Raw genomic sequence first — 43,169 nt, forward strand, 5'->3', positions numbered from 1 at the left:
CCTTAACCCACAAAAGACATCTTATAATAAGATACCATTATCCTTATTATATAGCACCACCTATCTGTCTCAAGACATTTAATATCAATGGAGATATCTGAATCAATACATAACCTAATCCAGCGTTTTGAATTGTACTCCAAGCCTTCTCACTGTTCCCTAACATAAAGAAGAAACAACCACCTACAATAATTACGCTCGCTACTGGAAATGATAAAGCAACTAACACATCAACTAATGGATCCAATGCATGGGCCAATGTAGACAATGCCTGTTCTCCCATCCACTCTTTAGCACCTACTGTCACTGCATCGGGTGTAGCAGCAAAGGCTGGTTTAGCTAACAACAATGGAATAGTTATAGATGTACCTACTCTTCTTATAACCTTCCCTATATTAGATTTTTTCTTTTCATCAACACCCTTTTCTTTATAACTACCTGTCATAAAATCATTGAATGGTATTGTTTGCATTTAGATCACTCCTTATTTGATTTCATCAATCATATAGACCGCACAAGGCAATTCCTTACACAATTCTTTTAATTGTTTCTTTCTTAATGGAGTTGTAGTAAGCCATATCAATGGCGGGAAGTATCCGAAGTGTTTGGCTAGATGTCCAGCTTTATATAAGGCAAGATAATTACTTACTTTCGCTTTGTTCTCTTTCATTTTTTGTAATGAGTCGACTTCTAAGAAATGATATTTTCCTCCTGCTTTAAACCAGGTATCAGTTATTAAAGTTGTGATACCATCGCTTATTTTCACTTCATTAGTCCATTCAGTTGGTTTTTTAGCAAATATATAAAAGTAATTTCTAAAGATAGTGTGATTAACAAAAGGGTTCTTTCTACGTACCTTGTTAGAGTTCACATATGCCCTTCCTTCGCTGTTTAAGTAATAAATAGTGGAATACTCTTCCCGGAATGATTCTAAGTATGGGGATAGTTCTTTTAGGATTCTGTTAGTGTTTCGTACCTTCCCTAGATTGTGGATGGCCTGTAATTGATCTCGATTAAGAAAGTCCAGTTTTTTCAATGATAATAGAATTTGTTCCTGCCTTTTGGTTAATTGTTTCAACTGGTTTCACCTCTCTTATATGAGGGTCGATTGTGGATTGAATCTCACCTGGAGTAATTAATGGTGTTTGAACGATGACTCTTTTATCTGCTGTTTGATAAATTGCACGACCTTTTATTTGCGGTAATTGTTCTGCTCCGGTTTCGTCTAACACAACTCTTGAAGCTGTGGAAGACTGTACACGAAAGCATAGCTTTGCATCACTGTTCTGTTTACACTGTCTTGGAATAACGTCACCTGTTGGATATTGTGTAGCTAATACTAACCTAAAACCAAGTCCAGCTCCTAACCTTGATATTTGACTCATATACTTTTGACATTGTTTTTTTAATTCTCTTTCTTCACGATCCACTGCTTCTTCTGGGTTCAATTCCCCAACTTCATCAATGAAGATAAAATGCCTTTCTGATATCCCAGCTTCTTGCACATTCTTTTTCCCTATCTTTCTCACCCTCTGCTGCATCTTCCTCATTTCGTTATAAGCATTCTCTAATATATCCCTAGCTTCTTCTGGCTCATAAGCGATTGATACTGTCTGTTTAATGTTTTCATAGTCACATAGTTCCACACCGCCCTTTAAATCGACTAAATGAAGCTTTATGTTGTTTGGCTGCTGTTTAATGAGTGAAGTAATTATTCCGTTAATAAGATTAGATTTACCGTACCTAGTAGCTCCGCCTAATACAAAGTGTGGAATTTTTTCAAAATCATGAAGGATATATTTATTCTTTTCCCTCATAATTCCTATTGGTACTTCCCATGCTTTACCTTCGAACATGTCAATTAATTTTGGCATTGGCTCGTTGTATACTCTGACTATTAACATTCCATCATAAGAGAGCTCTATTTCCTTCCTATCAGTGAGTTTTCTTTGATATAGGCTTCTTATATTCGAAAGTAATTCAGAATCAAATTTGAGCTCTTTTAGGTCTCTTAATTGAAGTTTTACTGAACGTGTATTTAATCCTGCTTCAATTGATTTTTGTTTAGATAAATAATCCTCAAAACTTCTTCCAAGTGGAATACGATATCGATATTCTGTACCCCAATCATAGTTCCTTTTCTTTACTAATTGTGTGGTTAAAGTCTGCTTTCCATCCTTCACATTAAGACCTGAAAGAGCAAAAATTTTATTTAGTTTCTTCGAGTCGTTACTCAATCCGTTCTTTGACAAATGAGCTTGAAAGGCAAGCCCTCCCATAATTGCTGTAGTGAGTACTTCAAATATCAATCGGGTTTCCTCCTTCCTGCGCCACCTCTTTATAGATTCTTTAGAATCTATCCCATTAATCAAGCATGTAAAATAATAGCTTTAAAGATTGATATAATAACATCTGGTATATTCCCGAACGAGCTACTAGAGTAGTAATTCATTTGGTATAGTAAATGGTATGGAATTTGGAATTGTAATATGCCTGTCCTTCACAAAAAAACTGTGCATATATTTAATGTATTTTTGTTAAAGGATTTACATTCTAATTGTGGAATATTATTAGTGGTGATGAATATGTTGATAAGTAATATAGGAAAGTTAATAGACGAATCCCCTTATAAAAATGAATATGTTATGATGTATATGGAAGTATCTAGAAATACTTTATCTAACTGGCGAACAGGAAAATCTTTTCCTTCAGTTCCTAAATTATATAAATTATCTAGACTTCTAGGAGTCACCATTGAAGAGTTATATGAATACATCGAGAATAAATAGGAGGAAAAAATGAATCGATCTGCAGAATATACATTATCTATGATTGCATCTATACTTTTGACTATATCTTGGATTATAGGTGTTATTATTTTCTTTTTAATAGTGTTAGGACCATCTATTGATGACCTTTCAATGTTTCTTGTATTATATCTATTTATATATTCGCTTATTTCTTTACCATTGGTTACCTTAATATGGGTATCGACTTTTAAAATCAAAAAGAATAATCAAAAGTGGGGAATTTTCACGCTTGTAGTAGGTGTCCTTTATACATTTTCTGTATATGTTGTTCCAGGAGTACTTTTATTAATTTCTGGAATATTAATGGTGACGAAAAATAACCGCGATAAGACATCTATTCAAGCATAAAAACAAGCCCTTCTCAAACGAGTTGGGCTTCTTTCTTTATAATCGATAAAGTTCTCGGGCATCCTTCTTCCCACGTAACATACCCTGCATTCTTCAGCTTTGAAAGATAGGTACTCACAGTTGAACTTGATTTTAAATTTACTATTTCAGCTAATTTTCTATATGAAGGTGGATAACCATTTTCACTAATATAAGTTTCTATTGCGTTAAGAACATTTTGTTGTTTTTGCGTTAATTGTTTATGCATGCAATAATTCCCCCTGCTCTCTTTTGAAGGAAGCAGCTAAGATGGAATCAACTTTAAAGATTCGTGGCTGTTTCTTTGCTAAGCAATATGCCTTTATATATGTTTCAGTTACTCCATATACTAAAATGGATCGTTGAGATACTGAATTATCTTTCTTAATATAGATAATCTCAATTGGTTTACCTTCCACAAATGCTCTTTCTAGTTGCTTAATCATCATAAACTACCTCCTTTTTCAATTATTATATACGAACATTCGTTCGAAAACAATATTGAAATCGAACAATTGTTCTTATATAATTATCCTATCGAAAAGGAGATGGGGATATGTTAAAAGACCGGGGTACGAAAAAATGGGTAGCGATGATGCTGCCTGAACATGTAGCAGCTGTGAAAAATGAAATTAATAATCAAGATAAGATTGAACAACCTGTTTTAGATGAAGATAAATTAAACGATATAGACATACTAATACATGAAGCTATGGAATATAATCAGCTGCTTAAATTCAGCTTATTTAGTAATGGTTACATAAATACTTTATATGGCCGTACTGTTTATATTGACTATCTTAATAATCAGTTACGTATCCAGGATGAGAAAGATCAAATTCATTACGTATCCTTTAGAAAACTTGTGGACGTAGAAAGAACATAAATGGAGCAAATGCTATGAGTAGACTTAATGATGAAGAAAGAGACATTTTTGAGAATGCTATATACTTACCAATGTTGCTGACCGTATTGGATCGTGACTTTAAGGTAGCTGAGACGGCCCCGTTTAAACTCAACCAAGTTTACCTTAATCTGATCGAGCACACTATGAAGAAAGTACAGAAGGATATGAGAGAAAATAAAACAACAATGTATAAACGTAAGTGGAAACTAGTGAAAGGTGAAAACGATGGAGTATTTACCGAGTACAATTTCTATTTCAAGGGTTACCATGAAGTACATAGATATTTTAATGCTAACTTAAAAAACACTACTGAGAAGCTTCTAAATTATTATTTTTTACATCGTCATTGATCTGCGGAAAGTTATTTAAGAATGTTTCAATTAGGAGTTTAAGTTCTGTGGAGTCTTTCGCGGATTCGTACTGTTCTTTCAGCTGAAGCAATATTTCAAAGTCGGTCATTTTATCCCTCCTTTCTATAGGAGGATTCTTTATTGTGGAAGTAAATTCCTTTTAGTTCACAAAAAATACAAAATAAAAACCTACTCAATCGAGTAGGAAAAATTAAATACCTCCGCCGCCACCTGGGTCAGAATGCCAGCCTGTTCCGCCACCTGGATCATGGTGACCAGAACCTCCTCCCGGGTCTTTAGTATATGGTCTTCCGCCGCCTGGATCTTTCATTGTACATTCCTCCTTTAATTTTCTTAATATGTAATTCGACAATTAATTTAATAATCCTTTAGAAAATAAAAAATGCCCCACTCCGAAGAGTAGGGCTGTATGAGGTAATCATGTTGTAAAATTATTTTATGCAAGTTAGAACATTTTATTCCAAGTGTTTTTACCAACAATGCCATCTGCTTCTAATCCATGGCGTTTTTGATATGCTTGTACAGCCTTTTTAGTAGCACTACCAAAGATTCCATCAGCTGTTACTCCTACAGCACGTTGAATACGCTCAACGTCTTTCCCTTGGCTTCCAACTTTTATTAAATGCCCTGGATAAGGAACGATAGCTTCACTATTCGTTTTGTTTGATGTGGATGGCTTCTTATATTCGTCTAACTTTTTAGCTGTGACAGGACCATATACACCATCTACTGTTATTTTTACAGCTTTCTGAAAAGATTTGACTGCATTAACTGTCTCATCTCCATAATGTCCGTCTGCTCCGTATTTCGTTAGTTTAAAACCTTTATCAATTAGTTTTTGTTGCAACTTTTTAACGGCAGTTCCTTTATCTCCTTTTTCTAATACAGATGGAGTAGTAACAATCTCTGAACCAACTTTGGTTTCTTCTGGTACCACCGTTATTTTGCCAGTGTACTCCAAATGAGGATTGTCTTTAAAGCTAGTCCAGTCTCCACCCCATTCGAATCCTTTTGATTTTGCGATAGCTGCAACACGTTTCCAATCTTTGTTCACCGTCCAGTATGCCGCTGTACCTTCTTTGTTTGTTAAGCAAAAATCTACAGCAATACCTTTATTGTGATTGGATTGTCCACCTTTTGCATTTGTAACAATTGGTCCAGGCTTTGTTCTACCTTGGGCATATAACGCATCTTGTTCAGCGTTTGATCGATAACCATCTGTAATTAGAACGTAAATTCCTTCGTTGTAAGATTCTTTAATGATCTCTAATACTTTTGTTACAACAATTGCTTTCATTCCAGAACCCATACGTTTAATAGCTTTATCTTGCAATGTTTTCAAACTCATATTATTCACACTCCTTAATATTTTTCATCCAAGATATCTGGATCTTCTTCCGCTTTAAAGACTAATGACAAGATTAATAACCATTGTTTTAACATTGATACATCACTCCATAAAAAAGAGCAGCTATTAAGCCACTCTTACTTTGTTTTTGATTGATTTTTAGCTAAGTTATGAGCAACTAATAAATCTTTTTGCTTTTTACCTTTCGCAGTAACATAATTGTTTTTAAACCAAGCAATTACAGCTGTTACAAACGTAAATATCGCGGAAATAAATGCTGTTTGTTCCTCCGCTGTACCTGGTATTTCATAAAGCTCAAAACTAACTAAAAATTGATTCACTAAAGCAATAAATAATACAATCGTTCTAATAATAGTTCCTCTATCCATTTTAATCATCCTCCAATTTTAATTGCTGCATAAAAAATGGCTACTGCTCCACCGATTAACGCAACAATGAGTGCATTAGTAATCGATCGCCGTAACCATTTCGTATCCTCATTAATTTCTCTTAATGTTTCTTTAATATCTTTGATGTCGTGTTCATGAATGTCTGTTTTTCTTTCCAATTTGTCTATCCTATCATGATCTTTGTCTTGAACTTCTTTTAACCTTTTTAACTCACTCTGTACTGACTCTTTCCAGATGTCCACATCAACTTGCACCTCCTGTTGCGTTGTCATTTCCCCATCCCCCTTTTCTCTCTGTAATCATGGACTCACCTCCTTAAAGGTAATAAAAAAGAGCCCTCAAAAGGACTCATTTAATTTCTTCAATTATTATTCTCGCTTTTGTAAAATTAGATAAAGTGTTAAAAAGTATTTCGTTATTTTCATCATCGAATACTTCTATCCAGGAAATATTTTCTCCATCTGATTTTTGAGCAACCCCCACTTCAACTAATCCTTCTATTATCTTTTTCATTTTGTCACCCCTTAACTAAAGGTAAGACGAATAAACCACTCGTTAACCTCATCAAATGACTTCGTTTTTTCGCTTTTTTTATTTCTATAATTTAATTCAGGATGGTTTAAGTACATTTCAATCAATACTCTCCTAACTATTGAATCTAGTTTTTTACTAGTCTGAGGTAAGACATCATGTGTTTTTGATTTTATTTCCGAACCATGTATATAATCTGATCTAATCCCATAAAAAGACACTATATCACGGAACAAGTCGTATCGTTCGTCTTTATCTTTTGCAATTAATGCAGCGGCTCTTTCTGCGACCTTATGAGTATTTTCTCCTTTAACAGCAAATAATGACTCTAAGATAGAAATATATGAAGCGATTTTTGCTGGTAAAAAGTCGTTTTTTCTAGCGATATCAAGAAAATGAAAAGCTCTCTCGAAACTTGGGATATCAAACGTAAGGTAAGCGCTCATATTTTCTAAAGTACTCGCAGAAACATTTATCTTATTAGTCTCTATTTTAGTCATAAACTTTAGTAATATGTCAAACCACTTTATCGCTTCATTTAGTTCTTCTTTAGAGAAATCTACAAGATCAAATTTAGCTTTAGAATCTGAATAATAAACATTTCTTTTTAATATCGAAGGTTCCAAAAAAGCACCATTACTAGAAATTGTTACAAAATAAGGCGTAACAGCATTGTCCTTTATAAACCATAAAGCAGTAGAAAAATTTTGAGCTAATACGTATTCATTGTTTATAATTACACTTCTTTTGTTTTTATCACCAATTGAATTTTCAATCACACTTACTAATGCATAATTATTACATAACGTGTTCGATATCTCAGTACCAAATCTTAATTGATAATTATATGATTCAACAATAGCACGTAATACCTTTTCCCGATATATAATATTAAATATTTTACCGGTTTCACATTTAAGCTTAATAGGATTGTTGTATCCTAACACTTTAAAATTTTTAAGTGAGCAAGCAATAAAATCCATAATAATCCCCCTATATATCCCCAAATTTTTATGGTATAATAGGAGTAACAACACACCGATTATACCAAGACCTCACAGGGTTGCAGCCCATATGTGAGGTCTTTTTCTTTTATGATAAAACCAAACTGCGAAATTAGCAATAATTAGAAAATATTAATAGCATCTTAGCTATAGAGCTCTAATGCTCAATCATACTAAACTTCTTCCAATACAATTTCTGCATCTTTAAACTCATCTATCTCTTTTAAATGAACATATCCACTCGTAATTAAGTCAGATGAAGTATACTGGAAACTGTGTGATCTCGTAAATAAAACCGGAAAACCAACATCAGCAGATTCTTTAGAAGCATAAGCATTTACATTATAGGTAACATTATCTTTGTTACCAATGAAAGAAGAAATTTTATAATAAACTGTTTGAGCAATCAAACCATTTTCTAATTGTACGTTTCTTTTTAATAATCCCATCGAAAAATCTCCATTCTAAGGTAAATTAATTATGTTTCTATTGATTTTTATTTCCGCTCCCTCTAAAGAGATCCATTGGTTTCCACTTGTTGGAGCGATTAATGTCTCTACTTTGATATTACCATTAATATCTACCAGTAATACTCCGCCGCCTCCACGAGTACCAACATGTATAAAAGTTGCAGCGGCAAATGAAATCGGCAAAGTAAATATAGTTGTTCCTGGTGTTACGGTTCCTGCTAAAATAACACCTCTTAATTTCACAGAACCATTTTCAATCCAGTAACCGGGAGTTCTAAAGTTTGCTATTGTACTCCAACCATTTTGAAGACTACTAGATAACGAGGTTGGTTCAGATTGTGCAAAAAGCAACTTCATTGCTCTAGGAAAGATAGTTTCATAAATAATATCCGCTATCCAAATATTCATTATTTCTTTTGGATGTATTGAGCTTGCCCCATCATATGCGCTATCCATGTAATCATAGGCATTACGACTTGACTGTAAATAAGCATAAGTATCAATAAATACACACTGGAATTCTCTAGCAAGTCGTTTTAGTCCATTTACCATGCTTTCATACCACAACTCACTTCGTCCGTGTTCATAATCACTAGTTGTATTAGGCATCATAAGTACAACGGACATTTGGGCATACGTTTTAGTTTGACGAATTTTTTCTAAACCAGCCCTCATGTTTTTCATAAAATCATCTAGATTGGATCCACTTGCAGGATCGTTAATTCCCCATCTAATGATCATCATATCAGCATTCACTGCTAAATCTCCATCGATGTAATCATTGATCCAATTCCATGATGTTTTTCCGGATTGACCTCGATTGACGGTCATAACATTATAAAAACCATCATTTGTTGCTAATGTCTGAATTAACTCGTTAATCTTGTAGCCATTAATAAAGCCAAGGTTCGCTGTTGTGGAATCACCTGTAAAACAGATAGATACACTACTTCCAGCAGCAATACGACGATGAAAATAAGATAAATATTCTTGTCCAAAAACGAGGCGGTTATATTTGTCTGCGTAAGAGTTGTATAGGTAACCATCAGTCTGCCTAACTAATTTTATACTATCAGATGAATCTAAGCCTTTAGGAGCTTCTATACTTGTAACAACGGCTGTCCCGTTACCTAAAAGCTTTTTCCCTGTCGCTATCGCTTGATTGATATAGCCGGTATCATTTGATGATCCATCTAATTTAGCACCTAACTGTTTAGGATAAACTCCTGTCTCTTCCTCCACAGTCGCCAACTGTGCGTTAGTGGAATCGAGTTCCGACTTCTTAGCGACTTGATTCTGTTCGATCAAAGCGATAGCTTCATCCGCTTTTTCCTTTGCCACTTCTACCTCAGAACCAACGGTTGTTATGATCTCCTTTGTTTCGTCTGCCATGGAGTTAATGGTGGATTTCAAAGTTTCAAAATCATCCACATAAAACTCTGTAAGCACTGGTATATCCTCATCAACCAATGCTTGTAAAATGGTAAACGTAAATCTGTGAACAGACATCTTCTGTTCTTCATAGTTTAGATATAGCTCTGCTATAACCTTTCCATAATGCTTTAATTGCTCTGATGTTAATTTGTATTCTGCAATTCCATTTACCTTATCAACAATTGTAACAGTATTTGTAAATTTACTGCCATCACTCATTCGCATTACAAGTTTTCCCACTACTGCATTTAAAGGCATTTCCACTCCGTCTTTAAATAAATAAAAGGTCAGCTTAGCCGACCCTTCATCTTGTGTGGAAAAACGTATATTAGATGTTATGCTTTGAGTACCAATAGCTGATATGTTAAATGTTAAATCGGCATTCTTATCCATGTTTTCACCTTCCTACCCTAACGGGATACTCGTATCAAAATACACGCCTGTCATGTTTTCTGGTTCATTCACGTTATATCCTAATCCAACGATTTCCCCATTACTTCTAAACACAATAGTTCGTGTTCCTGTAGTTCCTATTGTTGGTACATTTTTAACGACATTTTTATTTGGTCGTTTCCCAGATGGCAATAATCCGTATACAGTACCGTTCGCTGTCGGCATGCTCATTTCTCCGCGAAACTTAATTTCATTTCCATCAATACAATACTGAGTCTTAGCATTAGAATCTGGATTGCTTGCACCGTTTTGTAAAGGAAGGTCAATCCAATCTAGGTCTTGTCCGCTTGGTAAAGCTACAAATTCTCCTGGCGCTTCGTCTCTTGGAACAACCCTTACAAAGATTTTCACAGGTCTACCTACTGAATTACGGAACATAAATTGCAACATGGATCCGTTTGGCTCCCTAGATCCATTCTTCAACCAATAACCACCTGTTCCCGGTGCTGGATGATCTGGAAATTGAAAAGATTCTTCAGACCTTATATAGGTTTCTTGATTAGGGGTATTAATATCAGAAAGCAATTTATCTGTATCAGAAACACCAGCAGACTTGCTATTGGCTCCTGTAACCCCATATTGAGCACCTTGCATTAATATAGAAGCAAACTTCTCGTGATTTCCCTTTTGATGATAAGCATATATTTTGATAATTCTTTTTCCTTGTCCACCTGTTACCACAGAAGCGAATAGAGTTTTCTTACCTGTTTTCTTGTCCTTGTATAAGAAAATCCCTTCCGGTTCACGAAAGTTGTTTTCGTATACGCCTTGATTGTTTTTTCCGAATGAACAAGTGATTCTTTTTTTGATTTTCCCATCTATAAAGCTGAAAAGGCATAATTCATCAGGATAATTAGCGCTGTTTGTATCTCCAGTTCTCCAATATAAATCATAATTATCAATCGTCATTCCTTGCATGTACATGAGGTCAGAAGGAATGGTGACGGACCCTAATATTTTATTGATACCTTTCTTCACATCCGATAGGCTTCTTAATTCAATAACATCATTTTTCCCTGTAGCGTTTATGCGGAAAGCGATTAATCCATTTTGAACATCTGTAACAACTGAAGTGTAATGGTTATTAAATCTGTCATAGATTGTTGTTTCTTCCACACTGTTGATGGTTGTTCCGCCTTTATATTGGACTCTAACAACTTCGTGATCTATGACTTTGCCAGTTGCATCTACAACTTCATAATTGGTCCATATATAGACTTTTCCATTTTCACGTTCAATCCCAAAGGAAGTACCATGTCCTCCATATTTAAGCGCCATGCTGTCAATATAAGCACCGTTTTTATCCAATCTCGAAATGGTGAAACTTTCTACACCAGAAGTTAATCCATTTACTTGTGAAATATAAATTTCTTCCGTTTCTTCATCCCATACAGGAGCTTGTAATACTGTTCCTTCAATACCTGATAAAATAGCGTGAAAGATTGGATTAATGGTTGAATAATCAAATTCTGTGTCTAAAACAGAATCAAGCTTTTTATCTGTATCTGCAAGGTGATCGTACAGAACATCATATAATTTACCGTCATATCTTAATCGAGCATCTACAATTTCTGGCCAATCTGATTTTCTTAAGATTAAATTGCTTATTCTTTTCATAGCTAAAGCAATATCTTTGATTCGATTGTTGTTTTCGGCTTCAATCATATCGAAATTTTCATTTTGTTTTCTTCTAAATACACTGCCTTGAAAATTTTCTAACAATCTATTTAATTTCACTTTATTCCCCTCCTTCTTCCATTTCTTCAATAACTTCAACCAAAGATAAATTTCCATTGTCATCAACATTGAAGCTGAATTTTTTACCATTTGGTGATGTTAAGTACATGTAATCAGCTGATAAATCAATTCTTTCTGTAATATCATCAATAGTTTCATCAGGTAAGGAACCAAAACATTTGCTTAAATCCACGCCATCAGGAGTGATTACATCAGATTCATTCCCTTCTTCATCCACAACACTTATCGCACCATTACCCATATATACAACTCCGGATTCTACTGGTGCATCAGATAGTTCAACATTTGCTATAGACATTCTTTGAACAGGAACATTTTTAATTCTTGTTGTTTTAATACCTCGTTCATTATCAAATTCAACCTTGCCATTTACAGCAGCAATGGCTTTGGAAGCTTCTTGGAAAGAAGGAAAATTCCGTGTTAATGTATTACTTACACCCGATAATTGTTTATTTAAATCGGTTATAGATTTTTTTAATTGATTTTGTATTTTAAGCATATCTTTTTGTGCATTACTGAAAGTTAAACTTTGCGGCTGTCTAGTATACGGATGCGGAGACCTAAGGCTAACTAGTTTTACATCTGAACTAATACCTAAAGGCTCATGAATGAGTAACCACACGTCTCTTACATCAACCAATTCTGTTCCTGTATAAATAATGTTTAGGGATAAGTCTGGATAGTCCCTCAATTGGCTTTTAGCAAACTCTAATAGTTCATTTCTATCTGTAATAGTGTCGTTCGAGACAGGAGCAGCCTGTTTCTTTCCCCACTCTTTATAAGCTGGGGATAAATAAGTAACGACTGCTTCATAGCGATTATCACCTTCGTTTTGCTGATATACATTAGCTACGGGATTATTTAGTTCTAAAGTTGCTGCCTCTTGCGTATAGACATTCTTTGTTTTGCGAACGATTTTCCCTTGTTTATTTACTTTGCTATATGTTTCTTGATGCTTTATTTTTTTTGTATTTGGATTCTTTGTATCTGTTCCAGTGAACTTAATATTGCATTTGTGCTTTTTGTTTTCTAATCCTCGAATGGTTAGAACCAATGTGCCACCACTTTCACTGTAAGTTGTTCCGTTTTTACCATTGGATCCATCGACATCTATATGAACTTTGCCTCCAAGCTTAGTCTTCTTAAAGTAAACATCTACCCCAGTTCCGGTAAATTCAAAAGAAGCCGTGCTATCCTTTGTGGAAGTAACTCCATTCGACCACTTGTCCGAATAACTTAAAGATGATTGTGATATAGATTGTTCTGTTTTATAGTCCTTATTTTCTTTTTCTTTTCCATATGCTTTGATATACGTTTTAAGATTAGTAATATCTTCAGAAACACTTACTTCATTGGTATTGTAAAGATAACGGAATGTCCGCTGGACTTCTCGATACCATTCATCTTCACTATATAAGAGCAACTTCTTGTTGTCGGCATAAAAAACAGCACCGAATGTTCCGCATGCTATGTCATTTATAATATTTAATCCATCATTAGCGCTTATGCTGTCTATCTTTTGTTTAGGAAAATTGCCGATGATTTCATAGGAAAAACCTAGTTCATTTCCACCAATCGCAAATTCCATTAGATCATCTAAACTATATTCAGCAGGACTTTCTTTTGAATTGTATTGATAGTGGTCTCTTATAGTGAAACTAACATGTACAGCTGTTATTTCTTTCGTTTGCATTTTCCCTACCACTCTTGGAACACACTGTTTTATAACAAATTCTTGTCCCTCGTAAATAATCGTCGCATCCCCAGTAAGTAAGCTAAAAGAAAAATTGTTATAAGCTGTTTCATAAACAGTAAATGATAATTGGCGAGAAGTATTTTTCTCATAATCATAAGAAAAGCTGCCATAATCAATATCGATTAATATTTCTTCATAAGTATCTGTTTTATCTCTTACAAGCAAGATTTCATCCTTCATTTATTCCACCTCACTTGTTTACATACAGAAACGGGAAATCGAATGATATCTTACTATTTGTTAATCCTGTAAGCTCCATTTGGTTATATTGCATAGGTTTTAAGGTGATAATTCCATGGTTTGTATCTCTTCCACAATGCTGACCATTAAAAAAAGGGTAAACACCTGTTAAAACAAGTACATCACCCTTTTTCAAGCTTTTATTGTATTTAAATACATCCCCAGTGGTTTTATTGGTTAGAGTCGGTGTACCTACACCTGAAATAGCGATTGATAAATTATGTCTCATTAATGGATTGATAAGAATATCAGATGCATTATAAACCCTAAAGTTCTTTTGGTTCACAAAGACATAATTTAAATCTTCGCCTAACGGCAAGTTCATACCAATCTGCCATTTTTCCTCATCATAAGTAAAATCATTTAAGGTAGTTCCCCATGATTCTCCATACCCTTTAAATACTTCAAATTCAATCGAAAATGTTGCTGCAGTTGTATTAACCCTTGTATATTCAAAAGGCTTAGGATGAACCAAATATCGCAGACCAAGTATGTCTGAGCTTGCGATATAGTACGATTCTCTAGAATAGAAGAATTGCCATACATCTCTTATCAGTAATTGATATTCATAGATGTCCGTACTCTTCAAATAGAAATTCGCTGTTGCTGTTTTCGGACCAAAAGTCGTATATCCATCCAATTGACCATCTATGCCATCCTGTTGCTGATAGTTAGTAGATGGTTGTGGACTTGAAACGATTAATTCTAAGAATTTACAGCCTAATACTTCCTCTAATGATTGCCTTTTTCCGTTACGATCAATATATAATTGTTTCTTCACCTATCAACCACCTCCTAATTGATAATTAAGCATTCCATAATCAGTAGCCATTCTTTTTCTTACTGTGTCGGTAACTTCTCGCTCACCCAAATAAACATTATCGTTCTTTTGCAACAGTTGCATTAGTATTTGATTTTGCTTTAATGTGGCATCCAATAATTGTTCCATGACAGAATTATCCCCGCTATTAACGCTCGGTAATTGGTTAGGACGTTTATTTCCTTGGATTTGCTTACCAGCTAAAGCTAATAATTTCATTGCTTCAGTTCTTTTGCTAGGATCTGTAGGAATAACATATTCTGACCAACCACCTTCGGCCAGTCTGTATAGTCCTTCGTTGTTAATCAAACCGCCAGTGGCATAACCTACCCCTCGATATGCCTTTTCTAAGCTACCATAACGCGATACTGCATATCTAATGGATGCAATTATATTTGATAATGGATCGTAAATATCTTTGTTGTATCCTGGCATAGCATGAGCTTTAAAAGTTGGGTCAATAACCTGCATTAATCCTTTAGACGGAATACCTCTTTTAGCATTAATATCCCAAAGGTTAATTGCTTTTGGATTCCCTCCGGACTCTGTTTGCATTTGATATAACAAACGATCTAAATTAGATTCACTGAATTGATTAGTAAGCATTAATGCTTGAGTAGCAATCCCAGCCCATTGTTTAACTCCTGCTGTAGAGCCAGAAGAACTTCCCATACCTCCAAACCAATTGCTCCATATATCCTTTATCCAACTTGTTGCATATTCACCAATTAGTTTTAAAGGGCTGCCTGTGTGTTTATCTAACCAAGATGGCATTGTAATTTTTCCTAAACCAAACTTTTCTTTAACAAAGTCCCATACACTTCCTGCACCCTTAATGAATAAATCAAAGTAATCACCAATTCCATCAGCATACCCCGGGAATCCATAAGATTTTAATAATCTTTCTGTATGTTTATTTGGTAAAACGGAAGTACCTTTTGGTAAGTTGGGGTGGAATTCAGCTCCTCTTGTCCCTAGCAACCCAATTCCTAGACCCGGAAAGTGTGCTAATTCAGGTCCTTCTTCACCAACTATAGCTGGTCCTCCTGGATGACCTGTGGAAGACGTGCCATCAGCATACTTAGCTGTTATTTTTGCATTTTGCCGACGTTGTTTTTGTCTACCAGTCTCTTTAACTGTTCCTTTTTTACTAAGAGGTTCTTTTCCGAATAAGTCACGGATCCAATTCACAGCACTAAGAACACCGTTATATATTTTGTCCCATGTTCCTAATACTTCACCCGATTCCCAATTGACTTCATCAACATGTTCCTTAGCTTGATTTTGGGCTTCTTTGACAACGTCATAATGCATGTCTTGTGCTTTAGTAACTGTTTCATTTTTCTTTCTCTCAGCTTCTTTAATTATTGCATCAGCTTCATCAGCGTTAATAGAACCTGTTACATCTCGTTGATATGTTGCCCAATCCACTACTCCTTGGTATTGCTTATTTGCTTCTTTAATTGTTTCATTTGTTTCTTTTTTAGAATCCCTAACTGTATTAGCTGCTTTTTCAGCGGTAAGTATACTAGCCTGCTCTTTTAAATTCTTTAAAATTGTTGACTGTTCTTCTTTATTCTTAACCGAAGCACTTATCATGGTTTCATATTTCTTTTGCTCGATTTCATTGATTTTGTTTGAGGCTTCCTGTGTAATTACACCATGCTCATTATAACTTTCTTGTAAAATTTTTGCTTGTTCTTCATTTTGTTCCAAAACTTTCTCTTTCTTTTTATTATAATCTTCATCCATTTTCGCAAGAATTTTAGCTTCTTCATCTTTACTTAAAGCATCACTTTCAGCAAAATACTTCATCATTTTTTCTTTTTCTTTCGTGTTACGATCATCCATTTGAAGAAGTATACGATCAGTCATTTCTTGATATTTAGCAACCATGTTATCAACATGTTTTTGAGTGATTTTCTCATTAGAAAATGCCATTTTGTCTAATTTTGATGCAGTTTCATTCATCAGAGTTGTATAGTCGCCCAAAATAGACTTTGTAGATTCGGATATTTTGCCTTTAAAAATATCACTCTTGATAATCGGTTTATCCATTTCCTTATCAAGTGCGATGAAACCTAAACCTAAGCCTCCTACAGCTAACGCAGTTATACCGAGCGGTCCAGCTAAACCAGCTAAAACACCAGATAGTCCAGCACCACTTCCTAAAGCTGGAATTAATGGACCTACAATCTTAGCTAATGATCCTGCGCTTTTTGCAAGAGCCCCAACACCTATTAAAGTTGGTCCTGCGGCCGCTCCTATTCCAGCTACCGCTAAAATAGTTTTTTGGGCTTCAGGAGAAAGGTCGGTAAAAGCACTAGTAACCTTGTCTACTGTATCAGCTACTTTCGGAAGAACATCTTCTGCGATATCCAGCATTTTTTCACCGACTGGTTCCATATCAGCAACAAAGTCTCGCCAAACTTTTGAAGCGCGGGTACCAAGATTGTCTTGAAGAGCATCACTTGCCTTTTTTGTAGCTCCTTCCACATTCTTTAAGCCTTTGCTCGCACTCAACATTGCATCAAAAGCTTTTCCGCCTAAGTCTTCGTATTGGGTACCAAATAGCCCTACAGCAGCAGCATTCCGTTCTCCTTCATCTTTGGTATTCTTAATAGCTTTAACAACCTTAGCGAATGCTTTCTTGGCATCCTCTCCGCCTTTATTAAACTGCTTGGTCATTTCCTTCGCATTTAATCCAAGTGCTTTATATGCCTCTGTACTGCTCTTAGAACCATCTTTGGCGCGTAGTGTGAATTCTTTCATGGCATCCCCAATTTTGTCTAATTGAAATGCCCCACTTTCAGCTCCAGCTTTGAACTTTGCAAACATGTCTTCAGCAGACATTCCAAATTCAGCGTAATAAGTTGAGTACTCGGAAATACTATCAAGGAATTCCCCACTGTAATCCAAATTTTCTTGGAAGCCCCTAGTTATAAAGTCCATTGCATCAGATGCAGACATTCCAAATTGTTTCATCAAAATATTTATTGCTCTTAATGCTTCTTGTTGGTCAGCCCAACCTCGTTTTTCGAAGAGATCCAACCCTTTAGTTACATAGGATAAATCTACTTTACTTAAATCACCTAATGCCTTTGTAACGCCTGCTACTTTAGTTGAAACACCTTCAATGCTATCTCCGAATCCGTCTTTCCACAGTTCTGTTGCAACATTATTTAGCTTTTTTGCTTGCTTTTCAGTAATCCCTAAGTCAGCTTGGATATTTCCAGAAGCTTTATCAAATTCAAGTGCAGATTTCCCAGCAGCTATTCCAATACCTGTTATAGGAGCAGTTAAGCCAGCAGTTAGACTTGTCCCTGTGCTTTTAGCTTTATCTCCGAATTTGGTTAATGATTCTCCAGTATCAGTAATTCTGCGACCTAATCTATTGAAACCCGATTCTGCTTGCCTTTGTTCTTCTCTGAAGTCCGCCAATTCTCTTTGAGTATTTTGCAACCGTCTTTGCAAAGTATTCAGCGCAGCTACTTCATTGTTATAAGATCTTGCTGCTCTTTCCGCTTCTCGTGAACCTTCTCCATGCTCTCGAACCATTTTTTCGTATTCTTGTCTAGCAGCAGTGGTTACAGATTCCTGAACTTGCAACTTACGGTTCAATCCCGTGATAATGGTTTCATATTTGGCTACAGAACGTTCCCCGCGGTCAAAAGCAGAAAGATTAGCTTTCATTTCACTGTTAACTGTCCGCAACTGATCTTTTAAACCTTTTAAGCCTCTATTGAGAGCAGTGGAATCTAAATCTAACCCTATCGATAAGCCTTCGATTCTTTCAGCCATAATCGCCCTCCTTTCTTTACATAATCAAAAAAATCCCTAACCACCGAAAGCAGCGATAAGGGATTTTTGCTTTTTAGGTTTATTTTGTTCAACCATTAAATCAATCACGAATTGGTATGGCATATTTAAAATTTCATTAACGTCCTTACCTTGTTTCATTAACTCGCGGACGAGTTCATCCAAATATTTCTTTTGTTTGGCTGGCGAGAAATCCTCGTCCCTTAATCTTTCTTCGCCAGGTACTTTTTTGTTTCATCAGTTTGACGACCTCTTGTAATAAATATCACTTGTTCAGTTAATGTTCTAATTGCATCAGGAGCATGTAAACCATTTATTAATTGCTCTTTTGTAAATTGATTTTTGTATATATCGTTTACCACAAAATCAGCTAACTTCTCCACATATTCCTTTTCGTTTTCTTCTGTCATTTTCATAGATTCTACATTCAAATCAATAGCTTGGTATACAACGCTTAGTGGAATAAATGGTGGTGTTAAAAACTTCTCTGTTACAATTTCGCCTTCTTTTACTTCTTTAACTAGTTCGATCATATTACGTTTTAAATTAGCCATTTTCATTACCTCCATAAAAAAAGAACAGGAATTAATCCCGCTCTTTAATTAGTACTCTATTCATTTTATTTTTTGTGGATGACAATTCCTTAATTCTTGCAGGAGTTGGCTTTTTAGCTCCTTCTGCTGGATAAGGGTCATTCTTAATATAAATTCTGTCATTATCCTTCAAATCTTTAAAATCATGGACAACAACATAATTCTTTTCTTTTGTTTCTTCTTCATTTTTCATTTCTACTACTTCTTGGTTTTCAGTTGATTTTTTAGTCATCTGATTACGCTCCTTCTGGTGTAGGAGTTGTGGATGGATATGCTTGACCAAATACTGCTAGGAATAATGCGTCTCGTTGTGTAGTCGAAGTTTTGGTATCACGAGCGAATAACACTGATTTTTCTTCAGTAAAACCTTCCACTTCTCTATCCATAAATTCAGCTGTTACTTCTTCAGAAGAAAATTCAACACCATCTTGTTTTGTTTGGCCAGTAGTAGTATTTCTCATAAAGATTCCTTTCGTTAATCCAACCCACTCTTTAGATCCATCTTCGTATGTTTTCGCAAAGGCGCATGCAACATATGGAGGTGTATCAGTCGATCCATACGCATATAAGCCTTCTGTTGTTTTTTCAAGACCGAATAAAACTGCTTTGTCCTCATCTGGTAGTTTGTGAAAAGCAGATGTAACAGAAATATTTCCTGCTGAAACTGCAATTTCTGCTGTTTGGTTATCTCCATAAGCACGTACAGCTTCTTGCGGCATTTCGATATTGATTGTTTGTAAAAACTTAATTCTTTCTGGTTTTCCTATCGTTACAGCAGTACCAGTTTCGTCAATTACCGCATAGTAAAATTCATCTACACCGGTAGATGATCTATAATATTTTTCCAAGTTAATCACTCCTATAAATTATTAAAATCTTCTCGATAAACTTTCTTTCTATAACGTCTCGCAACTCGGAAAACTCCTGTAGCTTTGTCCCATTCATCAGGTCCATTAGTTTCCGAGAAACCATTTTTATCTACTAAGATTTTTCGTATCCTTTTAGCGACCAAATCCCTTGTTTTGCGGTTATCTGACCATATATCAACTTGTATCAAGCTATCTTCACTTAAATAAGTGTTGTCTGCGTAATCACCTATCCTATCGGAGTCAATAGGATCAAATACTATATAGGTGCCATTAAAATCCCCAGTTTCCGGATATTCATAGAATTTAATACGGTTACCCACATATTCTTTAATAACTTCATCAGCGATAAGAAGAGAATACATGTAATCTAACATTAAATTCCCCTCCTTAACTCCCGCTTGACCGCTTCCCGGTATGCGTTCTCTGCATTCCGCATTGCTTTGGCAATGGCCCCTTTTCCTCGTGGATTAGGATTATTAACCGTTCCCCACTCATTCAAATGAATGATTCTAAAACGATCATGTGGACCACGCCAGTGTATTTTCACTGTCCTTTGTCCTACTTTTCCAGTTGGTTCAGAAATAGTGATTTCTTCTAATGAGTAACCCTGATCTTTAAAAGTAGCGAATTGACGTTTAAGTTCTTCCACAAACACCCTTGCACCAGCTAATAATGCTCTATCACTGATTTGTTGGGTTCTTTGTTCTCCTAATCGGCCTTGTATTTCCCTAAGTAATTGGCTGTTCCCTCTGATATTTACACTCATGAAGTAACACCAGCCACAACTTTTATAAACGCACTATTCTGCGGATCCGGAAAAGTATTTTTGATATTAAATTTCTTATCACGATAGCCACGAGCATCCACAGAAACATAGTGTTTATTAGTTGGAATATAATCATCTAACGGGTCACGGATAGTGATAGTTATATCTTCAACAGTACCGTTTGTTTTCGCCTGTTCTAAATCCTTCATCCATACATTGTCTACTTTGGCTAGACACTCAAAAAGGACTTTGTCATCCCTCTCACCCGGTTCTGGACCATCATTAGGTTTATACTCATAAAACTTTACAGGAACTCTCAAATCGCCTGTATTAACTCGTGGAGGTTTATATTTAAATGGTTGCATTTAAATCATCCTCCTCGGGCAGTAAGGAAAGTCCTAAACTAGTAATCTCGCTTAAGAAATTATCTTCAAAATATTCGAGTGCATCATTATACAAATAGCGAGTACGTTCAAAAACTAATTCCTTTGCTCGTAAGTCTGTGTCCTTTTCTCCATTTACATCAAACTCTCCACAGCTATTTTTTAAAGCGGAAATAGAAAAGGACAACAATCTTTTTAAATTGTCGTCCTCACTAGAATGATATATATGCATACGTTCTTTAAATTCTTGTACTAACTCTTGTGTGATTTCCAATCACATCAACCCCTTATGCTCCTGCTGGTTCAGGTTGTGGAATATCTAATGTGTAAATTTCAGCTACTTTATTATCACGTGGTTTACCGAAAGCAAAAGTCTTCGCAATGTGTAAATTACAATCTTCAAGGGCTAATGTTTGATCATATTCTTTTACTTCAATTCCACCACCACGGTAAGCATCATAACGATCAGTTACGAATGCAATAACTTCTCCTGCTGTTGCGAATAATGATGTGATGATTTTGAAATCAAATGGAACGTTTGTAATAAATGCGCCTTGTGCATTTCGAGTAGTGAATTTCGCACGTAATTTCCATGAATCAGTTGGATTGATAATTAGAGCTACTTTGCCATCTACATTCAACGGTTTTCCATTTTGTTTAACAGATAGTAATTCACCGATTCCAGCGAATTCCTCAATGATTTTCCCGTCATCCGCTAATGTTAATGAACCTGCTACAGTTTTCTTAGCATGGCCATTTGTTGGATCAACAGCTGCTTGCAAGTCACGAATTAGACCAATTGGTTCATGTTTTGTTGGACCCGCACCATTAATTACAGCAGACTCCATAGCTACGGCATACGTTTCTGTAATTTGAGCCTCGACATATGCTTTTACCCATGCTGGGCCAAATTTCGCAAGATCTTTTGGTAATACAACGAACGCTGTTAATTTAGATTGAGCAATGTTTTCTTGTTTGAACACCGCATCTAGTTGTCCTTTAATATCACCAAAAATTGGTCCCCATACTGCAGCACCTTCATACTCAGATGTGATAGTTGTTAAAGTAACCGTCCCTAAGTTTTGGAAGTTAATAACTGATAGTAAAGGATGTTCTGTTCTAAGATCATCATAAATGCGTTCAACGATTGTTTCTGGTAAAACTAATTCGTCTGTAAATCCATCTGATTTTACAACTGCATTGAAAAATGTACGTTCTTCCGTAGTCATTACATCAGCACCACGGTTTGCTAAAACTACTTGATCAACTGTATTAGCAGCAACTTGATTAGTAATTTGTGTTGTTAATGAGTTTACTAATGCATCTTGCATTGCTATCCACGCTGTTTCAACTTGTTCAGGTGTTGACTCTTCATTTTTAACAACATTTGCATAATTTAATTTAGCTTCCTCGTAATTTTCTGTGTGATTGTTTAATGTGATTGGCATATTTGTTTACCTCCAAAATTTTATATTAAAAAAGGAACCCTTTACGCTTTGTAACCACTTGTGGTGGTGTTGACGTTGGTTCCTCTTTTAGTTGATTGATTAAATTTGTAATTTCATTTTTAAATGCTTCAAAATCGGATTTTGTTACTTCTCCCTCCACAGATGGTGGTGAAGATTGGTTTTTCATCATTAATCTAGCTTTATCAATTGCTTGATTAGGTAAGATAGCATAAGAACTAGCGACGTATTGTATTTTATTTTCAAATAAAACACCATCCGCAAATCCTTTTTCTACAGCCTCATTAGCGTTTAACCAAGTTTCATTATTCATCATTTGAAGAATCTCTTCTTCTGATTTCCCTGTTTTCAGAATATATGCATTTGCTATAGCTTTGTTATATCCTTCCAATACCTTAGCTTCTTCTATGTGTGCTCGATGATCACCATCTACTAACCCAGATACATTATGAATCATTAACTGTGCGGTTGGGGCTATTAGAACTTTATCTCCAGCCATCGCGATAATTGATGCAGCACTTGCGGCAATTGAATATGGTTTAGTAGTAACTTCTCCCTCATAAGCTTTTAAGCGTGCATAAATTTCATTTCCAGCATCAACATGACCGCCACCCGAGTTTATAATAATTTCGACTGGTGAATTATCGGTTGGTAATTGATTAATAACATCACTAGGCGATGTACATTCAATGCCATACCATTCATAAACTTCTTTGTAATCATTCATAACAATTACACCTTTAATTTCAATTGTTGTCATTGTTTTCACCTCCTTCAACTGTTCCAGCAGGTTGATAATTCTTAGTAAAGTAATGTTCATCTAGTCGCGGATCTAAAGAAGGCTCGTCTCCAAGTTTCACACGAACTTCATTTGGTGTATAAGCCATGCTACCAATAAGTTTGTCTACAGCATCAGCTACTTCTAATGGATTCATTTCTGTAATTCCTTTCACTTCTACTCTAGAACCCTTTAGGTAATTTTTCTTTTCGATTAGCTTTGCATTTAATTCATCCTCTATCTTTTTTATTAAGGGACTTATACAAAACTTTACATAAGCTTTAATAGCTGTTTCATATTCTGCTAATTCTCCATGTATCAACGCGTTAGGAATACCTAATATATTGGCCACATCATCAATTAACGATCTTTTTAATTTCGTTAATTCATCGATAGGCTGGCCTTTTGTTTCTCCGCTTGCAACTTCGTCATACTCAAAACCCTTTAGTTTTGGAACAAGCGCAATAGAATTATTTTTAAATGAATTAAATAATTTATCGATGAAGTTTTGTAATTTAGTTCTATTTTCTTTTGTGAGTTGCTGAGTTGAGTCAATCCCTACCATTCCTCGAATCTGATAATTTCGAAGAGCAATTTCAATCATCCTACTAAATAAATTTGCGTAATCATCAAACATCCCGTCAGTAAACTTTGACAATTTTTCATTGTTGTAAGTTAAATAAATGACTTCATCCATTTGATATGTTCGTTGAAAGGTATACCCCTTTACCATCACATTACTAAATGTATCAGGATAAACAGCAAATTCATTCCTAGTGAAATTATCTGCAATTAAAAAATCATCACTATCAGTCTTAATTACTAATACTTCGTTTTCATCAATCAACCTATAAGTGAAATCCTGCCAAAAATCAGCAGCGCTTTGATCGGTATTTGGTCTTACGTTAAATAAATAATGCCAGTCATTTAATTGTCGCTTTCCATTTTCCATAAAGCGAAAGTCTGATTGGCTGATTGTGCGAGCGATAAAATTAATGCATGTTTCCAGCGCCATCTTTTTTAAATAAGCTCTTTGAGTTGTTTCATAAGTTAAATCAAGATCAAACATCCATTCAAGCTCACTGTTACGCCTTAATACTGAGTCTATAAATCCCATTTACATATTCACCCCCTCCCTAAAAATTCAAGGCATCTAATGCTTCTAGCGCATCTGTAACATCATAATCTTCTAAATCCCTTGAAGCCCAAACTCCATATAAGAACATCATGAAACCATCTGTTTTCCGCTTCACTTCTTCCTTCTTTCGATAAACTTTATTACCATTAGGAAGCCGCTTAACGAGTACATTATTTGTATACCAGCGCATTAAAGGATTATCTCCAAATATCACTTGTTCATTTTCAAAAGCAATTTCCACTCTTGGAGCTAATAAACCACTGGCAGCATCAGGATTGCGGATAACCTCAACTATAAATCCTGCCGCTTCAAATAACGGTTTAAGAACATCCATCTTAAAACTATCGCCTATAATTTTTTTAATGTTCCAACCCTCATCACGTTTTTTAACAAACCAATTAACTACTAAATGAGGGTCCATAGTTTCAACTTTTAAAACAGACAAAAGACCATCGTTTTCCCACTCACGGATTGGAGCGAATTTTCGATGGTCCTTCTTATTGTTATTTTCGGCTTTTTCTTTGCTGTAAGCATAATGCTTATCGGCAAATGGTTTACAAACATATGAATGTGTTAACTCTTTAGGAATTAAGTAATTTTCATTTTTCAAGAATAGTAGCCCCATAGCAACAAAATCCCTTACAGATGCATAGTCTAAACACCCAATGCATTCTCTTCTTTTTAATTCATCTAAATCATAAGGCTGATTAGTTGCTTTAATTTTTGTCCAGGACGTTACACTCTTTTCTAAATCCACTTTAGGTAAATTCATACGCTTTGTTATGAATTCCTCATAACCATCTGGATCATGTTCCAATTTGTTGTATTGCTTTTTTACTGTTCTAAATAGCGTTTGAGCATAATCAGATAACGGCGGGTGAAATTGCGAGTTTGCCTTTTGCCACATTTCAGGATTATGCATTTCTTCCTCACTATCTAAACAACACATAAACGGAAAAAGGCCATCGTCTCTAATACTTACAGAGCCATCTAGTATACTGTCTGCTCGGTCTAGAAGTTTGTCCAAAAACCCTTCCCGAACATAACCGTCAGAACCAACATAAAACACCCTTGGATGTTTTACTTTTCCTAGTCCTGATGTAAATACATTGATTACTGAAGAATCTTCATATCGATGTATTTCTTCGAAAATAACACATCCATCTCTAAGACCGTCTTTTGTGCCGGCATTTGAAGTATGGTATTGAAATAATGATTTAGTATCATACGATTCTATAAGTGCTTTTTTATGGTCAAAGAATACTTTCAATCTATCGTCTTTATCAATTGTGTTAAAAACTTCTGTGAATGACATCTTTGCTTGCTTTTCGCTATTAGCTACAACAGAAACATTATAGTTATTAATACCATGCAAATCACTAATGAAATAATTCGCTAGTGTAGAAATTCGTCCTGTTTTCCCTCCGCCACGTCCTTCATAATCTAAATGCTCATCGAACACTAAGGAACCATCTTTGTAATATAAGAAAATAAAACAAGTTTTGAATTTCTGAGTAAGCGTAAGTGGAAAATAATATTTTTCTGTAAAAGTTATATAACTTTCAATTTGCTCACTATCAAAATACATATCGTCAGCAGTTAATATTTCACGTTCAATCAGTTCAATTAACTTAATGCGCCGCTTATTTAAAATGATTTCTCCATTACGCCACTTACGAATATATTCATCGACATAACTATAACTAATCAAATTAAACTACCACGCTTCGGTTGGTCTTCCACAGTTGATGAAGGAGTAGGTGGAGATGTGGTTTTTAATTTGAATTTAATTGATTTTTCTAGCGCAATCTTTTGAGCATTGATTTTCATTTTCTCATTCATACTCGGATGACTTTTTATAAATTTTTGTTTTCCATTTTCAATAGTTATACTTACACCGTCACGATCAATCACTTTATCACATTCTTCATCTAGTTCATGCAGCCGTATCAAGTCATTTATTTTCTTGACTTCTAGCAAATCATCAGTATCAATTCGTGATAATAATTGATTTTTTAATTCATCAAGGTTCATACTACCCCTCCCCCCTACACCCCTAATGTGAAAGGCTTATTTTTTTAAAATTTTTAGACGAAAGGGCCCCCTATACCGGTATCCCCAGAGTGAAAAAAGCAAAAACTTTTGACCCGGGGGGTATATTACCATCGTTCATCATCAGCCCATTTGTTTTTCTTAAATACAAACTTCCATACTCGTCCATGCTTTTTGTTATGACATTTAACACAAAGAGTTTCTAGGTTATCATCATCTAATGCTAATTCCGGATAATCTTCTAGTTCTTTTATGTGGTCGACAACTAACAGGATCTTCTTACGCTTTGCTTTCTCGCTGTACTCATTTGTATCTAACGTAACTCTTCCTTGACGCTTACACTCTTGGCATTCGTTATTGTCACGCTTCTTAATCTCCAGCCTTTTCTTTTTCCAATCAGAACCGTTATAAAACTTACGCTTCTGTTCTTTTGTTTTGTATTCAGTCACATGCATGACCCTTCACTCTGCGTTCTATCCTATTTACGACAAGACCAGGCTCAACATGTTCAATTGAATAAGTTAATCCACCTGCGATAGCTTTATCTGATTCCCAATGAAAGAATATTTCTCGGTTAAGTTTAATTTCTTCACCTTTGTAGAATACTTTTGGTACTCCATTCTCTTCATCTAAGGTTATTTGTAGTAATGATTGTTTTATTTCTTTTCCTAACGATATGGATTTTCTATACTTACCACTTTGCCAAATATCCACCAAAGCGCCATGACACTTAGGACACACGTGAACTTCTTTATAATCTTCTTTGGAACATCTGATTGTTTCTTCATTGCTACATACTAAACATATATATCGAAGTCCCCTGATTACACTCATATCATTCACCTTCCTTTGTAAAATCCAATCCATTTTGTATTCCACAATTAATACACTCATAGTGAACACTCGGTACTCCATCACCGTACATCGTAGTCTTACTCATTGCTTTCCCACAATTAGGACATTTATCTCTATCTATCTCATCCAGTTCATTCGCCAATGCTGCAGCGTGCTTAGATATCACTCTAAGCTTTGCTGCTAGATTGTCTGTATCTGCTGTTACTTCAATCGCTAATGCCTTACTTTGTTTTGGTCTGTTATTCTTTTTATAAAGATTGTAATCAATGTGTCCTGGCATTCCATCATAAGGAGCTGGCTTTACATAGTCATTACAAACAGGACATCTAATTCCATCCAAGCAAGTACCAACAATTCTTGCTCCACATTCTTTATTCATGCAATTCATTTGGATTTTTTTATTTCTTGCACTCTGAGTATCCATATCCCTCACCCTTCTTTCTCCAAAATAAAAAACGCTTATTCAGAATCCTACAATGGCTCAAATTAGCTTTTGAATCTAAAACTAATATAAATACTCATTTTCTTCTTATTGCTCCGTTATGACGCTTATATGTGTCTCTGTTAGTACCCATTAATTCACGTAAATCGTGCTTAGATAATTTCTCTTTCCTAATCTTATTTATCTTTTCTAAGTTGTCCGTTCGTAGATGATCTTTTAGTTTCATATCACCACATCCTATAATAGTGTTCAGACTTACAGAAACAGCTTAAATTTTGATTTTAATAACTCGCTAGAGTATTTGTTAATTAAAATATAAAAACGCTCCTATGAGTCTAGGAACGCTTCATTTTATATTCAATATGTGAGCAAGGATTTGCACCTTACATAACGTATCACGACCACAGTAAACACGGGCTATCTACCGCGCATACGTCTTTTACTGCTGAAGAATTCGTCTACCTATTCCGACATCACATATTGTTCTTTTTGAATATTTTCTTGATAATATAAATTTACCACGGATAAAACCTAATACCACGACTTCTTTTCGAGTTTTTCTAGGAAAGTTTTAGGAATCTTTTTGGATTATTTTCCCCGATTACAATAAAAACGTAACTGTTAATGCGGTAATGGATATAATCACAATCCCGGCATAATAAGGAACTTTATGTTTCTCCTTGGATTCTCCTATAATTCCTAATGCAAATAAGACGATTAATATAATTAAAATTACTTGTACTGTTGTTATCATTTAGTTTCCTCCGTTAAAGCTTCAACAGAAACCCTAGATATGTCATCTAATCGAAGAGCAAATCCTTTCTTTTCTCCGTCACCTAAGGTAATGTACCCACTTGCATTTTCATTGAAGGAAGTAATAATAATCTCGTTGATATTCTTAACTTCTTTTTCAGTTGCTTCTTGAATAATTTCATCTTCATGACCGTTTTTATATAAAACCTTATATTTCATTTTCATTTCTATTCCTCCCCACTTAATACAGCAATATTCAAATTCAGCGCCAATTTATAAAAAGCTTTCCAACGAATCTTTGCATACGTCTTTTCACTTATTGGCGGTTGAAACTTATGGCTATAAACGTTGTAATCTGTTAAATACTCGGACTCACTGGACATATATCTTTCTTGAATGAGAAACTTCTCCATCTTGGGTAGTCTGTCCACAGCCTTTTCAGTACGGAAAATGAATTGCTCTCTATACTTCTGTTGATCAGCATTATAGATAGCTATATTAGAAGTTTGGTCGCTTGTTACATTAGTAGGACCATGATATCTAATTTCGGAACTAGCCGTTATCGAAGCTTCTCTTTCTTCAAATGCTAAGTATTTAAACAGTCGATATTGTTCCAAATGTAGCTCTACTTTACTTTGTGTCGCTTTTCTATCTATCTCAGGAAGCACAAAAGACATTTGTTTCAAGACGACTCCCCCCATTTAGTGATATAATTAATTTGCCGATTAATTAAGAGATGGGAGAAATCCTGTCTTTTTTCATTTTTCATCCATGATTTTATCTTTATAAGCTTTAAGAAAGAATGACTTCTCTTCTTTAAGAGCCGAAATTTGTATTTCCAATCCCTCATTTTTCATCCTTTCGGTGAATAGAGATTCATTTAGGTCCTCAAGTAGTTCTCTCTGATGTTTAACCATATCCACCACTTCACGCATATCTTCACTATCAAAGTAAAATCCATATTCTTCTGCTCGTTCAATTTCATTTTCCCAATGTTGGATTTTCTCTAAAGTATCCATTTCCCTTCACCCTTCCTTTCTTTTTCTCTGTGACTTTTTCTTTCTCCAAAATAATGCATTTTTCCGTTTCATCTTTTGAGCATTTTCTTTTATTTGTTCTTGAAAAGATTGATAAATAGGTTCTGTTAATTTGCCATAATAATAAAATCCCTTTGTTTCAAGACTATCCGTTAAGCTGTAAGTTGTATGAACCCAACAATTGTTTGTACATTTTTTTATCTCATAGCCTGTTTCTGACCATTCGCTATAATCGTATATTTCAGCTCCACAAATGGCGCATTTCGGTTTACGATAACCCATAAAATCACCATACATATCATACGCTTCCGACATTCCATATTGCTTTATAAGTGTATTTAGTATGGCTCTTTTTCGTTCACGGTATATGTTCATTTCACCCTTCCTTTCTGCGGATAAGTTTCGTACTGACCATTAGTTCTTATCATGCTTCTGCGTTTTATCACCAACAAAAACCTTATAGGCTTTGCAATTATCCAATTTAACCCCATCTTCTATACAATCTCGACACAAATTATCGTTTATTTTAATTGGGTTAGATAAAAAGTCTTCCCCACACCTAACACACTGATTAATCAAATACATTCACCTCGTTTACTTCGTAGTAGTTTCGTACTGTTCATTAGTGAATTTCCTTATTAGACAAGTAATTACTATCAATCTTTTTAATTTGAAAAACAATTTGTCTATACTCGTCTTTTTTCTTAGCTACTAACAAATCTAATTCGGATATTTCTTCAAACAATTTTTCTTTCTTAGTTGTTAGTTCAATTAACTTTTCAGTTTTACTCATACTTTTCTCACTTCTCCGTTACAATTAGAGCAACACCCTTTATTAAGATTTATTTTTCTACTATAAACATGACACTCGTTACAAATATATAACCTGTAATGACCAAGCAATCCTTTAAGTAATTTCTTCATACAATCACTCCTTACCGTACTTTAGTTATCTATGTTTTCTCTCCTGGTGCCTATATCCCAAATACATAATCAAAAATATAGATACTTGACCGACCCAAAAGCCAATTAGAAAACTCATATTATGCCTTCTTAGGTCTCTTACGTTTAATCCATAAAGGTGGTTCGCCAGAGCCTTTACAATGCTGACAAACCTTTTTCCCAATCATTCCAGTCCCGTTACACATGAGGCATACATTCATATCAAACAGGCTTGTTATGCTCATTTTAGTACCCTGTATTTTGTCGTTCGTGGTTCACTTTGTTTTTCTCAAAGTAAGCTGTTTCTATCTCTTTCCATGTGAATCCGAGCATTCTGCCTAATCCGATAAATCCCATGCAAAGATTATCAAACTCGTCTTGTTTTTCTTCTTCCTGCCAATCCGATTCGACTGATTCCCTAACTTTACAACAAGCCGAAATTACCTCATTGAACTGATACTCAATGCTAGGTGTCTCGTATGAAGCTAATGATAAATTTGTAAACTTAAGTTCTAATCCGATTTCTAAAAGAAAATGAAGTGCATCCACATATTCTTCAAGTAGTGGATTTTTATATAACTTTCCATAACAGCCGATACAAGCCTTCCTTCCTAGACGGTTACAATGATTACATGTGTTCATTCTAGTTCTTGGCTCTTGATCTTTGCTCCAAAACTTAAACCCTCGCCATTCATTCGCACATTCACCAATCTCAACCAGCAATGCTAATATTAATTTTTCAAAACGATCTTCACCTTCATAGCCGATTCTGTCACGCAGCACTTTTTGTGTTTCGAATAATTTTTGTAAGTTCATTTTGATTCCTCCGTTTCTCTTGTCATTAAAGCTACTAAAACCAAATACAATTGATTAAAAGGAGTTGGTTATAATGTTCCAAATCATTTTCGAATTTGTAAGTAATTTAATTTTGGTTTTTACAAAAAACGATAAAATATAAAATTTGATTCTCTCCCTCCCGAAGGAAGGAGATTTTTTATTTATCTTTAGATTCCAATTCAATTAATTTATTTAGATTGAATCTAGCTTTCTCTAAATCTTCTAAGCCGTTTTTATTTTTATATCTGCTTGTATATTTAATGACATTACCGATATAAAAACCTTCTGATACTGTGTATGAACCTTCTGTAGGAAAATGTTTTTCTAGATATCCGTTCACATCAATTTCATTCTTATGATAATGAGAAGGTTTGTTAATAATATCTTCGCTCATCTATAACCACCCAACCTTTTCTCAAGCGACTCTACAACTCATACTTCCTCAATGGCTCATATAAGTAGACTGGTCTCCCCTCCTCCAATCGGAAAAGGAGAGTCCATTTTGGCTTACGCTTAGCCATTATTTATTCCTGTGATTGTTTATCTTCGACATTCACCGTTCCATTGCCATCCACAGAATAAGGAATTCCTTCGTGAGTATCCTCAATGCTCATTTGACCTTCTGGAGCATCATCTTTAGGTTTGCTCTCCATTACTTCTTTAGGTGTTTGATAAGCATATGTTAAATCGATTAGGAAATACTGACCGAATTTGTTGTATTTCTCAGTGATCTTGTGCATTTGTAAGTGATCATTTTCCTTAGCAGCTAAAACAATTTCTTCTGCTTCCTCACGAGTATCTGCGTAATGTTGTTCCTTTTGGTTTAATTGAACTTTTGACATATTTATTAGCTCCTTTGATTTGAATTTTTTATAATGCTTTTACTAATCCTTCATAGGCTTGCTTATATTTATCTCTATCAGTCTCTAATTCTTTTACTTGTTGATGTAACTCAATGTTTTCTAAACCTAATTCCATTACCAACTTGAAGCGAGTTTGTCTTTTTTGTTCAGAGATAATTTTCTGCTGCTCTACGATGAAATTATGAACACGAGCAATAAGTGCCTTTGACTCATCTTGTGGACCATTTTCGATTTTATCGAGCAGCTGCTTTTTCAGTTCGTAAAACTCTCCCATTTGACTCATTCTTTTTCACCTCGTTCAGAATGGATTGTAGTTCCTCCAGAGAAAGTTCGTATAGCTGCTTCCCCTCGGGAGTTTTAAAATAATTCAACTGAATAAGTTGATATTTTAGCTCGTCCTTTTCTTGTTCCAAGTTCATATATTTCCACCTTATATAATTCCTGATTTCAAATAATATTTTGCTCTATGATAAAAATGGTGATATATCCAATTGCCACTGTATTTTTGGTCTATATATACAATTTCAAAGTTGTATTTAGCCTTGAATGTATTTAATCGACCAAGTAAAGCTAATGGATTGTACTTTGAACGATACTCACCTTTAATCATCTTTCCATAACCCTGTTCGTCTTCCACAATTAAAGTGAAAGGTATATCTTTAGAGCGAATTAACTCATTCTCGAATGCTTTTTGCGTATCTTTTTGTAAGTTACCTGTGATTTCATCAATGTGTGCTTTCCGTTCCACTCGACTATCCAAATAGATATCTCGCAATATGCCTAATTCTTCATTCTTAGGAATCATGCAGCCATAATCACCAGTATCTAATTTTTGAATTTTAATTGGTATTTCTTTTTGGTGAAGGTAATTTAGAATATGACCATTCACTTGTTCACGAGTATCAATAACTATCGTTAATGTTTTGAGTATTTTATTTAATTCTGTATCTGTGTAATGATAGGAGATCATTGACCTCCCTCCAACAATTCTGGGTTTTCGTAAATATTTCCCCATACTTCAAAGTTTTCAGTGAAATCTAATGGCGCAAAAATACTTTCTGTTCGTCCACTTAGATGTTTTTTTGTTTCGTAGGTATACCAAGCTCCTTTAAAACTAACAACTCCTAATTGTGTGAAACCATCAACTATATCGTAGTCAATTATTCCTCCACCCGAGTCGTGATTTGGTACATACTCATCGTTTTCCCAAGTTCTTAGAATGTCACCTTCATAAATCTCCTTGCCATTCTTATCTTTTAAACCTGTATATTGCATTAATACATGGTCATTGTTTTCTGAGAAGTAAATTAACTCCTTATCATGGTCAATGCATTCGACATACCATAACTCATTATTTTCAAATCCGATTTTATTAACCTCAATGATTTCTTCTAAATCTTTGCACCAAAGGCGAAATTTAATTTCCTTCATGCCCCTACTCCTTTCTTGGCATATGTAACAGCACGGATGTATAACTCTTTTGCCAGCTTATTTGATTCTTCATTTTCAAATTCACGAAAATCCGTGTAAATGTCATTCCAACCGTTTATAGCCAATGAACTTGTCCAATCAACCAGTAAATCTAAGGATTCTAATTCCGTACATAACCAATTGTTCAATTTCTCATTATGCTGCCATCCACAAAGTTGATGGATCATCTTCATAAGCGTAATTTTTTCATTACTTTCCTTATCCCAAGATTTAAACCATTCATCTATCGATTGGAAATTCTGTTCAGCAGCTTGCATAACTTCTGCTGGAATTAAATTTTGTTGTTTTATTGCTATTCGATTATCTTTTTTATCAAGATAAATATTGGCGCCTGATTTCCATATGAGACTTAGTATCTTTAAAACTTGCAAACTACTCACCTCTGTTATCAAAAGATACTTAAATGTGTTACTTAAAACCGCCTAAAATTAGCATGTGTTACTAAAAAGTAACACCATTCAGCCTTACAGCCCCAAGGGTTTGAAGTACGTTGTTACTTTTTGTTACCAATTTTGGCTATTAACGCTCCTAATAAATACTTATATATATATTTATTTTTTTATTTATATATATTATTGGTAACAAAAGTAACAAAAACAGTATTAAAAGTAGGTTAAACCCTTGATACATAAGGCTTTTAAGAGAATTTAAATGTGTTACTTTTAGTAACACTTTCGCTATTTTCATCGTTTTCTAGTAACTTTTGCTGTGTAAAAGTATTTTTTCGTTCTATTAAAGTAACACCATGGATAAAATACTTATTTCTGTTCCCTCGTTCTCTTTTTAACCCCTGCGATTCTAGAATTCTATAAAATGCCCGATTTTTTAATTGATGTTCACCATTTTTAAAGCACCAATTGGAATAAACTTCATATAATTCTTTAGCTTCAATAAGGACATCATCACGTTTGAAACAACACTCGAACATAAATGGTCCAAGTATATCCATTTCTTCTTTATAATCTCCTGTTGCTTTCATAACGATTGCTGGATCGTTTAGTCCCGACTGCTGCCACTTCAAACAACCTTCAATCGCCCAGTTGAGAATGCCAGGCATTTCTAGACTTAATTTCTCAGGCAACTTCTTATCGCGTTTTTCTTTTGGAAGCTGCAGGTTAAATGGAATTAACCGAATCCTTCTCCAAATCCCTTCATCTACACCTTTGATTACAGGCTTATGGTTAGTTGTAAAGAAAACCTTAAATTCTGGTGTAAATTCAAAATACTCTTGTCTTAAGAAACGTGCTAATACTGGCTCTCCACCTGTTATTTGTTTTACAAAAGCTTCGGATAATTGTTCCCCATCCTCACTTTCGATTGCAGAAACAAAACGTGAACCTACAAGTCTAGCAATATCGTTATTTGCTCCAGTTTCTTTTTTCTTGATAAAGGTATCGGACTTAGCTTGTTTTCCGTATTCACCCATAAGATCCTTTATGGTATTTACAAAAGTTGATTTACCATTGGATCCACCACCAATAAAGAAGACCATTATTTGTTCAGTAATTTCACCTGTTAAAGAGTAACCAATTAATCGCTGCATATATTCGATTAGTTCTTTATCTCCTTGGAATATTTGATCTAAGAAATTTAGCCATTCAGGACATTTAGCATTTTCATCAAATTCAATATTAGTGATTTTAGTTAAAGATAAATCACGATCATGTGGCTGCAGCTTTCCTGTTTTTAAATTTACAATTCCGTTATCGACGTTGAATAAATATTTGTGTTTATCAAAGTCTTCTCTTTCAGCTGGTACCAATGGCATTAAGTCTTTGATACTATTCATCCGAATGTTTCTTCGTTCGCACATTCTCGACCATTTAGCCTCAGCTTCATCTTCTGACTTACTAAGGCTTCTAAGCACCTTTGCTGTTATTCTTTCAATCTCTTTCTTTGTATCTAATTTCCACCGTTTGCCGTCCCATATTAGCCAGCCCATGTCAGAAACATATTTGATTACATGGCCGTATTCGTAAGCGATTCGTTCTGCATTCCCTAGTTCAGTTAAACGAAATTTCTTTTTCGGTTTTGCCTCCACAACTTCTTCTGTATCCCCTGTACTAAACTCAAAAGAGAATTCTTCGAATTGCTCCCTGTTGTCTAGAATTGTTGTAGAAGTGGAAGAAATAGCAGTTGCAATTGTTCTTTCACCATATGTTTCATTGGTTTCTCTAAAGTGAATAACATCCCATTTATCACGCATTAAACCAGTTTCTCGGAACATAGCATCCATTCGAGTAGCAGACTTTCCAGTCCAGAATGCTAAATGATTACATAAAGCTAAATCACTTGCGGAATGATCCCCATTAATTAGATTTCCGTTGTATAGGCTGCGAATTTCATCACCATTTTTCGAACGGAATATCCTTTCCCATAAAGCTTCATTGGAAATTTGAATTTCATCCTTTTCAAACTCTGCAAGGTTTACTCTTCCTTGGATATCCGAATCATCAAAGTATTTTTCGAATACCTCGGCCAGTTCATCTGTACGATCATAGATCTCATTAGAATTTTCTCTATTTCCTGTGAAGGTAAAATATCGACCGTAAGAGTAAATTTCTAATCCATGCTTTGTATTCTTTCTTCCAGTACCTAATACTGATTGTGGAAGATTCCCTTTTATGATGATGTGAATCCCGTTTCCACTTGGTGAAAATTCAGTGTAGCTGTCTAATGTATCAATAATCTCCGTTGCGAATGTATTCGGCTTGCCGTCCACAACACACTTATCAATATCAATTCCGATATAGTTGTCTTGGCGACTAAAAACAAAGCCTATTCCGTCATAATTTCCTTCTAAGTAAAACTTCACTGCTGTTGCAAATGTTGACCAGGTACGACGATTGTTTGCTTGTGCCAATTCTCCAGTTATTTGACAAGGAACTTTCGTATATCTTCCGCTTTTCTTTTCCGACTTCCATAAAATCCATTGTGGCAGGGCTTTTAGTTCGGCAGGGATATCGTTAAAATTGTATGGATTTTCTTTCATTTCGCCCTCCGATTACGTAATTTTTCTATAAAAAAGAGAAGCTAGTAAAATACCAACTTCTCTATTCAGTTTCTTAAAACGGTAGATCATCATCACCGATATTTAATGCACCAGTTTCCATTACTGGGTTTACATCGGATACGTCATAATATTTAGCCTTTGCAGCAGTACGTTTTTGTTTTACTCCATCAACTAATTTGTCGTACTCCTCATGTTTTACAGTGATTTTTAAATTCTTATTGATAAGCTGCTTCGCCATATCTTCTGGAGATTCAAATGGATGACCGTTAGGAAATCCACAAGCTTTGATTAATGAGTTAACAATTCTTACTGCAACTTCATGTTCAAAAGTGAATGTATTATAAAGAATTTTTGCTCCTTGATGATTTTGTGGAACATCACTACGAATCTCAAAGTCTACTTGTAATTTTGGTTTACCACCTTGCGTTTTACCTGCTTCTGCGTTCACGATAACTGCTTCATATTTTCCTTCTGCAACTAACTCAAATCCTGTACTAGCGTTCTCTTCATCAAATTTAAAGAATGACATTATTTATTTCCTCCCTGTTTTTCTGGTACGTAACCAATTTTAAAAATATCTTCATGAGCACAAGCCTTACGTTTATCAAGTTGATTTTTTGCAGCAACATAAGGTGACGGCTCTAATATAAATCCATAATTTTTGGTTTCTTCATTGATAACCGATTTCGCCACTACTTGGCATAATCCCATAAAGTTGTTAATAATTTTTACTCTGATATCGGGGTAAGAACGATTGACAGCTTGACCACTAGGTAATTCCCATTTATCAGTGGTTTCCCATGCTGTAAAGACAACTCGTTTTCCTAATGTTTGTATAAAACGAACACTATCTATGATGAAAAAATCGATTTGTTGATAATTAGCCTGTGAAGGGACTCGGTTGTTATTTCCTTCTCGCCCCAAATTCGCAAGCATGGATCTTGTTAACTCTGAAATATTATCGAAAAAGATATTGTCATATTTTGATAAGTCTTCTGCTGCTAAATCTTTCATAAGTTGATTCCAATTTGTCCAAGCTTCATAAGTATCAAAATGCACGATATCGATATTGGCATTTCCAGCTAATGGAGCCTGCGTCTTATCAATCGGAATATAAAGTGTTTTTCCTTCTAGATAATTTGCTGTAGATGTCTTTCTCATACCTGGATTACCGTAAATTAAATACGTTGAATTATTTGTTGATATATCGGCAGCATTTGTTTTTTCCAATCTTTATACCTCCACACTATAAGCAATGGATGCTGGCTTAACTGATACTCCAGGTACCAATTGTCCATTTTCGTCCACAACTGCTTTTTCTCCAGCAATTTCAACCACTTTGAGATTTTTCTTTAATTCAGCCCATTTAACTGATTGTTTCACTTGAATTAAATCCACCAAATCATTATCAGCAAGGTAATCAATAATTTGTTCCTCGTTTGCCTTTTCAGGTGCTTCTTTACTTACACGAGTTTTTGATTTCCCATAAGGTGTACTAATGGTTTTTGCTTTAGGATCTGCTGCAAGTTGTTCTGAATGATACTTTTGAATTAATGCTTCAAAGAAGCTTGTACTATTTTCAATTGTGGATAGCTCTCCTTTTTCCCATTGAGCTATACGATCACGTTCCACATTAGCCAGCTGCTTGATTTCTTTTTCCTTAGCTTTTAATGCAGATAATTTACGGAACACCCAGTTAAGACTGTCTAAATCAGTAATTTCAAATTTACTTTCTGTGGAAGACTCCATTTCCTCAACTTCGATTAATTCAGCTTGTTGTAGTGCATTCATCATTTATTTTTCCTCCTTAAATACTTGATCTAGGTATTCATATGTTTCTACTAAATCTTCATATAGATTGCTACCACTTAAAGATTTTTCATATTGTTCTAGAAGCTTATAAAAAGGCTCTAGTTTAGGATTCACAGGGCTATGAACTGTACGATCTTTTGCTTCAAACCAAGGCATATTATCCTCCCCCTGTTGATTTTTTGTTAAAAACTGTTTAAACTAATTGATAAGTATTGTTGTAAATATGTTGTTAACGAGACTCTTATTGGCGTGAGAGTCTTTTTTATATTGCTTCATAACATTGGACCTGTTGTTTCTCGATTAGATACTGCTTTAAATTTGATTGAAGAACTGTTTCATTTCCGAATACAAAGTAAGTATCACCTTCACAAATTTCGTCTCCAAATACATCTTCAATTGGATGATTTTCGATTTTCTTTGTCATGCTTATTCACCCCTTTCTTATACCGGCTTCTTTTTATTTGTTTTACGTTTCATATTTTGCACGTTCGCAAACTTGCTGCCCCTTATTGGCTCTGTTGGCACAATTGGATGTTTTGCTATATATGCTAATCGTTCTTCCTCCGTCATTTGCCAAACTTTCACTTTTCCGTGTAAGCCCATATGTATCACCTCCTTAAAATATTCCAACTTTCCATCATCAAATTTTGCAAGTTGTGTAAAAAGAGTACCGACTTTTGTCGGTTAAAACGGAAGATTATTTTATATTCCACCGCGGTTGACTAGCAGCAGCCATTCGCCCAGCATCAGATAGAGAAATTTTTGGTGTGCAAATAGCTTTTTCAATATCCCACCCTTTACGAATACGGTTGTATAACATACTTTTTGTAACTCCGTTTTCCATAGCTCTTTCAACTTGTTCTTTCGTAAACTTAGCCATTTATTTATCTCCTTTCACATATTTTGAAGATTTACAAAGCAAGATGTATCGATCAACTGGTGCTAACTTTAACCATTCAGCTGGTTTGATTTTCATTTAGATCACTTCCTATCTTCTTTTGTAAATATAAGTATTAATGTAACTATGTTGTTTAAAAGAACACCTGCAACTAACAATTCAATGTGTTCAATCATATTAATGGTCTCCATGTCTTCACCCATGAAATGGCTTCATCATAATCAAGTTTTCTTAAGTCACGATATGTCGGTACTCCAAACGCATCTCTAAAGTTTCTGTGGATGCATGGGAACAGTTTCTTTAGGTCTAATCCATTCGGATTGGCTGTTTCGAATACTTTGTACACACGCTTCTTAATCTGCTTCTGCAAGGCATTCTGTTCAAATGAATCTATTCTTACGTTGTCTTCTAGCTTGGATAGTCTGCCATCGTATTCAACTAGCTTTTCCTCGTGTTCTAAAGTTAGTTTTAAGGCTTCCACACGTTGTTCGCGATCTGTAAGTACTTTTTGCTTTCTTAGTTCTTCTTCCATTGCGTTAAATGCTTGAATATATTTTTCTTTGTATTCAGCAGCTTTTGCACCTGTGTAACCAAACACTAGAAAAGCTAATCCATCACGTTTAATTAAGTATTTTTTATATGTTCTATTTCTTTCGTCTGTGTAATCGATCTCCGCAAAATTGTGGAGATTAAATTCTTCGCTACATTCCAAATTTCTAATATCTCTTAGCACAGCATCGTGTCGTTTCCCAAACACTTCTGCTACTGTCAAACTATCTGTGAATACTTGGTTATCATTTACAAAAACTAATTGGCTCATTTTGTTTCTCCTTCTCCTGTATTGACGTTGCAACCGTCTATTCTGCTATAAGTATTTTCACTAACCGTCATTGGCTCGGTTCACAGCGCTTTGGATAGTATTTGTATCTAAGTTCTTTCTTTTTCACAATGAATTGTGATATCACCAATAGTAAGATTGATGAACTTGATTTCTTTACCGTGTTTCCTTGAAAGAATTTGTTCAATAATCGGCTTAAGTTTCCATACTTTTTCTTCTGTAATAATGTCTTTGGGTATCCCCATTCAAATCACCTCTTTAAAAGGTATGCAGGTGGGTAGCAGGGACAACTCTACTTTAAGGAGTAGATTCTCCACCCTCATATCTACTAAAAGTAGAGTCAGTGTTAAAAAAAATAAAATCGTAACTAAATTCTAGAATCTCACTTATCTTTTTAGCTTCACCGACAGTAACATCATCCGGATGCTTTTCCATCTTTCTATATGTCTGAACATGGATTCCAAGCTCCTTAGCAACCTGCTCTTGAGTTAAACCTTTGAGAAGCCTCGCTTGTTTAAGAGTGAATTTCAACGTTATCACCTCGCTTATTTTCATCCACAACCACATAATACTCTACTTAAAGTGGAGTGTCAACAAGAAAAAACTCAAAAAATTCTACCTTTCCGAAAATTATTCTAACTAAAAGTAGATTTTTTTCGACATTATATTGAATAAATTCTACTTTTAGTATAGAATGATATATATAAAATAGGTCGGAGGTCATAAAAAGTGAGTATAGGAAAAAATATAAAAAGATTAAGAGAACAACATGATCTGTCACAAGAACAATTAGCTTCAATAGCTGGTGTATCTGATAAAGCAGTTTCTACTTGGGAGAATGAATTGAAAACTCCAAGAATGGGAACTATCCAAAAAATTGCTGATCATTTCGGAATTTTAAAAAGTGACATTATTGAAGATAAAGAAGATAACGTAACTTCTATAGGTTCATCTTTAGCTCATGGTTCTGATTCTGTGAAAATGCCTTTATTAGGATCTATAGCTGCTGGTGTTCCAATTGAAATGATTGAAGTGCAAGAACTTGTTAACGTCCCAAGAGAAGTTTATGAAACCTACCCAGATGCATTCTTACTAGAAGTAATTGGAGACAGTATGAATAAAGTTGTACCCGAAGGAGCATGGGCTTTAATTGATCCTACAATTGAAGTAAATAACGGGGACATTGCTGCAGTAGCTGTTAATGGTTATGATGCTACATTAAAAAGAGTTTTTAAACATCAAGATGGCGTTACCTTAGAACCTTTAAGTTACAATCCAGAACATAAAACACAATTCTATGGTGATAAAGATATGGATCATTGTCCTGTTTCAATTAAAGGAAAATTAGTTTGGTACATGGCTCCACTAGATATTAAATTTTAGGAGGAATTCTTGAATGAAATGTGTTGCTTATATAAGAGTATCCACTGATGAACAAGCGAAGCATGGATACTCTATCGCTGCTCAAGAAGAAAAATTAAAAGCCTTTTGTATTTCTCAAGGTTGGGAACTTGTTGGTGAACCATTCATTGATGACGGTTATTCCGCGAAAGACTTGAATCGTCCTAAATTTCAAATGATGATGGATCAGATAAAACAAGGGGGAATTGACGTACTTCTTGTATATCGTTTAGATAGACTAACTCGTTCGGTATTAGACTTATATGAAATTTTAAAAGTATTAGATGCTCATGATTGTAAATTTAAATCTGCAACAGAAATATATGACACTACAAATGCTATGGGAAGATTGTTTATCACTTTAGTTGCTGCAATCGCTCAATGGGAAAGAGAAAATACAGCTGAACGTGTACAATTAGGAATGGAGAAGAAAACGAAACTTGGTATTTGGAAAGGCGGCACTCCTCCTTATGGTTATAAGATAATTGATAAAAAGCTGATAATAGATAAGGATGAGGAACCATTAATTAAATATATTTTCCAACTTTCAAAGTCACTTGGATTCTTCACAATAGCAAAAAAACTAACTGAGCAAGGTTTCTCTACAAGAAAAGGTGGGGATTGGCATGTTGATACAGTAAGAGATATTGCTAATAATCCTGTTTACGCTGGATACTTAACCTTCAATAAGAATAAAAAAGACTCCAAAAAACCTCCTCGCGAACAAACCCTTTATGAAGGAATACATGACCGAATAATTTCAAGAAATGATTTTTGGGAGTTGCAAGATATATTAGATAAAAGGAGAACGTTTGGTGGGAAGAGAGAAACTAGCGACTATTATTTTTCATCCATATTAAAATGTGCAAGATGTGGATCATCAATGTCAGGGCACAGGGGTGGAAGTAGTGTAAAAACATATAGATGTTCTGGTAAAAAAGCTGGTAAAAATTGTACTAGTCATATCATTATGGAAGACAACCTAGTCTTAACAATATTAAATTCGCTTGAGGAAATAACAAAAGGTTTCACAGGAGATACTCAACAAAATAATATTTCAGCAGATAAAATAGCTAGTTTAGAAAATGAATTAAAACTCACCCAAAAATTATTAAAGAAACAAAAAGTTATGTACCAAAATGACATAATTGGGATTGAGGAATTAATCGAAGAAACGGAAACTTTGAGAGAAAAGGAAAAACAACTCACAGCAGAATTATTGAAATGTAAAAATGCAGCAAGAACAAATACAGAAGAAATTAAATTTATTCTAGAAAATATCCAATCGCTATGGGAAGATGCCAATGATTATGAACGTAAGCAATTAATTGGAACAATTTTTTCTCAAATTGTTGTAGATACAGAAGATGAATATAAGCGTGGCATACCAAGGAAAATCTTGATTGTTTCAGCGAAGTAATATTGTGTCTTTCGTGGGTGTTGGC

Annotated in this window: 63 protein-coding genes; 6 read left to right on the forward strand and 57 right to left on the reverse strand. The window is 34.8% G+C overall.

All coding sequences use genetic code 11. The features are described from left to right. Nucleotides 1–46: 46 nt before the first annotated feature. The 3 genes from NSS71_RS25250 to NSS71_RS25260 are packed head-to-tail and all read right to left on the reverse strand — an operon-like array spanning nt 47 to nt 2,309. Nucleotides 47–472: a hypothetical protein gene (locus NSS71_RS25250; protein WP_341152157.1), complete on the reverse strand. Its 426-nt coding sequence runs from the start codon at nt 470–472 to the stop codon at nt 47–49. Nucleotides 473–484: 12 nt separating this feature from the next. Continuing rightward, on the reverse strand, nt 485–1,078 hold the full coding sequence (locus NSS71_RS25255; RefSeq protein WP_341152158.1) for a replication-relaxation family protein: 594 nt from the start codon (nt 1,076–1,078) through the stop codon (nt 485–487). Continuing rightward, nucleotides 1,014–2,309 (reverse strand): FtsK/SpoIIIE domain-containing protein, encoded by a 1,296-nt coding sequence (locus NSS71_RS25260; protein WP_341152159.1) that lies wholly within the window; start codon nt 2,307–2,309, stop codon nt 1,014–1,016. Before NSS71_RS25260 ends, NSS71_RS25255 begins: the two co-directional genes overlap by 65 nt. A 276-nt stretch (nt 2,310–2,585) precedes the next feature. On the opposite strand from NSS71_RS25260, the gene NSS71_RS25265 reads away from it, so the two are divergent. Together NSS71_RS25265 and NSS71_RS25270 are read left to right on the forward strand one after the other, a co-directional pair. Continuing rightward, a complete protein-coding gene (locus NSS71_RS25265) occupies nt 2,586–2,789 on the forward strand; it encodes a helix-turn-helix transcriptional regulator (protein ID WP_341100281.1) in 204 nt (67 codons plus the stop codon). Nucleotides 2,790–2,798: 9 nt separating this feature from the next. Beyond that, the gene (locus tag NSS71_RS25270; RefSeq protein WP_341152160.1) at nt 2,799–3,158 is read left to right on the forward strand and encodes a DUF4064 domain-containing protein; all 360 of its coding nucleotides are present in this window, start codon (nt 2,799–2,801) and stop codon (nt 3,156–3,158) included. A 13-nt stretch (nt 3,159–3,171) separates the two neighbouring features. Here the strand turns inward: NSS71_RS25270 and NSS71_RS25275 are convergent, their stop codons facing one another. Together NSS71_RS25275 and NSS71_RS25280 are read right to left on the reverse strand one after the other, a co-directional pair. Further along, nucleotides 3,172–3,405: a LexA family protein gene (locus tag NSS71_RS25275; RefSeq protein ID WP_341152161.1), complete on the reverse strand. Its 234-nt coding sequence runs from the start codon at nt 3,403–3,405 to the stop codon at nt 3,172–3,174. Continuing rightward, nucleotides 3,398–3,625 (reverse strand): WYL domain-containing protein, encoded by a 228-nt coding sequence (locus tag NSS71_RS25280; protein ID WP_445668949.1) that lies wholly within the window; start codon nt 3,623–3,625, stop codon nt 3,398–3,400. Before NSS71_RS25280 ends, NSS71_RS25275 begins: the two co-directional genes overlap by 8 nt. 107 nt (nt 3,626–3,732) lie before the next feature. Between NSS71_RS25280 and NSS71_RS25285 the strand changes: the two genes are divergently transcribed. Together NSS71_RS25285 and NSS71_RS25290 are read left to right on the forward strand one after the other, a co-directional pair. Then, nucleotides 3,733–4,062 (forward strand): YolD-like family protein, encoded by a 330-nt coding sequence (locus tag NSS71_RS25285; protein WP_341152162.1) that lies wholly within the window; start codon nt 3,733–3,735, stop codon nt 4,060–4,062. A 14-nt stretch (nt 4,063–4,076) separates the two neighbouring features. Next, nucleotides 4,077–4,433 (forward strand): hypothetical protein, encoded by a 357-nt coding sequence (locus NSS71_RS25290; protein ID WP_341152163.1) that lies wholly within the window; start codon nt 4,077–4,079, stop codon nt 4,431–4,433. 466 nt (nt 4,434–4,899) lie between these two features. Here the strand turns inward: NSS71_RS25290 and NSS71_RS25295 are convergent, their stop codons facing one another. The 52 genes from NSS71_RS25295 to NSS71_RS25545 all read right to left on the reverse strand — a co-directional run bounded on the left by NSS71_RS25295 (nt 4,900) and on the right by NSS71_RS25545 (nt 40,863). Continuing rightward, nucleotides 4,900–5,802, reverse strand: coding sequence for a peptidoglycan-binding protein (locus NSS71_RS25295; RefSeq protein WP_341152164.1), 903 nt, complete (start codon nt 5,800–5,802; stop codon nt 4,900–4,902). A 137-nt stretch (nt 5,803–5,939) separates the two neighbouring features. Beyond that, nucleotides 5,940–6,200 (reverse strand): phage holin, encoded by a 261-nt coding sequence (locus tag NSS71_RS25300; RefSeq protein ID WP_341152165.1) that lies wholly within the window; start codon nt 6,198–6,200, stop codon nt 5,940–5,942. Then, complete coding sequence (locus NSS71_RS25305; protein WP_341152166.1) at nt 6,197–6,484, reverse strand: hemolysin XhlA family protein; 288 nt, start codon at nt 6,482–6,484, stop codon at nt 6,197–6,199. The genes NSS71_RS25300 and NSS71_RS25305 overlap by 4 nt, the downstream gene beginning before the upstream one ends. Nucleotides 6,485–6,560: 76 nt before the next feature. Next, nucleotides 6,561–6,725, reverse strand: a complete 165-nt coding sequence (locus NSS71_RS25310; RefSeq protein ID WP_341152167.1) for a hypothetical protein — start codon at nt 6,723–6,725, stop codon at nt 6,561–6,563. 11 nt (nt 6,726–6,736) lie between these two features. Beyond that, nucleotides 6,737–7,726, reverse strand: a complete 990-nt coding sequence (locus tag NSS71_RS25315) for a hypothetical protein (protein WP_341152168.1) — start codon at nt 7,724–7,726, stop codon at nt 6,737–6,739. A gap of 194 nt (nt 7,727–7,920) precedes the next feature. Further along, nucleotides 7,921–8,196: a hypothetical protein gene (locus NSS71_RS25320; protein WP_341152169.1), complete on the reverse strand. Its 276-nt coding sequence runs from the start codon at nt 8,194–8,196 to the stop codon at nt 7,921–7,923. Nucleotides 8,197–8,211: 15 nt separating this feature from the next. Then, nucleotides 8,212–10,044 (reverse strand): BppU family phage baseplate upper protein, encoded by a 1,833-nt coding sequence (locus NSS71_RS25325; protein WP_341152170.1) that lies wholly within the window; start codon nt 10,042–10,044, stop codon nt 8,212–8,214. A 12-nt stretch (nt 10,045–10,056) separates the two neighbouring features. Then, nucleotides 10,057–11,841: a phage baseplate protein gene (locus tag NSS71_RS25330; RefSeq protein ID WP_341152171.1), complete on the reverse strand. Its 1,785-nt coding sequence runs from the start codon at nt 11,839–11,841 to the stop codon at nt 10,057–10,059. A 1-nt stretch (nt 11,842) separates the two neighbouring features. Continuing rightward, on the reverse strand, nt 11,843–13,798 hold the full coding sequence (locus tag NSS71_RS25335; RefSeq protein WP_341152172.1) for a prophage endopeptidase tail family protein: 1,956 nt from the start codon (nt 13,796–13,798) through the stop codon (nt 11,843–11,845). A gap of 10 nt (nt 13,799–13,808) precedes the next feature. Then, nucleotides 13,809–14,639, reverse strand: a complete 831-nt coding sequence (locus NSS71_RS25340) for a phage tail family protein (protein WP_341152173.1) — start codon at nt 14,637–14,639, stop codon at nt 13,809–13,811. A 3-nt stretch (nt 14,640–14,642) separates the two neighbouring features. Then, nucleotides 14,643–18,479: a phage tail tape measure protein gene (locus NSS71_RS25345; protein WP_341152174.1), complete on the reverse strand. Its 3,837-nt coding sequence runs from the start codon at nt 18,477–18,479 to the stop codon at nt 14,643–14,645. Nucleotides 18,480–18,515: 36 nt separating this feature from the next. Then, nucleotides 18,516–18,638 (reverse strand): phage tail assembly chaperone GT, encoded by a 123-nt coding sequence (gpGT, locus tag NSS71_RS25770; protein ID WP_268874876.1) that lies wholly within the window; start codon nt 18,636–18,638, stop codon nt 18,516–18,518. Nucleotides 18,639–18,700: 62 nt separating this feature from the next. Next, nucleotides 18,701–19,051 (reverse strand): phage tail assembly chaperone G, encoded by a 351-nt coding sequence (gene gpG / locus NSS71_RS25350; RefSeq protein WP_341152175.1) that lies wholly within the window; start codon nt 19,049–19,051, stop codon nt 18,701–18,703. 31 nt (nt 19,052–19,082) lie between these two features. Continuing rightward, nucleotides 19,083–19,322, reverse strand: a complete 240-nt coding sequence (locus NSS71_RS25355; RefSeq protein ID WP_341152176.1) for a hypothetical protein — start codon at nt 19,320–19,322, stop codon at nt 19,083–19,085. A 4-nt stretch (nt 19,323–19,326) separates the two neighbouring features. After that, entirely contained in the window at nt 19,327–19,938 is a 612-nt protein-coding gene (locus NSS71_RS25360) for a major tail protein (protein WP_341152177.1), read from the reverse strand. Nucleotides 19,939–19,949: 11 nt separating this feature from the next. Beyond that, the gene (locus tag NSS71_RS25365; protein WP_341152178.1) at nt 19,950–20,333 is read right to left on the reverse strand and encodes a hypothetical protein; all 384 of its coding nucleotides are present in this window, start codon (nt 20,331–20,333) and stop codon (nt 19,950–19,952) included. Continuing rightward, complete coding sequence (locus NSS71_RS25370; protein WP_341152179.1) at nt 20,333–20,725, reverse strand: hypothetical protein; 393 nt, start codon at nt 20,723–20,725, stop codon at nt 20,333–20,335. Before NSS71_RS25370 ends, NSS71_RS25365 begins: the two co-directional genes overlap by 1 nt. Next, the gene (locus tag NSS71_RS25375) at nt 20,722–21,090 is read right to left on the reverse strand and encodes a phage head-tail adapter protein (RefSeq protein ID WP_341152180.1); all 369 of its coding nucleotides are present in this window, start codon (nt 21,088–21,090) and stop codon (nt 20,722–20,724) included. The genes NSS71_RS25370 and NSS71_RS25375 overlap by 4 nt, the downstream gene beginning before the upstream one ends. Continuing rightward, nucleotides 21,077–21,382 carry a phage gp6-like head-tail connector protein gene (locus tag NSS71_RS25380; protein WP_445668950.1) on the reverse strand — a complete coding sequence of 102 codons (306 nt, stop codon included), beginning with the start codon at nt 21,380–21,382 and terminating at the stop codon, nt 21,077–21,079. The genes NSS71_RS25375 and NSS71_RS25380 overlap by 14 nt, the downstream gene beginning before the upstream one ends. A 13-nt stretch (nt 21,383–21,395) precedes the next feature. Beyond that, on the reverse strand, nt 21,396–22,556 hold the full coding sequence (locus tag NSS71_RS25385; RefSeq protein WP_341152181.1) for a phage major capsid protein: 1,161 nt from the start codon (nt 22,554–22,556) through the stop codon (nt 21,396–21,398). 25 nt (nt 22,557–22,581) lie between these two features. Beyond that, entirely contained in the window at nt 22,582–23,334 is a 753-nt protein-coding gene (locus NSS71_RS25390) for a head maturation protease, ClpP-related (protein WP_341152182.1), read from the reverse strand. Then, nucleotides 23,321–24,469, reverse strand: a complete 1,149-nt coding sequence (locus NSS71_RS25395) for a phage portal protein (protein WP_341152183.1) — start codon at nt 24,467–24,469, stop codon at nt 23,321–23,323. Before NSS71_RS25395 ends, NSS71_RS25390 begins: the two co-directional genes overlap by 14 nt. Nucleotides 24,470–24,488: 19 nt before the next feature. After that, nucleotides 24,489–26,201, reverse strand: coding sequence for a terminase TerL endonuclease subunit (locus NSS71_RS25400; protein ID WP_341152184.1), 1,713 nt, complete (start codon nt 26,199–26,201; stop codon nt 24,489–24,491). Next, on the reverse strand, nt 26,198–26,524 hold the full coding sequence (locus NSS71_RS25405; RefSeq protein ID WP_341132733.1) for a terminase: 327 nt from the start codon (nt 26,522–26,524) through the stop codon (nt 26,198–26,200). Before NSS71_RS25405 ends, NSS71_RS25400 begins: the two co-directional genes overlap by 4 nt. Nucleotides 26,525–26,649: 125 nt before the next feature. Then, the gene (locus NSS71_RS25410; RefSeq protein WP_341152185.1) at nt 26,650–26,991 is read right to left on the reverse strand and encodes an HNH endonuclease; all 342 of its coding nucleotides are present in this window, start codon (nt 26,989–26,991) and stop codon (nt 26,650–26,652) included. After that, nucleotides 26,984–27,376, reverse strand: coding sequence for a hypothetical protein (locus NSS71_RS25415; protein WP_341152186.1), 393 nt, complete (start codon nt 27,374–27,376; stop codon nt 26,984–26,986). Before NSS71_RS25415 ends, NSS71_RS25410 begins: the two co-directional genes overlap by 8 nt. Before the next feature lies 1 nt (nt 27,377). After that, entirely contained in the window at nt 27,378–27,821 is a 444-nt protein-coding gene (locus NSS71_RS25420; protein WP_341152187.1) for a hypothetical protein, read from the reverse strand. Between the two features lie 619 nt (nt 27,822–28,440). Continuing rightward, the gene (locus NSS71_RS25425) at nt 28,441–28,593 is read right to left on the reverse strand and encodes a hypothetical protein (protein WP_341152188.1); all 153 of its coding nucleotides are present in this window, start codon (nt 28,591–28,593) and stop codon (nt 28,441–28,443) included. Beyond that, on the reverse strand, nt 28,590–28,817 hold the full coding sequence (locus NSS71_RS25430; protein ID WP_341152189.1) for a hypothetical protein: 228 nt from the start codon (nt 28,815–28,817) through the stop codon (nt 28,590–28,592). Before NSS71_RS25430 ends, NSS71_RS25425 begins: the two co-directional genes overlap by 4 nt. A gap of 2 nt (nt 28,818–28,819) precedes the next feature. Continuing rightward, the gene (locus tag NSS71_RS25435) at nt 28,820–29,269 is read right to left on the reverse strand and encodes an ArpU family phage packaging/lysis transcriptional regulator (RefSeq protein ID WP_341099896.1); all 450 of its coding nucleotides are present in this window, start codon (nt 29,267–29,269) and stop codon (nt 28,820–28,822) included. An 81-nt stretch (nt 29,270–29,350) separates the two neighbouring features. Next, complete coding sequence (locus NSS71_RS25440; RefSeq protein WP_341152190.1) at nt 29,351–29,611, reverse strand: hypothetical protein; 261 nt, start codon at nt 29,609–29,611, stop codon at nt 29,351–29,353. Nucleotides 29,612–29,617: 6 nt separating this feature from the next. Further along, a complete protein-coding gene (locus tag NSS71_RS25445; protein ID WP_341152191.1) occupies nt 29,618–30,004 on the reverse strand; it encodes a hypothetical protein in 387 nt (128 codons plus the stop codon). Between the two features lie 247 nt (nt 30,005–30,251). Beyond that, complete coding sequence (locus tag NSS71_RS25450) at nt 30,252–30,422, reverse strand: hypothetical protein (protein WP_341152192.1); 171 nt, start codon at nt 30,420–30,422, stop codon at nt 30,252–30,254. A 395-nt stretch (nt 30,423–30,817) separates the two neighbouring features. Beyond that, on the reverse strand, nt 30,818–31,387 hold the full coding sequence (locus NSS71_RS25455; RefSeq protein ID WP_341152193.1) for a dUTP diphosphatase: 570 nt from the start codon (nt 31,385–31,387) through the stop codon (nt 30,818–30,820). Between the two features lie 178 nt (nt 31,388–31,565). After that, nucleotides 31,566–31,802, reverse strand: coding sequence for a DUF3310 domain-containing protein (locus NSS71_RS25460; RefSeq protein WP_341152194.1), 237 nt, complete (start codon nt 31,800–31,802; stop codon nt 31,566–31,568). Nucleotides 31,803–31,932: 130 nt separating this feature from the next. Further along, on the reverse strand, nt 31,933–32,250 hold the full coding sequence (locus tag NSS71_RS25465; protein WP_341152195.1) for an organic solvent tolerance protein OstA: 318 nt from the start codon (nt 32,248–32,250) through the stop codon (nt 31,933–31,935). 28 nt (nt 32,251–32,278) lie between these two features. After that, nucleotides 32,279–32,554: a hypothetical protein gene (locus NSS71_RS25470; protein WP_341152196.1), complete on the reverse strand. Its 276-nt coding sequence runs from the start codon at nt 32,552–32,554 to the stop codon at nt 32,279–32,281. Continuing rightward, nucleotides 32,505–32,690: a Fur-regulated basic protein FbpA gene (gene fbpA / locus NSS71_RS25475; RefSeq protein ID WP_341152197.1), complete on the reverse strand. Its 186-nt coding sequence runs from the start codon at nt 32,688–32,690 to the stop codon at nt 32,505–32,507. The genes NSS71_RS25470 and fbpA overlap by 50 nt, the downstream gene beginning before the upstream one ends. An 11-nt stretch (nt 32,691–32,701) precedes the next feature. Further along, nucleotides 32,702–33,241, reverse strand: coding sequence for an ERCC4 domain-containing protein (locus NSS71_RS25480; RefSeq protein WP_328283517.1), 540 nt, complete (start codon nt 33,239–33,241; stop codon nt 32,702–32,704). Next, the gene (locus NSS71_RS25485) at nt 33,238–33,702 is read right to left on the reverse strand and encodes a YopX family protein (protein WP_341152198.1); all 465 of its coding nucleotides are present in this window, start codon (nt 33,700–33,702) and stop codon (nt 33,238–33,240) included. Before NSS71_RS25485 ends, NSS71_RS25480 begins: the two co-directional genes overlap by 4 nt. After that, nucleotides 33,699–34,133, reverse strand: a complete 435-nt coding sequence (locus NSS71_RS25490) for a hypothetical protein (RefSeq protein ID WP_341152199.1) — start codon at nt 34,131–34,133, stop codon at nt 33,699–33,701. The genes NSS71_RS25485 and NSS71_RS25490 overlap by 4 nt, the downstream gene beginning before the upstream one ends. A gap of 266 nt (nt 34,134–34,399) precedes the next feature. After that, the gene (locus tag NSS71_RS25495; protein WP_341152200.1) at nt 34,400–36,754 is read right to left on the reverse strand and encodes a phage/plasmid primase, P4 family; all 2,355 of its coding nucleotides are present in this window, start codon (nt 36,752–36,754) and stop codon (nt 34,400–34,402) included. A 73-nt stretch (nt 36,755–36,827) separates the two neighbouring features. Further along, complete coding sequence (locus NSS71_RS25500) at nt 36,828–37,304, reverse strand: DUF669 domain-containing protein (RefSeq protein WP_144545057.1); 477 nt, start codon at nt 37,302–37,304, stop codon at nt 36,828–36,830. Next, nucleotides 37,304–38,005, reverse strand: a complete 702-nt coding sequence (locus tag NSS71_RS25505; protein ID WP_328283524.1) for an AAA family ATPase — start codon at nt 38,003–38,005, stop codon at nt 37,304–37,306. The genes NSS71_RS25500 and NSS71_RS25505 overlap by 1 nt, the downstream gene beginning before the upstream one ends. Before the next feature lie 3 nt (nt 38,006–38,008). Beyond that, on the reverse strand, nt 38,009–38,566 hold the full coding sequence (locus NSS71_RS25510; RefSeq protein ID WP_328283534.1) for a host-nuclease inhibitor Gam family protein: 558 nt from the start codon (nt 38,564–38,566) through the stop codon (nt 38,009–38,011). Nucleotides 38,567–38,569: 3 nt separating this feature from the next. Then, the gene (locus NSS71_RS25515; protein ID WP_328283525.1) at nt 38,570–38,743 is read right to left on the reverse strand and encodes a hypothetical protein; all 174 of its coding nucleotides are present in this window, start codon (nt 38,741–38,743) and stop codon (nt 38,570–38,572) included. Nucleotides 38,744–38,849: 106 nt separating this feature from the next. After that, a complete protein-coding gene (locus NSS71_RS25520; RefSeq protein ID WP_341152201.1) occupies nt 38,850–39,011 on the reverse strand; it encodes a YqaI family protein in 162 nt (53 codons plus the stop codon). 17 nt (nt 39,012–39,028) lie between these two features. Next, on the reverse strand, nt 39,029–39,190 hold the full coding sequence (locus NSS71_RS25525; RefSeq protein ID WP_328283527.1) for a hypothetical protein: 162 nt from the start codon (nt 39,188–39,190) through the stop codon (nt 39,029–39,031). Between the two features lie 94 nt (nt 39,191–39,284). Further along, the gene (locus NSS71_RS25530; protein WP_341152202.1) at nt 39,285–39,467 is read right to left on the reverse strand and encodes a hypothetical protein; all 183 of its coding nucleotides are present in this window, start codon (nt 39,465–39,467) and stop codon (nt 39,285–39,287) included. 190 nt (nt 39,468–39,657) lie between these two features. Next, complete coding sequence (locus NSS71_RS25535; RefSeq protein WP_341152203.1) at nt 39,658–40,305, reverse strand: Rha family transcriptional regulator; 648 nt, start codon at nt 40,303–40,305, stop codon at nt 39,658–39,660. Between the two features lie 107 nt (nt 40,306–40,412). Next, nucleotides 40,413–40,568, reverse strand: a complete 156-nt coding sequence (locus NSS71_RS25540; protein WP_341152204.1) for a hypothetical protein — start codon at nt 40,566–40,568, stop codon at nt 40,413–40,415. Between the two features lie 52 nt (nt 40,569–40,620). Then, a complete protein-coding gene (locus NSS71_RS25545; protein WP_341152208.1) occupies nt 40,621–40,863 on the reverse strand; it encodes a helix-turn-helix transcriptional regulator in 243 nt (80 codons plus the stop codon). Between the two features lie 189 nt (nt 40,864–41,052). On the opposite strand from NSS71_RS25545, the gene NSS71_RS25550 reads away from it, so the two are divergent. Next, nucleotides 41,053–41,706: a LexA family protein gene (locus NSS71_RS25550; protein ID WP_341152205.1), complete on the forward strand. Its 654-nt coding sequence runs from the start codon at nt 41,053–41,055 to the stop codon at nt 41,704–41,706. 13 nt (nt 41,707–41,719) lie between these two features. Beyond that, nucleotides 41,720–43,144, forward strand: coding sequence for a recombinase family protein (locus NSS71_RS25555; protein WP_341152206.1), 1,425 nt, complete (start codon nt 41,720–41,722; stop codon nt 43,142–43,144). Nucleotides 43,145–43,169: the final 25 nt, after the last annotated feature.

Origin of the sequence: Niallia sp. FSL W8-0951 (genome assembly GCF_038006525.1) — a bacterium.
Classification (GTDB): domain Bacteria; phylum Bacillota; class Bacilli; order Bacillales; family Cytobacillaceae; genus Niallia; species Niallia circulans.

Coding starts and splice junctions, on each gene's coding strand:
- NSS71_RS25250 (WP_341152157.1), bottom strand. CDS start 472: ATGCAAACAATACCATTCAATGATTTTATGACAGGTAGTTATAAAGAA.
- NSS71_RS25265 (WP_341100281.1), top strand. CDS start 2,586: ATGTTGATAAGTAATATAGGAAAGTTAATAGACGAATCCCCTTATAAA.
- NSS71_RS25270 (WP_341152160.1), top strand. CDS start 2,799: ATGAATCGATCTGCAGAATATACATTATCTATGATTGCATCTATACTT.
- NSS71_RS25275 (WP_341152161.1), bottom strand. CDS start 3,405: ATGCATAAACAATTAACGCAAAAACAACAAAATGTTCTTAACGCAATA.
- NSS71_RS25280 (WP_445668949.1), bottom strand. CDS start 3,625: ATGATGATTAAGCAACTAGAAAGAGCATTTGTGGAAGGTAAACCAATT.
- NSS71_RS25285 (WP_341152162.1), top strand. CDS start 3,733: ATGTTAAAAGACCGGGGTACGAAAAAATGGGTAGCGATGATGCTGCCT.
- NSS71_RS25290 (WP_341152163.1), top strand. CDS start 4,077: ATGAGTAGACTTAATGATGAAGAAAGAGACATTTTTGAGAATGCTATA.
- NSS71_RS25295 (WP_341152164.1), bottom strand. CDS start 5,802: ATGAGTTTGAAAACATTGCAAGATAAAGCTATTAAACGTATGGGTTCT.
- NSS71_RS25300 (WP_341152165.1), bottom strand. CDS start 6,200: ATGATTAAAATGGATAGAGGAACTATTATTAGAACGATTGTATTATTT.
- NSS71_RS25305 (WP_341152166.1), bottom strand. CDS start 6,484: ATGACAACGCAACAGGAGGTGCAAGTTGATGTGGACATCTGGAAAGAG.
- NSS71_RS25310 (WP_341152167.1), bottom strand. CDS start 6,725: ATGAAAAAGATAATAGAAGGATTAGTTGAAGTGGGGGTTGCTCAAAAA.
- NSS71_RS25315 (WP_341152168.1), bottom strand. CDS start 7,726: ATGGATTTTATTGCTTGCTCACTTAAAAATTTTAAAGTGTTAGGATAC.
- NSS71_RS25320 (WP_341152169.1), bottom strand. CDS start 8,196: ATGGGATTATTAAAAAGAAACGTACAATTAGAAAATGGTTTGATTGCT.
- NSS71_RS25325 (WP_341152170.1), bottom strand. CDS start 10,044: ATGGATAAGAATGCCGATTTAACATTTAACATATCAGCTATTGGTACT.
- NSS71_RS25335 (WP_341152172.1), bottom strand. CDS start 13,798: ATGAAGGATGAAATCTTGCTTGTAAGAGATAAAACAGATACTTATGAA.
- NSS71_RS25345 (WP_341152174.1), bottom strand. CDS start 18,479: ATGGCTGAAAGAATCGAAGGCTTATCGATAGGGTTAGATTTAGATTCC.
- gpGT (WP_268874876.1), bottom strand. CDS start 18,638: ATGAAACAAGGTAAGGACGTTAATGAAATTTTAAATATGCCATACCAA.
- gpG (WP_341152175.1), bottom strand. CDS start 19,051: ATGGCTAATTTAAAACGTAATATGATCGAACTAGTTAAAGAAGTAAAA.
- NSS71_RS25355 (WP_341152176.1), bottom strand. CDS start 19,322: ATGACTAAAAAATCAACTGAAAACCAAGAAGTAGTAGAAATGAAAAAT.
- NSS71_RS25365 (WP_341152178.1), bottom strand. CDS start 20,333: ATGTTAGATTACATGTATTCTCTTCTTATCGCTGATGAAGTTATTAAA.
- NSS71_RS25370 (WP_341152179.1), bottom strand. CDS start 20,725: ATGAGTGTAAATATCAGAGGGAACAGCCAATTACTTAGGGAAATACAA.
- NSS71_RS25375 (WP_341152180.1), bottom strand. CDS start 21,090: ATGCAACCATTTAAATATAAACCTCCACGAGTTAATACAGGCGATTTG.
- NSS71_RS25385 (WP_341152181.1), bottom strand. CDS start 22,556: ATGCCAATCACATTAAACAATCACACAGAAAATTACGAGGAAGCTAAA.
- NSS71_RS25390 (WP_341152182.1), bottom strand. CDS start 23,334: ATGACAACAATTGAAATTAAAGGTGTAATTGTTATGAATGATTACAAA.
- NSS71_RS25395 (WP_341152183.1), bottom strand. CDS start 24,469: ATGGGATTTATAGACTCAGTATTAAGGCGTAACAGTGAGCTTGAATGG.
- NSS71_RS25405 (WP_341132733.1), bottom strand. CDS start 26,524: ATGAACCTTGATGAATTAAAAAATCAATTATTATCACGAATTGATACT.
- NSS71_RS25415 (WP_341152186.1), bottom strand. CDS start 27,376: ATGAGTGTAATCAGGGGACTTCGATATATATGTTTAGTATGTAGCAAT.
- NSS71_RS25420 (WP_341152187.1), bottom strand. CDS start 27,821: ATGGATACTCAGAGTGCAAGAAATAAAAAAATCCAAATGAATTGCATG.
- NSS71_RS25425 (WP_341152188.1), bottom strand. CDS start 28,593: ATGATAACAACAGTACAAGTAATTTTAATTATATTAATCGTCTTATTT.
- NSS71_RS25430 (WP_341152189.1), bottom strand. CDS start 28,817: ATGAAAATGAAATATAAGGTTTTATATAAAAACGGTCATGAAGATGAA.
- NSS71_RS25435 (WP_341099896.1), bottom strand. CDS start 29,269: ATGTCTTTTGTGCTTCCTGAGATAGATAGAAAAGCGACACAAAGTAAA.
- NSS71_RS25440 (WP_341152190.1), bottom strand. CDS start 29,611: ATGGATACTTTAGAGAAAATCCAACATTGGGAAAATGAAATTGAACGA.
- NSS71_RS25445 (WP_341152191.1), bottom strand. CDS start 30,004: ATGAACATATACCGTGAACGAAAAAGAGCCATACTAAATACACTTATA.
- NSS71_RS25450 (WP_341152192.1), bottom strand. CDS start 30,422: ATGAGTAAAACTGAAAAGTTAATTGAACTAACAACTAAGAAAGAAAAA.
- NSS71_RS25455 (WP_341152193.1), bottom strand. CDS start 31,387: ATGAACTTACAAAAATTATTCGAAACACAAAAAGTGCTGCGTGACAGA.
- NSS71_RS25460 (WP_341152194.1), bottom strand. CDS start 31,802: ATGAGCGAAGATATTATTAACAAACCTTCTCATTATCATAAGAATGAA.
- NSS71_RS25465 (WP_341152195.1), bottom strand. CDS start 32,250: ATGTCAAAAGTTCAATTAAACCAAAAGGAACAACATTACGCAGATACT.
- NSS71_RS25470 (WP_341152196.1), bottom strand. CDS start 32,554: ATGAGTCAAATGGGAGAGTTTTACGAACTGAAAAAGCAGCTGCTCGAT.
- fbpA (WP_341152197.1), bottom strand. CDS start 32,690: ATGAACTTGGAACAAGAAAAGGACGAGCTAAAATATCAACTTATTCAG.
- NSS71_RS25480 (WP_328283517.1), bottom strand. CDS start 33,241: ATGATCTCCTATCATTACACAGATACAGAATTAAATAAAATACTCAAA.
- NSS71_RS25485 (WP_341152198.1), bottom strand. CDS start 33,702: ATGAAGGAAATTAAATTTCGCCTTTGGTGCAAAGATTTAGAAGAAATC.
- NSS71_RS25495 (WP_341152200.1), bottom strand. CDS start 36,754: ATGAAAGAAAATCCATACAATTTTAACGATATCCCTGCCGAACTAAAA.
- NSS71_RS25500 (WP_144545057.1), bottom strand. CDS start 37,304: ATGTCATTCTTTAAATTTGATGAAGAGAACGCTAGTACAGGATTTGAG.
- NSS71_RS25510 (WP_328283534.1), bottom strand. CDS start 38,566: ATGAATGCACTACAACAAGCTGAATTAATCGAAGTTGAGGAAATGGAG.
- NSS71_RS25515 (WP_328283525.1), bottom strand. CDS start 38,743: ATGCCTTGGTTTGAAGCAAAAGATCGTACAGTTCATAGCCCTGTGAAT.
- NSS71_RS25520 (WP_341152201.1), bottom strand. CDS start 39,011: ATGACAAAGAAAATCGAAAATCATCCAATTGAAGATGTATTTGGAGAC.
- NSS71_RS25525 (WP_328283527.1), bottom strand. CDS start 39,190: ATGGGCTTACACGGAAAAGTGAAAGTTTGGCAAATGACGGAGGAAGAA.
- NSS71_RS25530 (WP_341152202.1), bottom strand. CDS start 39,467: ATGGCTAAGTTTACGAAAGAACAAGTTGAAAGAGCTATGGAAAACGGA.
- NSS71_RS25535 (WP_341152203.1), bottom strand. CDS start 40,305: ATGAGCCAATTAGTTTTTGTAAATGATAACCAAGTATTCACAGATAGT.
- NSS71_RS25540 (WP_341152204.1), bottom strand. CDS start 40,568: ATGGGGATACCCAAAGACATTATTACAGAAGAAAAAGTATGGAAACTT.
- NSS71_RS25555 (WP_341152206.1), top strand. CDS start 41,720: ATGAAATGTGTTGCTTATATAAGAGTATCCACTGATGAACAAGCGAAG.